We start from the raw sequence: 57,671 nt of genomic DNA on the forward strand, positions 1-57,671 counted from the left end.
TTGCGCTGACTGCCGGACTTCTCCTTGGCCGCGTTGTACTTCTCGGTCGCCGACTCCGCCTGGCGGTACAGGTCGTCGACCTTCTTCTCGACCTCCTCGATGCTCGGCTTGTCGCCGTCGGCGGAGGGGGTGGCATTGGCGGTCTGGGACAGCAGAGCCACGGAGGTGAGCGCGGCGGTGGCGATGGCGGGGGTGCGTATGCCTGTTACCAGGGCACTCGCGGGGCGCGACTTGCGGTGCGACGCCAAGGGAGGCGACTCCTTCCACGTTCCGCCTACCGAGTTAGCTGTCGGGTTCGGGCGGGTGGTTCGGAAGGGTTGCCCTACGGCCCTTGCTCCGGAGGGAGGTTGGGCCGATTCACCCCAAGGTCGGTTGGGTCCCCGGCTCCGGCTGCCGTGGCGGCGCACCGGACTCGGCGGAGGCCGCGCGGTCCGGCGACGTTCGCCGGTGGGGGTCGTACGGCCCGCCCGAGACGGTAGCCAACTGGTGTGGCCCGTGTGAAGGTTGATGGGCGATATGCCCGATACATTTTTGTGACCTGAAGGCAGAGTTCCGCCCGTGTGACAGCATGCTTCCGGAGCGTGAGACAGTTGTCCGGCTCATGCATCGGGAAGATCCCCCGCGCGCGGGGCCGGTCCTGTTTTCCGGGGCGGCGGTCGATTGTCGGTGGGGCACCCTAGACTCGGAGAGCGATGAGCAGCCTCTTTGACGACAGCTTCCTGGCGGACCTCCAGGCCCCTCACGGGCGCGAGGAGGAACCCCCGCCGCCGCCCGAGGACGATCACGCTCCGGAGCCGGTTCCGGACGATCTGTTCGGTGGGAAGTTCGACGTGCCTCCGGACCGGGACGCGTACTACCGCGACGGCGCCGCGCGCCCGGTGATCGACGCCGCAGCGCTGCTGGAGGGGCTGAACGAGAACCAGCGCGCGGCCGTCGTGCACGCCGGCTCCCCCCTGCTCATCGTGGCCGGCGCCGGATCCGGCAAGACCCGCGTGCTCACGCACCGCATCGCCCACCTGCTGGCCGAGCGGAACGTGCACCCGGGCCAGATCCTCGCGATCACCTTCACCAACAAGGCCGCGGGCGAGATGAAGGAGCGCGTCGAGCACCTCGTCGGCCCCCGCGCGAACGCGATGTGGGTGATGACCTTCCACAGCGCGTGTGTGCGCATCCTGCGCCGCGAGAGCAAGAAGCTCGGCTTCACGTCGTCGTTCTCGATCTACGACGCCGCCGACAGCAAGCGTCTGATGGCCCTGGTCTGCCGCGACCTGGAGCTCGATCCCAAGCGCTTCCCGCCGAAGTCCTTCAGCGCCAAGATCTCGAACCTGAAGAACGAGCTGATCGACGAGGAGGACTTCGCCGCCCAGGCCACCGACGGCTTCGAGAAGACCCTCGCCCAGGCCTACGCCCTCTACCAGTCGCGGCTGCGCGAGGCGAACGCCCTCGACTTCGACGACCTGATCATGACGACGGTCAACCTGCTGCGCGCCTTCCCGGACGTCGCCGAGCACTACCGCCGCCGCTTCCGCCATGTCCTCGTCGACGAGTACCAGGACACCAACCACGCCCAGTACGCCCTCGTGCGCGAGCTCGTCGGCACCGCCGAGCACCCGGTGGACGTACCGCCCGGCGAGTACGACCTCCAGCCCGCCGAGCTGTGCGTCGTGGGTGACGCCGACCAGTCGATCTACGCCTTCCGCGGCGCGACGATCCGCAACATCCTCCAGTTCGAGGAGGACTACCCGGACGCGACGACGATCCTCCTGGAGCAGAACTACCGCTCCACCCAGACGATCCTCTCCGCCGCCAACGCGGTCATCGAGCGCAACGAGTCCCGCCGCCCCAAGAACCTGTGGACCAACGCGGGCGCGGGCGCGCAGATCACCGGCTATGTCGCCGACACCGAGCACGACGAGGCACAGTTCGTCGCCGACGAGATAGACCGCCTCACGGACGCGGGCGAGGCGAAGTCCGGCGACGTCGCCGTCTTCTACCGCACCAACGCCCAGTCCCGTGTCTTCGAAGAGGTCTTCATCCGCGTCGGCCTGCCCTACAAGGTCGTCGGCGGCGTCCGCTTCTACGAGCGCAAGGAGGTCCGGGACGTCCTGGCCTACCTGCGTGTCCTGGCCAACCCGGAGGACTCCGTCCCGCTGCGCCGGATCCTCAACGTCCCCAAGCGCGGTATCGGCGAGCGCGCCGAGGCGATGATCGACGCCCTCGCCCAGCGCGAGAAGATCAGCTTCCCGCAGGCGCTGCGCCGGGTCGACGAGGCGTACGGCATGGCGGCGCGGTCGACGAACGCCGTCAAGCGGTTCAACGTGCTGATGGAGGACCTCCGCACGATCGTCGAGTCCGGCGCGGGACCGGCCATGGTCCTCGAGGCGATACTGGAGCGCACCGGCTATCTCGCCGAGCTGCAGGCCTCCACCGACCCGCAGGACGAGACCCGTATCGAGAACCTCCAGGAACTCGCCGCCGTGGCCCTGGAGTTCGAGCAGGAGCGCGGGGAGGGTGAGCGGAGTACGCTGGCCGACTTCCTGGAGCAGGTCGCCCTGGTCGCCGACTCGGACCAGATCCCCGACGAGGACGAGGAGGGGTCGGGCGTCATCACCTTGATGACCCTCCACACCGCCAAGGGCCTGGAGTTCCCGGTCGTCTTCCTCACCGGCATGGAGGACGGCGTCTTCCCGCACATGCGCGCCCTCGGCCAGACCAAGGAGCTGGAGGAGGAGCGGCGCCTGGCGTACGTCGGCATCACCCGCGCGCGGGAGCGGCTCTACCTCACCCGCTCGGCGATGCGCAGCGCGTGGGGGCAGCCCTCGTACAACCCGCCCTCCCGCTTCCTGGAGGAGATCCCGCCCGCCCATGTGCAGTGGAAGCGGACGGGAGGGGCGGCGCCGGTCTCCTCCGGGCCGGCCTCCGGTGTGGCAGCCTCGCTGTCCTCGTCCCGCTCCCGCTCGTCGGCGTCGGGCGCTTCCGGGTTCGCCACGCGCCGGACCGCGGAGAAGCCGGTGGTGTCCCTGGCCGTCGGGGACCGGGTCACGCACGACCAGTTCGGACTCGGCACGGTCGTCGCGGTGAAGGGCACAGGAGGGAACGCCGAGGCAACGATCGACTTCGGCGACACGAAGCCGAAGCGGCTGCTGCTGCGCTACGCCCCGGTGGAGAAGCTGTAGGCCCACCGGAGAAGCTGTAGGTCCACGCGATGAGCCCCCGCCGGTCCGGCGGAGGCTCATTCACTCGTGGAGGAGGCTGGGGACCTACGTCGGGTCCAGGCCATGGCTGCGCAGCCACGGCAGCGGGTCTATGGCCGAACCGCCCGCCGGCCGGACCTCGAAGTGCAGGTGCGGGCCGGTCGAGTTGCCCGAGTTGCCGGAGTACGCGATCGGGTCGCCGGCCTTGACGCTCGTACCGGAGGCCACCCGGTAGCTGGAGAGGTGGCAGTACCAGGTCTCCGTGCCGTCTTTGGCCGTCACGATCATCATGTTGCCGTAGGCGCTGTTCCACTGGGTGCGGACCGTGCCGTCGGTCGCGGCCATCACCGTCGTGCCGTACGAGACGGGGAAGTCGATGCCCGTGTGCACGGACATCCAGTTCACGCCCGCCTGGCCGAAATAGGCGCTGAGCCCTTTCTGCAGGACCGGAAGCACATACTTCGGGCGCAGCCGCTCCTTGCGGGCCGCCTCGGCCGCAGCCTTCTTCTGCTGCGCCACCTGCTGCGCCTTGAGGTCGATGCGCTCCTGGGTCCGGCTGGCCCGGTCGGCGAAGTCGTCGGCGCCGGCGGACAGGCTCTCCAGCTGGGTGTCCAGCTGGTTGTTGGCGGCGGACGGTTTCACCGACTTCGTCTCCGCTGCGGAGGCGCTGGTGTCCTTGCCGCCGCCGATCAGGTTCAGATTGCCGACGGAGGCGGCGGCGATCCCGGCCACCCCCATCACACAGACCGAAGGCACGGCCACGGTCAGCAGCGCGGAGCGCTTGGGGGGCGTACGGCGGCGGGAACGTGTCGCGCCGCGTGAGCCCGCACGCGTGGCCGGGACCGGGGTGATCTCTTCCTGATCGTCCAGCAGTGGCGTTACTGCGGGCATTTCGCCCGTGGCAGTCGACTCGTCCTCGTGCGGGACGGCTCCCTCGAAGGCGTCGTCCTCGTAATCCTCGTAGTGCTCGTAGCCGAGCTCCTCGCGGGCGGGATCCTCGTACGAGTGCTGGTCGAAGGTGGCGGTCGCCTGCTGGTCGAAGGGTTCGGCCTGCTGCTCGGGCTCGGTGGTGACGACGCTGCCGTCGGAGTTCCACTGCGTGGCGTCGTACGCACCGGTCTCGAAGGCCTGGGTGCCCCATTCCCACTGCTGGGTCGGGTCGGCGCCGCCGGTGTGCTGCTCGGGCTGGAGCCAGGCGTTCGCGTCCCACTGGCCGCTGATGTCGTTCCCCGTGGCCTGATGGGGGATCGTCCAGGCGGGGTTGTCGTAGGCGCCGCTGTCATAGGTGGCGTGGTGCTGGGCCGGGTACGGGTCGTAGTTCGGCGTGTGGTGGCCGCTGGTCTGCCACTGCGTGGCGTCGTACGCGCCCGTGGCGTGACCTCCGCCAGGGAGGTGGCCGAAGAGCGGGTCGGTCTCGAAGGTCGAGGCGGCGGTGTGGGCACCGGTGGCATAGCCGTCCGCGCCGTATCCCGCGTACGTGGTGAAGTCGCCGTACTGGGCCTCCTGCCCGCCGTACGACGCGTAGGGCGCCGAGGCGGCATCGGAAGCCGGAGCCGGGGTGGTCATGATCCCCGACGGGTGACGGTCGTTCACCAACTTCTCTTTCGCCTCGACAACAGGGGCTGCCAGAGCAGTGCGGCGACTGTACCCGGCGGTATGCGGGCACGACAATCTTCGGAAGGTTTCGCGCCCGAAGGAAACGGGCATTCGGCCGTGTTTCGGGGGACCAAGGACGCGGGTTTGGCTTTGTGTTCGAAGATTGTTCGACGCCCGGCTGTCTGCCGGTCCCGCTAAGTCGGCGAGTCCGGGCGGCTGTTGCGCCGTCCGGACTCGCCCCGTTATGCCCCTGTTACGGCCCTGTTCTCACGCCACGGTCAGCCCGCCGGCCGGCCTGGCGACCTCCACCTCCGGGTGCTCGGAGTCGAGTGCCTGCCGTATCCCGGCCGCTACGGCCGGGTGGACGGGAAGCGCGAGATGCCCGATTCCCATCACTTGTATGTTCTGCACCATAAGGTCGGGATGGTCGATACAGGCGGTCTCCGGCTCGTCCATCAGGGCGTCGAGGTCGCTCCAGAAGCAGAAGAAGCGCGTACGGCAACCGGGCGACGGCCCGGCCAGCTCCTCGAGCACGTCCGAACCGGGGCGTAGCTGGCGCACGATCGGATGCGCGTTCGCCAGCGGGACGACCCGGGTGCCGGAGTGCGGGGTGCCGAGCGTCACCAGCGTGCGGACCCGGAGGTCACCGCCGAGCCGCTGCACGTAGTAGCGGGCGATCAGTCCGCCGAGGCTGTGCCCCACGATGTCGACCTGCGGGCTGCCGGTGCGCTCGCAGATCTCCTCTATGTGCCGGGCGAGCAGCTCGGCCGCGGTGCGGATGTCCCGGGTCAGCGGTGAGTAGTTGAGCGACTCGATGCGCTGCCTGCCGTGCTGCGCGAGGTTGCGGCGCAGCAGGACGAAGACCGAACGGTTGTCGATGAAGCCGTGCAGCAGGACGACTGGAGGGTCCGGTGTGGTCGGCAGCTGCGCGGTGCCGTCCGGCAGGGGCGCTGCATGCGTGGGGGAGTGGCGCTCCTGTGTGATGCCGGTGGGATAGAGGGCGATGTGCCCGGCCAGGATCGCGATCTCCAGCGCGGTCGCCTTGAGGAGGGTCATGGAGAGCCCCTTGAGTCTGCCTGGCAGGAGCTGCTGCCAGATCGGAACCAGGGGCTCGAGCGCCTTGGTGACCTTCATGGCCGACCTCCTGTCGGCACGCAGGAGGACGGCCCGATCCCCCGTGTGCCCTCATGGGTCGCCGCGGTGGGGGCGGCCGCCGGTGCCCGAGCGGCACCCGCGGGATGGATGAGGCGTGCGGCGCATGCGGCGCCGATGACCTGACGAGGCGTCCTGCCGGCGTGGCGACGAGGCTCCCCGCTGTCGTGCCTTACCTGCCCTGTGTGCCTTTCGTGCCCGCGCGGACCACGCTGCGGCTCCCGAACGTGTCCCACCGTGTGATTTCCCCCTCGGTCACCACCGTGAAACTGCCGGTTGAGAGATGCTGGAGATAACGTTCGTTCACTTCGCGGCGGGTGGCGGAACGCGCGGAATGTGCGGTACTTGTCGGTACGGATGGATGTAGTCGCTTCATGGAGGCAGTGATGGGTGTGGCAGCCGGACCGATCCGCGTGGTGGTGGCCAAGCCGGGGCTCGACGGCCACGATCGCGGGGCCAAGGTCATCGCGCGTGCGCTGCGCGACGCCGGTATGGAAGTCATCTACACCGGACTTCACCAGACCCCGGAGCAGATCGTCGACACGGCGATCCAGGAGGACGCCGACGCGATCGGTCTGTCCATCCTCTCCGGTGCCCACAACACCCTCTTCGCGGCGGTCATCGACCTCCTCAAGGAGCGGGACGCCGAGGACATCCTGGTCTTCGGCGGCGGCATCATCCCCGAGGCGGACATCCCGCCGCTCAAGGAGAAGGGCGTCGCCGAGATCTTCACGCCCGGGGCCACCACGGCCTCGATCGTGGACTGGGTGCGGCAGAACGTCCGCCAGCCCGCCGGCGCGTAGTCCCTGCGGCGCCGGGTCGACGAGGATCACCGCGCGGGTGCGGTTGAGCGCACCCGCGGTGCCCCCGGCTCCGGCGTCACCCGCAACTCGTCCGCCATCGCGGCGCGCAGTCGCAAGGTGGTCATGAGCCGCTGGAACGCCTCCGCCCAGTAGCCCCCGGCCCCGGGCGACGCGTCCTCCTTCTCGTCCGGCACCGCCAGCAGCCCGTCCAGTCGCGAAGCCTCCGCGGGATCCAGGCACCGCTCGGCCAGCCCCATCACCCCGCTGAAGCTCCACGGGTAACTCCCCGCTTCCCGGGCGATGTCGAGCGCATCCACCACCGCCCGGCCGAGCGGCGGGGCCCAGGGCACGGCACACACCCCGAGCAGCTGGAACGCCTCGGACAAGCCGTGCGTCGCGATGAAGCCGGCCACCCATTCGGCGCGCTCCCGGGTGTCCAGCGTGCCCAGCAGCTTCGCCCGCTCCGCCAGGGAGACCGCTCCCGGGCCTCCGGCCTCGGGCGCCGAGGGCGCTCCGAGCAGAGCCCGGGCCCACTCGGGGTCCCGCTGCCGCACCGCGGCCCGGCACCACGCCGCATGCAGTTCGCCCTGCCAGCCGTCCGCAACCGGCAGTGCCACGATCTCCTGCGGCGTACGACCGCCGAGCCGCCCCGGCCATGATCCGAGCGGCGCCGACTCCACCAACTGGCCCAACCACCACGATCGCTCCCCTCTACCCGAAGGAGGTTTGGCCACGACACCGTCTCTCTCCATCCTCGTATCGCACTCAAGCGGCGCCTCGACCGCGATCGTCGGAATGTCGCGCGTGTGGTCCACGGCCACGCAGGCTCCGGCCCGCACCGCCATCCGCGCGGCCAGCGCCGAGCCAGGCAGCGCGGACAGCAACTCCGCCGCCGTCGCCCGCACATTGCGGCTGCGATCGCCCAACGCCTGTTCCAGGAAGGGCTCGTCGGCGGCCGACAGCCCCATGCGCAGCGAGTCGAGGAACATCAGGCGGTCCTCCGCCCGCTCCGTGGCCCAGGTCGCGGCCAGCAGTTCGCGCGCGGCCGCGGGTCTGCGTGCCCGTATCGCGGCGAGGAGGGCGACCCGCTCCGCGAACAGCCCTTCCTGCCACTGCCGTTGCACCGCGTCGGCGGCGGAGTCGTCATCGGGGTCCGGCAGTGACGTCCCGCCGCCCGGGGCCGCGCGCAGGGCGAAGCGCCAGTCCGGGTTCAGCCGGGCCAGCCACAGCGCCCGCGGTCCCGCGAACGCCAGCGCCGCCGGCCGCAGGTCCGTGCGCCCCCGGGCCGCGTCCAGCAGTGCGGGCAAGGTCTGCGGGGGTGCGGCGAACCCTCGCGCGTTCGCCGCCGCGAGCCACTGGGGCAGCAACTCCATCAGGTCCGGCGCGGTGCCCCGCCGGCCGCCGCCCGTGCCGGGACGGTCGGCCAGCAGCATCGCGAGCCTGCGGGCCGCCGCGGCGGGCAGCGGGGGGCGCGGGTCCTCGGCGGCCGGTTCGGGCCGCCGGGCGGCTTGTGCCGGACGCAGCCCTGCCCGCCGCCGCACGGTCTCCACGGCCGCCGCGTCCAGCAGCACGACCGGCGCCTCCCGCCCGGGCGCACGGCCGACGGGCGCGCGCCGGTCCGTGCCGAGCAGTGCTGTGGTGACGAGCTCCTCCCAGGTGCTTGGGGCCCTTGGGGCGTCCGTGACGCCCGTGACGCCCTCGATGCCCGTGACGCCCGCGGCACCCGCCGCACCCGCGGACCTCGCGGAAGCCGAGTTCCCGTTCATACAACGCCCCTCTCCATCGGTCGTCCTGTGGTGCCGGGCCCCCTCAGCACAGCGGCACCGCCTCTCCCGCTCCCTGCGGCCATGCCGTGAGCGGGGTGAAGCCGCGGTGGCCGCACTCGCCGAAGACCTTGACCGGTGTGCCGCCGGAGAGGGCGACGAGCCGCCACAGGCCGGGGCGGGAGCGGGCGGCCGGGCTGAGCGGCAGCGCCGAGTCGCCGTCGGCGTCGGCCAGTTGCCAGGAGTCCCCGTCCGGGGTCGGTATGACGCGGTCCAGCGTCACCGGGACCGCGTCCAGCCACGGGTCGTCCCGCAGCGCCTCCCCGTACCGCGCGGCCGCCCCGGCCGGCGTCACCCCCAAGGGCCGTACCGCGGCCGGCGCGGGCGGGGCGAACTGCTCGCCCAGGGCCGCTCGCAGCTGTCCCGCACCGGGATAGGCGGACAGCTCGGCCTCCAGGACCAGCCCGACCGGCAGCGCCGGCTCCGGAGCCCGGCCGGCCGCGCCGTAGGAGAGGAGCAGGCAGACGCGGTCCGACTCGGCGCCGTACAACCAGATCCGGCGCGTGGTCAGTTTCGCGTCCGCCGTGTCGTACTGGGCGAGGACCAGCCAGCGGTCGCGCACCGGCGGGCCGTCCGCCGAAGCGGGCAGGCCGACGCGGGAACGCACCGTCGTCGCGAGGCCGTCCGGAAGCCGCTCACGGCGCAGCCAGCCCTGGTCGAGCAGATGCAGCAGCGCGCACTCCTCCAGCAGCCGCACGGGCCAGCCCGGCCCGGACCCCGCGATGGCCCCCAACTCCCTTACCCGAGCAGCCAGTCCCGGCGCCTGTGCGTCGACCATGCGGGCCGCGGTCTCCTCCCACAGCCCGTACCCCGCCTGCTCCGCCGAGGCGAGGCCGCCGCGCAACAGGTCCGCCAGGCGCTGCTCCAGCTCGGTCGCCCCCGCCGTGACCCGCTCCGCCCGGCGCTCGGCCCGGCGCCGCGCCGCCTCGGGATCGGCGGACCCGGATCCGGAACCCCCACCGCTCGACTCCCTATTCTCCTGCGCGCGTTTCTTCCGGCCCGCGATCCACTGCTCGGCCCAGTCCGGCGCCTCGGCCGCCGGCACCGCACCGTCCCCGCCCGCCCACAGCAGCAACAGCCCGATCGCGTGCTTGCACGGGAACTTGCGGCTGGGACACGAGCACTTGTACGCCGGACCTGCCGCGTCCGCGATGTCGACGACCGTCTGATACGGCTTGCTGCCGCTGCCCTTGCACAGCCCCCACACCGTCCCCTCGTCGGAACTCCCCGCCTCGGACCACGGCCCGGCCGCGCCGAGTTTGCTTCCCGCTTTGCGTGACGCGACGTCAGGCGCCAGTGCCAGCACCTGGTCCGCGGTCCAGCGCACCCCCTGCTGAGTCATGCCATCGAAGGTAGATCCCGCCACTGACAATCGGCCCTGGTGCGGTGATTGCGCAGGTCAGAACCGATTGTCAGTGGCGTGGTGCACGGTTGGTGACAGACCGAACCGGCCGAGCTGGAGGGGGCCTCAGCCATGTCTGTGTCCGTGGAACCGACGTCCGTGCAGGCAGTCGAAGCAGCCGAAGCACTCGTGAAGGAACCGGCCGAGGCGCTGCGGCCGCACGCCGAGGACGCGTTCGCCGCCGAACTCGCCGCGCTGGCGGCCCAGGACGACCACCCGCGCCCGGCCCGCTGGAAGCTGTCGCCGTGGGCGGTGGCGACGTATCTGCTCGGCGGCACGCTGCCGGACGGCACGGTGATCACGCCGAAGTACGTGGGCCCGCGGCGCATCGTCGAGGTCGCGGTCACCACACTCGCCACCGACCGCGCACTGCTTCTGCTCGGTGTGCCCGGCACGGCCAAGACCTGGGTGTCGGAGCACCTGGCCGCCGCCGTCAGCGGCGACTCGACGCTCCTGGTGCAGGGCACGGCCGGCACCCCGGAGGAGGCGATCCGCTACGGCTGGAACTATGCGCAGCTGCTCGCCCACGGCCCCAGCCGCGACGCGCTCGTGCCCAGTCCGGTCATGCGGGCCATGGCCGAGGGCATGACGGCCCGTGTGGAGGAGCTGACCCGCATCCCGGCCGACGTCCAGGACACGCTGATCACGATCCTGTCCGAGAAGACGCTGCCGATCCCGGAGCTGGGCCAGGAGGTGCAGGCGGTCCGCGGCTTCAATCTGATCGCGACGGCCAACGACCGCGACCGCGGGGTCAACGACCTGTCCAGCGCCCTGCGCCGCCGCTTCAACACGGTGGTGCTGCCGCTGCCGGAGAGCGCCGACGCCGAGGTCGACATCGTCTCGCGCCGTGTCGACCAGATCGGCCGCTCCCTCGACCTGCCGGCCGTGCCCGACGGCATGGACGAGATCCGCCGCGTGGTGACCGTCTTCCGCGAGCTGCGCGACGGCGTCACCACCGACGGCCGTACAAAGCTGAAGTCGCCCAGCGGCACGCTGTCCACGGCCGAGGCGATCTCCGTGGTCACCAACGGCCTTGCGCTGGCCGCCCACTTCGGCGACGGCGTGCTTCGGCCGGCCGATGTCGCCGCGGGCATCCTCGGCGCCGTCGTCCGCGACCCGGCGGCCGACCGCGTCGTGTGGCAGGAGTACCTGGAGACGGTCGTGCGCGAGCGGGACGGCTGGAAGGACTTCTACAGGGCCTGCCGGGAGGTGAGCGCGTGAGCGACTCCGAGTGGGGGCGGGCGTTCGGCTCCGGGCCGCTGCTGCTCGGGGTGCGGCACCACGGGCCCGGGTCGGCGCGTGCCGTGCGGGCCGCGCTGGACGCGGCCCGGCCGGGGGTGGTGCTGCTCGAGGGGCCGCCCGAGGCCGACGCGCTGATCCCGCTGGCCGCCGACGAGGACCTGCGCCCTCCGGTCGCGCTTCTCGCACACGCCGTGGAGGAGCCCGGACGGTCGGCCTTCTGGCCGCTGGCCGAGTTCTCCCCCGAGTGGGTGGCGATCCGCTGGGCCCTGGAGCACGGGGTCCCGGCCCGCTTCATCGACCTGCCGGCCGCGCACACGCTGGCGTGGGGGAGTGAGGAGGGAGAGCCTCCCGGAGCCGGGGCCGACGACGAGCCCACGCCCGGTGCCGACATCGGGCCCGCGCCCGGGGCCGACGTCCGCGTCGACCCGATCGCCGTGCTCGCCGAGACCGGAGGCTACGACGATCCCGAACGCTGGTGGGAGGACGTCGTCGAACACCGGGGTGCGGGGACCACCGAGCGCCGCGGCGCGGAGGGCCCTGAACACCGTGGCACTGAACACCGTGGCGCGGAGAACTCCGAGCACCTGGACGCGGCGCTCGCGCCGTTCGCCGCGCTCGAGGAGGCCATGGGGGCGCTGCGGGAGGCGTACGGCGCCGGCGGGCACGCCCGGGACCTCGTGCGAGAGGCCCATATGCGGCTGCAACTGCGTGCCGCCCGGCGTGAGTTCGCCGACTCCGTGGCCGTGGTGTGCGGGGCCTGGCACGTGCCCGCCCTGCGGCAGAAGGCCTCCGTCGCCGCCGACCGGGCACTGCTGAAGGGGCTGCCCAAGGCGAAGGTGGCCATGACCTGGGTGCCGTGGACGCACCGCAGGCTGTCCCGGTCCAGCGGGTACGGGGCGGGCATCGACTCACCGGGCTGGTACGGGCATCTGTTCGGCGCGCCGGACCGTCCGGTCGAGCGGTGGCTGACCAAGGTGGCCCGGCTGCTGCGGGAGGAGGACCGCATCGTGTCCTCGGCGCATGTCATCGAGGCGGTGCGGCTGGCGCAGACGCTCGCCGCGATGCGCGGCCGCCCGCTGGCCGGGCTGAGCGAGACGACCGATGCCGTGCGGGCAGTGATGTGCGACGGCTCCGATGTGCCGCTGGCCCTGGTGCACGACCGGCTGGTGGTGGGAGACCTGCTGGGCGAGGTGCCCGACGCGGCACCCGCGGTGCCGTTGCAGCGGGACCTGGCCCGGCTGCAGCGTCGGCTGCGGCTCAAACCGGAGGCGCTGGAGCGGGAGTTGGAGCTCGACCTGCGCAAGGAGACCGACGCCGGGCGCAGCAGGCTGCTGCACCGGCTGCGGCTGCTGGGCGTCGGGTGGGGCGAGCCGAGGGAGTCGCGGGGCAGTACGGGCACGTTCCGGGAGACCTGGCGGCTGCGCTGGGAGCCGGAGCTGTCGGTGCGGGTCGCCGAAGCCGGGGTCTGGGGCACGACGGTGCTCGGTGCCGCGACCGCCAAGGCTGAGGCAGACGCCGTGGCCGCGCAGTCCCTCGCCGAGGTCACCGCACTGGCCGAACGCTGTCTGCTCGCCGAACTGCCGAACGCGCTCCCCGTGGTGATGCGGGTGCTCGCCGACCGCGCGGCCCTCGACGCCGACGTCGGCCACCTCGCCCAGGCGCTTCCCGCCCTGGTCCGCTCCCTGCGCTACGGCGATGTGCGCGGCACCGACACGGTGGCCCTCGCCGAGGTCGCCGCCGGCCTCGCCGAGCGGATCTTCGTCGGCCTGCCCCCGGCCTGCGCCGCCCTGGACCCGGACGCGGCCGAGGAGATGCGGCGCCATGTGGACGACGTGCACGGGGCGGTGGGCCTGCTGGGGGAGGCCTCCACGACGGGACACGGCCACCTCCGTACCCGCTGGCGCTCCGTGCTCGGTGCCCTGACCGGGCGGGACACCGTGCCCGGTGTCATCCGGGGGCGTGCCGTGCGGCTGCTGCTGGACGAAGGGGAGTTGGGGCAGGACGAGGCGGCCCGGCTGATGGGGCTCGTGCTGTCGCCGGGGACAGCGCCGCCGGTCGCCGCCGCGTGGATCGAGGGGTTCGTCGGAGGCGGCGGGGGCGGGATGCTGCTCGTCCACGACGAGCGGCTGCTCGGGCTGGTGGACACCTGGCTGACCGGGGTGCCGGCGGAGGCGTTCACCGACGTACTGCCGCTGCTGCGGCGGACCTTCTCGGCCTACGAGCCGGGAGTGCGCAGAACGCTCGGCGAGCTGGTGCGGCGCGGGCCGGCGGAACGGGGGAGCACGTTGGACCGGGCGGGTGGCCTGCCCGGCTTCGCCGCGGAACTGGACGCCGTGCGCGCGGACGCCGTTCTGCCACTGGTACGGCTGCTGCTCGGGCTGGACGACGACGCAGCTGACACGGGCGACAACTACTTTGCGGGAGTGGGGACATGACGGCCGAACTGGTGGAGCCGGCCCAGGAGCGGCTGCGGCGCTGGCGCCTGGTGCTCGGGGGCGACGCGGCCGACGGAACCGGCTGCGCGCTGTCCGGGCAGGACGCCGCGATGGACGGCGCGCTCGCCGCGCTCTACGGCAAGGGGGACAAACCGCAGACGGGGCGGGACCGTTCGGCCGGGCTCGGGGCGTCGGCGCCGTCGGTGGCGCGCTGGCTCGGGGACATCCGGACCTACTTCCCCTCCTCCGTCGTCCAGGTCATGCAGCGGGACGCCATCGACCGGCTCGGCCTTGCCTCCCTGCTCCTCGAGCCGGAGATGCTGGAGGCGGTGGAGGCCGATGTGCACCTGGTCGGCACGCTGCTCTCGCTCAACAAGGCGATGCCGGAGACCACCAAGGAGACGGCACGGGCGGTCGTGCGCAAGGTCGTCGAAGACCTGGAGAAGCGGCTCGTCACCCGCACCCGGGCCACCCTGACCGGCGCCCTCGACCGCAGCGCCCGGGTCAACCGGCCGCGCCACCACGACATCGACTGGAACCGCACGGTCGCGGCCAACCTCAAGCACTATCTGCCCGAGTACCGGACGGTCGTGCCGGAGCGGCTGATCGGGTACGGGCGCGCCGCCCAATCCGTGAAGAAGGAGGTCATCCTCTGCATCGACCAGTCGGGGTCGATGGCGGCGTCCGTCGTCTACGCGTCGGTGTTCGGGGCCGTGCTCGCCTCCATGCGGTCGATCAGCACCCGGCTCGTGGTGTTCGACACGGCCGTGGCCGACCTCACCGACCAGCTCGACGACCCCGTCGACGTCCTCTTCGGCACCCAGCTCGGCGGCGGCACGGACATCAACCGGGCGCTGGCGTACTGCCAGTCTCAGATCACCCGGCCCGCCGAGACGGTGGTGGTGCTCATCAGCGACCTCTACGAGGGAGGCATACGGAACGAGATGCTGAAGCGGGTCGCGGCGATGAAGGCGTCCGGGGTGCAGTTCGTCACGCTGCTCGCGCTGTCGGACGAAGGGGCGCCCGCCTACGACCGGGAGCACGCGGCCGCGCTCGCCGCCCTGGGGGCGCCGGCCTTCGCCTGTACGCCCGATCTGTTCCCGGACGTGATGGCGGCGGCGATCGAGAAGCGCCCCCTTCCGATACCGGACACCGTGTGACGCCAGGCGGTAAAAGGGACATGACTACCCATCGGTAACAGGGGGCTTGCGCAACCTCGGGCGTACCGTGCAAGGATCGGGCACGCCCGCGATGTGCCAACTCGTCACGTGTTCCGCCGCACGGGAGGACCCTTCCCCTCTTGACCTCATCTGCAGTCCAGCCCGTCACCGGCGTGCGCGTGTTGCGCACGGCGGCGGGACGGCGTGCGCTGCAACTGGGTCTGCTGGTGGCCGGTCTGTTCGCGCTCGGACTTTTCTGCGGGGAGCAGGCGCACGCCGCGGAGGGCACGCTGTCGGGCACGTCGGCCACTTCCGCCACGTCGGTCGCATCCGTGTCGTCGGCCGTGACGGACGCGGCGCGGGCCACTGCGCCGAAGGCCCCGACGAAGAGTGTCGTGGGGGCGGTTGCCGCCCCGGTCACCGCTCCGGTCGAGCACGTCGGTCGCCGTGCGGCACATGCCGTGCCCGCGGCGGACCACGAAGCCGTCGCGTCCCTGCCCCGTCGTGCCACGCGGCCGGCCGGGGACCTGGTGGGGGCAGTGACACGGCAACTGGACTCGGTGCGCGGCACACTGCCGGCGCTGCCCGCGACACCCCCGCTGCCCGGGCTTCCCGAACTCCCCGGAATGTCCGAGCCGCCCGGCCGGTTGCTGCCGGCGCCGGTCACCTCGGCACCCGGGACGACGCATTACGGCGCGGCCCGGCCGACGGCCGCGTCCGGTGAAGACGTCCGGGGCGCAACGGCCCGTACGCCGAAGTCCGCGAGGAGCGGCGCGTGCGGACCGGACCTCACCGCCGCCACCCCCGCACCGCGTTCCGCGGCGCACGCCGACGGCCGTCGTGCCGCGGCCCCCGTCACCGCCCCGAGCCGGCCCGCGCCCACCGGCGACCAGGGCGACGCACCGGGCAAATCAGCGGTCGACAACGGCTCTCCGAGGCACGGTGACGCGCACGCCGTCACCCTGAACGACCGGGCGCCCGTGCGGCTCGCGCCCGGTGCCGCCGCGCGCGTCGACGTGGCCGGGACCCGGGACAGGCACCGGGACATTCCCGTCTTCCCCGGCTAGGACACCACGGCCACCTCCCCGCCGTGGACCTGTCGCGCGGGGGCGGAACAGGTCTGCCCGACCGTCCGGACACCCCTCCGAAGTCCGGACGGCCCAAGTCCCAGTCGCGCTTCCGGCGTCCTCGCAGCCCTTGTGGCTCCGACGTCCGGGAATCCCTTAAGGATCTGACGCACGCATGAACAAGAACATCCGCCGTTCCATCGTCATAGCCGCCGGAGTGACCGGCGCGTGGGCGCTCGGCTCGACCGTGGCCAGCGCCGACGAACTGCCCGCCTCGTCCCTGTCCGTCTCCGACACGACCTCCGGGCTCACCGGCACGGTCGACGGGGTCGTGTCCGACGCGCAGGACACGGTCACCGGTGTCACCGGCGGCGTGACCTCGACGGCCCAGAACACCACCGCGAACACCACCGCCGGGGCGAAGTCCACCGTGTCCGACACCCGGAGCAGGGCGGCCGAGGCCGGGCAGACGGCCGCCACCGCCGCCCACACCGCCACCGGCACGTCCACCACCGCCGCCGACCAGGCCCGCCGCTACGTCGACGCCAAGGTCCCGGCCGCCGCCAAGGTCAGGGGAGCCCAGGCCGTCAACGGCGCCCGGGCGGCCCGTGCGGCGAAGGCCGCGACCGACCACATGGCCGTCGGGGCGAGGGCGGAGGCGACCGCCACCGTCTCCGACGCGGCCTCCCCGCAGGACGAGATCGACTACCTGTTCGGCCCGCTCTCCTCCTTCGCCCCCGAGGTGGAGGAGGCCCTGGCCGCCGCCCAGACCAAGCTCCAGGCCTTCCAGGCGGCCGCCCGCAGCCAGGCCCAGGGCGTCGACGGAGCCGTACGCACGAAGGCCGCGCAGACGGTCGCCACCGCGGGCCGCACGGGCCAGGGCGCGCTCAACGGCGTCCAGGGCCGGGCCGCCGGGGCCACGGCCGCCGCCCGGGCCTCCGTGTCCTCCGTGCCCGCGCACCTCACCGGCACCGTGACGGCCGTTCCCGGCACGGTCACCCCGGTCGCGTACGAGGCGGCCGCCGAGGCCGTCCCGCCGGTCGCCGCCGGCGCCGTGTACGGAGCCGTCCCGGTCGCCGGTCACGCCGTGGCGGGCGTCCAGCCGGTCGCCGGGGGCGCGGTCGCGGGCGTACGGGACGTGGCCACGGGCGCGGTGCACGGGGTGACGCCGGTGGTCACCGGTGCCGTGCACGGGGTGACGCCCGTCGCCGGTCACGCCGTGGACGCCGCCACCGCGCTTGCGTACGGCGTCGTGGCCGACGTCCAGCCCGTCGCGGGTGGTGCGGTCCACGGCGTCCAGCCGGCCGCCGGGGGTGCCGTCACGGGTGTGCAGGGCGTCGCCACGGGTGCCGTTGCGGACGTGCGGCCGACCGTTGGCGGGGTCGTCGCGGACGCGCAGCCGTACGCCACCGGGGTGGTCGGCCAGGCCGCCCAGGACGGCACGCAGGCCGTGCTGCCGCCCGTCGCCGGCACCGCCGTGCACGGGGTCGCGCCGGTCGCCGGGCAGGCGGTGGCGGACGCCCAGGCGCTCGCGTACGGCGTCGCGGGCGACGTCCACCCCTTCGCGGGCGGCGTCGTCGGTGCCGTACCGCCGCTCGCGTACGGCGTGACCGGGCAGGTGGGCCCCTTCGGGCAGGGCGTGGCGGAAGAGGTCCCGCCGTTCGCGCACGGGGTGACCGGTGCCGTGCAGCCCGTCGCCGACATCGTCACCCGGACGGTGCAGCCGGTCGCGGGCAGCACCACGACGCTGGCGTACGGCGTGACGGGCGACGTCGCCCCGTTCGCGCACGGTGTGACCGGTGAGGTCGACCCGTTCGCCCGCGGTGTCGCCGGGCAGGCCGCGCCCTTCGGGCAGGACCTGGCCGCCGGCACCGTCCACGCCGCCACCCCGCTCGCCGGGCACGCCGTGAACGGCGCGGCGGGTGTCGCCGATTCCGTGGCCCCGGGTCAGGTCCACCACACGGGGTACATCCACAACCTGCACAGCATGCACAACCTGCACGACGAGCGCGCCCAGAGCATCTGATGCAGGACATCTGAGGCGCCCCGTCCCGACCGACTCCGTGGGATGGAGGTATCGGACGGCCGAATACCGTCGGTGCGTCCGACCGACACCTCACGGTTGGGGTCGGTTGGTCCCCATTGGGGTGGGGATCAGCCAGCCCGGGTCCTTGTGGGCCGTTCCAGAGGCCTCACCGGGTCAACCCCAGCCCGGTGAGGCCTCGCCGCTTCGGCACGCCGTGCCAGCAAACCCGGCATCATGTGACAGGTATCACCGCTCAGGTGTGACCCTCGATTTAGGGACCCCCGGCAAGCGGCGATAACCTGCGAGACGGACATGCCGCGCGCTCGGACACCGTGTGCGCCCCCCTAGTGACACATGCGGACGTCACGTTGCCCTTCGCGGCACGCCCACGCATCCAACGAACCGCGAGATCACTGATAGGGACGGAAGCGCGTGGACCTGTTCGAGTACCAGGCGAGGGACCTCTTCGCCAAGCACGATGTACCGGTGCTGGCCGGTGAAGTCATCGACACGCCTGAGGCGGCGCGCGCGATCACCGAGCGGCTGGGCGGCAAGTCGGTCGTCAAGGCGCAGGTGAAGGTCGGTGGTCGCGGCAAGGCCGGTGGCGTCAAGCTGGCCGCCTCCGCGGACGAGGCCGTCGCCCGCGCGACGGACATTCTCGGCATGGACATCAAGGGCCACACGGTCCACAAGGTCATGATCGCCGAGACCGCGCCGGAGATCGTCGAGGAGTACTACGTCTCCTTCCTCCTCGACCGTGCCAACCGCACCTTCCTCTCCATCGCCTCCGTCGAGGGCGGCATGGAGATCGAGGAGGTGGCGGCCACCCGCCCCGAGGCCGTCGCGAAGATCGCGATCGACGCCATCGACGGTGTGGACGAGGCCAAGGCCCAGGAGATCGTGGCCGCGGCCAAGTTCCCGGCCGAGGTCGCCGACAAGGTCGCGAACGTCCTCGTCAGGCTGTGGGACACGTTCATCAAGTCGGACGCCCTCCTGGTCGAGGTCAACCCGCTGGCCAAGGTCGCCTCCGGGGAGGTCATCGCCCTCGACGGCAAGGTGTCGCTCGACGAGAACGCCGAGTTCCGCCACCCCGAGTACGAGGAGCTCCACGACAAGGACGCGGCCAACCCGCTGGAGGCCGCCGCCAAGGCGAAGAACCTCAACTACGTCAAGCTCGAGGGCGAGGTCGGCATCATCGGCAACGGCGCGGGTCTCGTCATGAGCACCCTGGACGTCGTCGCCTACGCCGGCGAGAACCACGGTGGCGTCAAGCCCGCCAACTTCCTGGACATCGGCGGTGGCGCCTCCGCCCAGGTCATGGCGAACGGCCTGGAGATCATCCTCGGCGACCCGGACGTCAAGTCCGTGTTCGTCAACGTCTTCGGCGGCATCACCGCCTGTGACGAGGTCGCCAACGGCATCGTGCAGGCCCTGAAGCTCCTCGAGGACCGGGGCGAGAACGTCACCAAGCCGCTCGTCGTCCGCCTCGACGGCAACAACGCCGAGCTGGGCCGGCAGATCCTCACGGACGCCAACCACCCGCTGGTGCAGCGCGTCGACACCATGGACGGCGCGGCGGACAAGGCCGCCGAGCTGGCCCACGCCGCCAAGTAAGCACTCAGGACGAGGACACCAACACACCATGGCTATCTGGCTCAACAAGGACAGCAAGGTCATCGTCCAGGGCATGACCGGCGCCACGGGCATGAAGCACACCAAGCTCATGCTGGGCGACGGCACCCACGTCGTGGGCGGCGTGAACCCGCGCAAGGCGGGTCAGACCGTTGACTTCGACGGCACCGAGGTACCCGTGTTCGGCACGGTCGCCGAGGCCATCGAGAAGACCGGCGCCAACGTCTCCGTCATCTTCGTGCCGGAGAAGTTCACCAAGGACGCGGTCGTCGAGGCCATCGACGCGGAGATCCCGCTGGCCGTCGTGATCACCGAGGGCATCGCCGTGCACGACACGGCCGCCTTCTGGGCGTACGCCGGCAAGAAGGGCAACAAGACCCGCATCATCGGCCCGAACTGCCCCGGCATCATCACCCCGGGCCAGTCGAACGTCGGCATCATCCCGGGCGACATCACCAAGCCGGGCCGTATCGGCCTGGTCTCGAAGTCCGGCACGCTGACGTACCAGATGATGTACGAGCTCCGTGACATCGGCTTCTCGACGGCCGTCGGCATCGGTGGCGACCCGATCATCGGCACCACGCACATCGACGCCCTGGCCGCTTTCCAGGACGACCCCGACACCGACCTGATCGTCATGATCGGCGAGATCGGCGGCGACGCCGAGGAGCGGGCCGCGGCCTTCATCAAGGAGAACGTGACCAAGCCGGTGGTCGGCTACGTCGCGGGCTTCACCGCCCCCGAGGGCAAGACCATGGGCCACGCCGGCGCCATCGTCTCCGGTTCGTCCGGCACCGCCCAGGCGAAGAAGGAGGCCCTCGAGGCCGCCGGCGTCAAGGTCGGCAAGACGCCGACCGAGACGGCGAAGCTCGCCCGCGCCATTCTCGGCGACTGAGCACGGCCCGGCCGGCCGGCACCCCGGATCACCGGGGAAGGGCCCGCACCCTCACGGGGGTGCGGGCCCTTCCGCATGCCGGGGGCGCACGGGCTCACCGGGGCAGCGGCAGTACCCTCTCCGGTCCGCGCGCCGAGGCCGCCCGCAGCTTCGCCCGCAGCTGCAGTTCGGCGCTGGACAGCGGACCCAGCGCGGCCTTCGGCGGAACCCCGCGAACCGCCTGCGCCGGGGCGAGCGGTGCCTCGTACCGGGTCGGCGCGGTGCGCAGCGTGAGTGAGGTCGCGCCGATGATGGCGACCGTGAAGGCGATGGCGGCCCGGGTCCAGAACCGGGTCCTGCGTTCGCCGAGGGTCCGGACCGTCGTCGGCTGCGGCGCCCGCAGCCGCTCCGTGGAGGCGAGTTCGGCCAGCCGCCGGTGGAGCGCGACGGGGTCCGACAGCTCGGGGAGATGCTCGGCCAGCGCGGCCCGCGCGTGTGTGAGCCGGTTCGCCGCCGCCGGTGTGCTCGCCTCCGTCTCCGCCGCGGTCTCCGGCAGGTTGAGGCCGACGCCGTCGTAGAGCAGCAGCGTGCGGCGGTACGAGGGCGGGAGCTTCAGGAGCGCGTGCAGCAGGGTGCGGTCGGCGGCGTCGGCGGGCGGTGGCTCGGGGTGCCGGTAGCGCGGGCGGAAGGAGTGCCAGGGGGACAGGGCGTACTCGTACGCCGTCGCCCGTACCCAGCCCGCCGGATCGCGGTCCTGGGCCACCTCCGGCCATTGCTGCCAGGCGAGTTGGAAGGCGCGCTCCACGGACTCCCGGGCCAGCTCGCGCCGCCCGGTGAGCAGGTACGTCTGGCGTACGAGGGCGGGGGCGCAGAACGCGTACAGGGCATCGAATGCCTGTGCGGGCGTCAGGGAGGGGGCGGCCGGAGCGGGGATCCTGGGCTGGGGCGCGGTGTCCTCCCCGGCAGGCATGGCCTCCTGACGGCCCGTCGCCTTCGCCTCGTCCATTGGGCCGGCCGGGTTCGCCGCGTCCGCCGCGAGCGACGCCAGGAGGTGGGCGTACGCCTCCCGTCTCTCGCCCCTCGGGGAGGTGCGGCCGGTCTCCCACGCGCGTACGGTCTCGCGGCTGACGCCGATCCGCTCGGCGACCTGAGCCTGCGTCAGCGACCGGGACTCGCGCAGGCGTCGGCGTTCCTTGGGCGGTGGCAGCGGGCTCTCAGGGCTCTGTGTCACCGTGCGCCCCTTCGTGCGAAAAAGTACATAAACATATATTGAGCGACACTTCGGGGGTTCGCCCGTTACGACGGGAAAGCGCGTGTCGTTGGGAGCATGGCGGTCGTGCCCCAGATGACCGTTCGCCGACTGTCGTTGTCCCCCCTGCTCACCCGGATGCGCGACCGGTCCCCCGGACTCGGCGCGAGCGTCCTCGAAGGGGCGCTCGCGGCCGGGCTCGGGCTCGGTTCGTTCGCCGTGCCCGTGATGGTGCTGTGGATCAGCTCGCCCTACCCCGACAGCGGGCCGGGCGGCGCCCTGCACATCGCCGGTGCGCTGTGGCTCCTCGCGCACGGTGTCGAGCTGGTGCGCACCGAGACGCTCTCCGGCGCCCCCGCGCCCATGGGCGTGACCCCGCTGCTGCTCCTGGTGCTGCCGGTGCTGCTGGTGTACCGGGCGGCGCGCGACGCGGTGGACGCGCCCGTCGAACCCGAAGGGCCACCGCCGGTCGACGCGCAGACGGCGTGGGCGGGCGTCGTCCTCGGCTATCTCGCCGTCGGCGGCTGCGCCGCGCTGTACGCCTCCGGCGGTGCGCTGCGGCCCGAGTGGGGGTGGGTGGCGGTGTGCCTGCCGCTCGTCGCGACGGGGGCGGCGGGCGTGGGGGTGTGGACGGCGTACGGCCGTCCGCGCGAGCCGGTGCTGAGCGTGCTGGTGCCGCTGCCGGGGGCGGTGCGCCGACGGCTCCTGGGGCCGGTCGGCCGGGCGGGCCTGATCGCGGCCGTGCGGGCCGCCGGTGCCGGGACCGTGGTGCTCTTCGGGGGCGGGGCGCTGCTGCTCCTGGTGTCGCTGGTGGGGCACGGCGGGCCCGCGCGCGCGTCCTTCGGCCAGCTGACGGAGGGCTGGTCGGGGCAGTTCGCGGTCCTGCTGTTGTGCGCGGCCCTGGCTCCCAACGCGGCGGTGTGGTCGGCGGCCTATGCCCTCGGCCCCGGCTTCGCGCTCGGGACCGGGCACCTGGTGAACCCGCTCGCCTCGAATCCCGCGCCGCTGCTGCCGCCGTTCCCGTTGCTGGCGGCGGTGCCGGAGGCGGGCGCCGGCGGGCCGCTGAACTGGGCGGCCGGGGCGGTGCCGGTGGTGGCGGGGGTGACGGTGGCGTGGTTCACGGTGCGGGTGGCCGTGCGGCGGGGGGAGCCGGGGGGCGGGGCCGGGAAGGCGTGGCGCCGGGTGCCTGGCTGGTCGGCGGCACGGACCGCCGGGGCGGCGGTGATGGCGGCCGGGGTGTGCGCGCTCGTGTTCGCGACGCTCGCCGAGCTCGCGGGCGGGCCGCTGGGGGTCGCCGCGCTCGCCCGGTTCGGTCCGGTGTGGTGGCAGGCGGGGCTCGCCACGGCGGCCTGGATCACGGTCGTCGCCGTTCCGGTGGTGCTGGGGCTGCGGGCCTGGCGGCTGCGGGGCCTTCGCTCCCGGGAGCCGGGAGCCGTACCGGCCGCGATCGTCTCGGCCCGAAAGCTGCCGGCGCAGCCCGCGTCGCCGCCCGCGCGCGAGCCGCACGCCGAAGAGGCGCACGACGCGAAGGACGCGCTCGGCACGAGGGGGGCGCAGTCGTACGGCACGCAAGCCGCGTACGACGCGTACGACTTCCTGCCCGTCGACAACACGGAAGCCGCGTACGGCTTCCTGCCGGCCGGCGACCCGCAGGACCTCACCTGGCACCACGACGACACATCGCGCGCGGCTCGCTGGGCGGCCCTCAAGGAGGCCTCGGCCCAACCGGACGCTCCGGACGCGGACACCGCGTGAGGGGCCCGGCGCCGGGAGGCCGGGTGTCAGCCCTTGCCGGTCCCCAGCAGTCCCCGCAGCTCGTGCGGCAGCAGCTGGTCGCAGGACTGCTTGGCCTGGTTGGTGAGGGCGTCGTTCACACAGGTGTAGTAGTCGCGGTAGACCAGCTGGGCCGTGAAGGTCGCTGCGACCAGGGCGAGCGCCAGGGACGCCGTGACCAGGCCGCTGACGGCCGCCGTGGTCTGGGGGCGGCCGGTCTGCTCAGACGCGGGGGTGTCCGGGTTCGGGGTGCGGGGCTTGGCACGCAGGGCGCTCACGCCCCAGTAGATGGCCAGGGAGCCGAGCAGCAGGGCCACGTAGGGCCAGCTGAAGAGGGCGAAGAAGAAAGCCCACATGCCGCACAGGAGTGCGTAACGGGCCCGGCGCTGGGCGGGGTCCGTGGGGTCCCAGCGCATGCCCGGGCCGGGACCCTGGCCGGGTCCGCCGCCCGGATCCTCGGGACCGCCTCCGGGGCGCTCGCCGAAACCGCCGGGGGAGCGGCCGGGCTGGCGGTCGCTCCACTGGTTGCCCCAGGGGGAGTCGTGCTCGTCGGAGGATCCCGGTGCGGGGCGCCGCGGCTGCCACGGGCGGTCCGGGGTGCCCTCCGGCGGCGGCGCGAACGGGTTGTCGTCCTGCGGTGTGCCGCCCTGCCCGTCGCCGTTGCCGTTCTCCCGGCCCGAGGGCGCCTCGGGCGGCGAGGCCGGCCGCTCGCGCAGCACGGCACCACGCTCCCCTCCCAGCGCCGGCTGCGGGGGGAACGTGAGAAGTCGCAGGCTGCGGTCCGGCATCAAGTGAGCGTCTTCCCCTAGATGTATACGGCTGGTACGACCCGTCTGACGTGAGCTGTCACTGCGTGAACGCGCCGCACGACGACCGCGTTCCCGAGCCCGCTCCCTCCCAGACGCTACCTTCCGGCCACGCACCCGTCCCGTGGGGGCCCGTTCCGTGTGCCGGTATCGTTGCTGGCGGTCGGCCGCTTCGTAGACTTCCCCGTATCCAGGGGCGCGAAGCATTCGTACGAATGCACAAATAATCGTACGGGCCCGGCCGCCGTTAGACGCTCCCCCGAGAAAGGGCCCCACCGTGGCCGCCAAGCCCGTGGCCAAGCGCCTCGTCGTGCTGGTCTCCGGATCCGGCACCAATCTGCAGGCGCTCCTCGACGAGATCGCGCGCACCGGAAGCGAGGCCTACGGCGCCGAGATCGTCGCCGTCGGCGCCGACCGCGACGGCATCGAGGGGCTGGCGCGGGCCGAGCGGGCCGGGCTGCCGACCTTCGTGCGGAAGGTGAAGAACTACGGGACCCGGGAGGAGTGGGACGCCGCGCTCACCGAGGCCGTCTCCTCCTACGAGCCCGACCTGGTCGTCTCCGCCGGGTTCATGAAGATCGTGGGGAAGGAGTTCCTCGCGCACTTCGGCGGGCGGTTCGTCAACACCCACCCGGCTCTCCTCCCCAGTTTTCCGGGGGCCCACGGCGTACGGGACGCGCTCGCGTACGGCGCCAGGGTCACCGGCTGCACCGTCCACTTCGTCGACGACGGCGTCGACACCGGACCGATCATCGCTCAGGGCGTGGTGGAGGTCCGGGACGAGGACGACGAGAGCGCTCTGCACGAGCGCATCAAGGAAGTCGAGCGAAGGCTGCTCGTCGAGGTCGTGGGGCGGATCGCCCGCAACGGCTATCGCATTGAGGGACGAAAGGTAGTTATCCAGTGACCGCCGAGAGCAACAAGCGGGCCATCCGTCGCGCGCTCGTCAGCGTCTATGACAAGACCGGGCTCGAGGAGCTCGCCCGCGGGCTGCACGAGGCCGGCGTGGAGCTCGTCTCCACCGGGTCCACCGCCTCCCGTATCGCCGCCGCCGGGGTCCCCGTCACCAAGGTCGAGGAGCTCACCGGCTTCCCCGAGTGCCTGGACGGCCGGGTCAAGACCCTGCACCCGAAGGTGCACGCGGGCATCCTCGCCGACCTGCGCCTGGAGGACCACCGGCGGCAGCTGGCCGAGCTCGGCGTCGAGCCGTTCGACCTCGTGGTGGTCAACCTCTACCCGTTCCGCGAGACCGTCGCCTCCGGCGCCTCGCCCGACGAGTGCGTCGAGCAGATCGACATCGGCGGGCCGTCGATGGTCCGCGCCGCCGCCAAGAACCACCCGTCCGTGGCCGTCGTCACCAGCCCCGCCCGGTACGCCGACGTCCTCGCCGCGGTCAAGGAGGGCGGCTTCGACCTCGCCACCCGCAAGCGGCTCGCCGCCGAGGCCTTCCAGCACACGGCCGCGTACGACGTGGCGGTCGCCTCCTGGTTCGCCTCCTCCTACGCCCCCGTCGACGAGTCGCAGTTCCCCGACTTCCTCGGCGCCACCTGGGAGCGCGAGAACACCCTGCGCTACGGCGAGAACCCGCACCAGCCCGCCGCGCTCTACGTCGACGGCAGTGGCAGCGGTCTGGCCCAGGCCGAGCAGCTGCACGGCAAGGAGATGTCGTACAACAACTACACGGACACGGACGCCGCGCGCCGTGCCGCGTACGACCACGCCGAGCCGTGCGTCGCGATCATCAAGCACGCCAACCCCTGCGGCATCGCGATCGGCGCGGACGTCGCCGAGGCGCACCGCAAGGCCCACGCGTGCGACCCGCTGTCGGCGTTCGGCGGCGTGATCGCGGTCAACCGCCCGGTGTCGAAGGAGATGGCCGAGCAGGTCGCCGAGATCTTCACCGAGGTCATCGTCGCGCCCGACTACGAGGAGGGGGCCCTGGAGGCCCTCGCCAAGAAGAAGAACATCCGGGTGCTCAAGGCCCCCGGCGCCCCCGCCAACCCGGTCGAGGTCAAGGCCATCGACGGCGGCGTGCTGCTCCAGGAGACCGACCGGCTGCAGGCCGACGGCGACGACCCGGCCAACTGGACGCTCGCGACCGGCGAGGCGCTCTCCGCCGGGGAGCTGGCCGAGCTCGCCTTCGCCTGGAAGGCCTGCCGGGCCGTCAAGTCCAACGCCATCCTGCTCGCCAAGGACGGCGCCTCGGTCGGCGTCGGCATGGGCCAGGTCAACCGGGTCGACTCCGCGAAGCTGGCCGTCGAGCGGGCCGGCGCCGAGCGCGCCCAGGGCTCGTACGCCGCCTCCGACGCGTTCTTCCCGTTCCCGGACGGACTGGAGATCCTGACCGCGGCCGGCGTCAAGGCCGTGGCCCAGCCGGGTGGTTCGGTCCGCGACGAGCTGGTCGTGGAGGCCGCGAAGAAGGCGGGCGTGACGATGTACTTCACGGGCACGCGCCACTTCTTCCACTGAGCACGGCCGGACGACGCAGGCGTCCGGAACGCACAAGGGCCGTGTCCCCCCGTCCGGGGCGGGACACGGCCCTTGGCTGTGTGTGGTTCCGTACCGGCTCAGTACTTCGGGCGGTTGAACCATGTCGAGGCCGCGCCGTTGACCATCGCCGCGAGGACGATGCCACCGATGGCGAGGGAGATGATGCCGCCGAAGGTGGCCGAACCGCCCCCGCCGTTCACGATGTTGGCCAGGCTGCCCAGGATCATCAGCGACGAGTACACGATCGTCGTGATGCGGATGCCGCTGCCGCCGTTCTTGAACTTCACGCCGAGGAAGATCGACAGGCTGCCCAGCGCCAGCATCAGCAGGGCGATCAGGACGACCAGGCCGGTCGCCGTGCTGGTGTCGTCGCCGGAGCCCAGGGCGTTGGAGCCGTCCTGCAGGGCGGCGCCGGCGATGCCGATGATGATGCCGGCCAGGAACTGGAATCCGGCCACGATGAACAGCAGCACGCGGGCGGTCTTGATCAGGCCCGGCATCTCCATCGGCATGCCGTAGCCGTACGGCTGCTGGACCGGCGGGGCGGCGGGGTAGCCGTAGCCGGGCTGGGCGGGGGGAGTGGACGGGTAGCCGTACCCGGGCTGGCCCTGCGGCGGCTGGGGCGGGTAACCGGGCTGCTGGCCCTGCGGCGGGCCGTAGGGGTTGTTCGGGTCGCCGAAGCTCATGGCGGTCTTTCCTCCGTTGTTCAAGTGCGGGGACGACGCGCGGCACGGTGCGGAGGAGAGTTCTACAGATGCGGTCCGTCCCCCCGGTACTGCCCGCGGCACTGTGTGCTCATCGTTCTTTAGCGGGCTCTTACTTGTCCAGCCGCATTCGCTATGTGTTGTGCAAGTGCAACATCATTGATCATGGGGTGTCCATGATCGGGACCCGGATTGGAACCCGGAGCCCGTCATCCGCGAGGATGGGAGCATGACCGCCCAGATTCTCGATGGCAAGGCCACCGCAGCCGCGATCAAGTCCGATCTGACCGCCCGCGTGGCGGCGCTGAAGGAGAAGGGCGTCACGCCCGGCCTCGGCACGATCCTGGTCGGGGACGACCCCGGCAGCCAGAAGTACGTCGCCGGCAAGCACCGCGACTGCGCGGAGGTCGGCATCGCCTCCATCCAGCGCGAGCTGCCGGGCACGGCCACGCAGGAGGAGATCGAGGCGGTCGTACGGGCGCTGAACGAGGACCCGGCCTGCACCGGCTACATCGTCCAGCTGCCGCTCCCCAAGGGCATCGACGAGAACCGGATCCTGGAGCTGATGGACCCGGACAAGGACGCGGACGGCCTGCACCCGATGAACCTCGGCCGTCTCGTGCTCAACGAGCCGGCCCCGCTGCCCTGCACCCCGAACGGCGTGCTGACCCTGCTGCGCCGCTACGGCGTGGAGATCAAGGGCGCCGAGGTCGTGGTCGTCGGCCGCGGTGTCACCATCGGCCGCCCGATGCCGCTGCTGCTCACCCGGCGCAGCGAGAACGCGACCGTGACCCAGTGCCACACCGGCACCCGTGACCTCTCCGCCCACCTCAAGCGCGCGGACATCATCGTCGCGGCCGCCGGCTCCGCCCATCTGATCCGGCCCGAGGACGTCAAGCCGGGCGCGGCCGTCCTCGACGTCGGCGTCTCGCGCAGCGCCGAGGGCAAGATCGTGGGCGACGTCCACCCGGACGTGGCCGAGGTGGCCGGGTGGATCTCCCCGAACCCGGGCGGCGTGGGTCCGATGACCCGTGCGCAGCTGCTCGTCAACGTGGTCGAGGCGGCGGAGCGCAGTGCCGGCTGAGGACGATCTCCATACCCCCAGGACGCCCCGAGACGCGGAGCCGACGGTCCGTGACGCGATCAGCGCGCCGGACGCCGAGGGCCGCCCGAGGCGGACCACGCGCCGCTTCCCGCTGTTCACCCGGGACACCGCACGCCCCGAGGGCGGCGGCCGGGCCGCTCCCGGCGACGCCCCGGCGCCCGCCCGGCAGTGGCCGATGCTCGTCGTGCTGTCGGCGGTCGGCATCGGCCTGCTGCTGACCGCGCTCGACGTGTTCCGCTACGGGACCCTGCTGATCGGCGCCGCCCTGCTGGCCGGTGCGGTGATGCGCTGGGTCCTGCCGAGTGTCGGCATGCTCGCCGTGCGCTCCCGCTTCACGGACATCGTCACCTACGGCGTCCTGGGCCTGGCGATCGTCCTGCTGGCGATGATGGCCCAGCCCAGGCCCTGGCTGGAGATCCCGTTCCTGAAGGACACCCTGCACTTCACGATGAAGAACTAGGTTCCCCGTTACGACGCGACCGTGGCCCGTACGACGCGACCGTGGCCCGCACCTCCCCCGAGGGGCGCGGGCCACGGTCGTTCTCAGGGCGGGCGGACGCCCGGAAGCGGAGCTCCGCAACGGTGGCCCGTCCCCTCCCCCGAGCAGGGACGGACCACCGCCACGACCCACACTCCTGCACCGGGATCGGCCTGTTCAACGCCTGTCAGTGCGCTGTGGCACGGAGGTGACCGTTCCGCTACGTGACCGGATCCAGGTCACTGCCACGGGAACCGACCGGCCGCCCGGCATCGTCACCCGATCAGAGCGGGCGAACCGAAGAGCCGAAGCATGCCGGGAGGTGCACGATGGGCGGCTGGCAGCCGCTGCCGGACGAGCTCCCGCCGGAAGTACGGCACTTCGTCGAACACCTGCGGCTCCTCAAGGACAGCACCGGCCTCAGCCTGGTCGCGCTGGGCGCGCGCACCGCGTACAGCAAGTCCTCCTGGCAGCGCTACCTCAACGCGGTCCAGCCGCCGCCCCGGCAGGCCGTCGAGGCGCTGTGCCGGGTCGCGGACGTGGCCGGCCCGGACGCCGAACGGCACGCCGTGCGCTGGGAACTCGCGGTCAAGGCCTGGCCCCGCCCGGCGACGGCACCCGAACGCTCCGGGGGACCCGGCGGTGCCGAGGACTACGAGGACGACCCCACGCTTCCCTGGTGGGACCGGCCGGAGGAGGAACGGCCGCCCCGACCGGCCGGAGGCGTGCTGCTGTCCGCGGTCTTACTCCTGCTCGCCCTGCTCCTCGTCGCGGTCGTCGGAGCCCTCGTCTTCGGCTGACCTGAGTGCCCCAAGCCCGCATAATCGGGCTAACGTGTCCAATCGGGACGGTCCGGTGGACCGCGAAGAGGCCGGCGTGCAACGGTGCATGCCCAACGGGCCCTTTGCTCCCGTGCGCCCCCTTCCCGGGAACTGCGATCCTTAGGGGACGCATCCCTGTGGGTAGCCAGAACGGGGACTGGCGGAGGGCGCCACGCGCACGCGGCACAGGGGAAGGCGCGGGGAACAGAACAGCACCAACAGGGGGGAAAGAGGGGGAATCGATGCCTCGTTGGAAAGCCTTGCCGGATGAACTCGATCCGCAGGTCAGGGAGTTCGCAAGCCAACTGCGGCGGCTCGTGGACCGCAGCGGGCTGAGCATCGCGGCGCTGGCCGACCGCACGGGCTACAGCAAGACGTCCTGGGAGCGTTATCTCAACGGCCGACTGCTCGCGCCCAAGGGTGCGATCGTGGCGCTGGCCGAGGTCACCGGCACCAATCCCATTCACCTGACGACCATGTGGGAACTCGCCGAACGTGCCTGGAGCCGTTCGGAGATGCGCCACGACATGACCATGGAGGCGATCAGGATCTCCCAGGCGCGCGCCGCGCTGGGGGAGTTCGGCGGGCCTCCCGCGGGCGCCGGTGGAAGCAAGACGGCCCGCAAGGGCGGCAGTGCGACCGTCAGCCCCGGGATCGCGGGACCGGCGGGTGTGTCCCCGACGATCCCGCCCCAGCCGACGGCACCCGACGCCGACGCCCGGGAGGAGGCCGGGAAGGCTTCCGAGCCGAGTGGCACCAACTCCTGGGGGCTCGCCGGGTACGAGGGCCCGTCGCCGACGAGCCGACGGCCCTCCGGCCAGGCGGCGAAGCCCGAGGCCACGGGGCCGGCTCCGGCGCAGTCCTCCCCGGAGGGCCCCGGCCGGACCACGGCGACTCCGGGCCCGTACGGCGAACCTCCCCGGGCTCCGCGTCCGGGCGGCCCCTCCGGCGCGACGGGCGCGGGCAGGCGGCGGCTGACGATGTTCCTCGCGGGCGTCGTCGGCGCGGCCGTCGTCGTGGCCGCCGTCTTCTTCTTCAACCAGGGCGGTGGCAAGAAGCACGGGAATTCCGCCAAGTCGCCCTCCCCGTCCGCCAGCACCAACGCCAGCCTGCCCGCCGGGGTCAAGTGCAGCGGTGCGGGCTGCACCGGCAAGGACGCCGAGAGCATGGGGTGCAGCGGCGACCTGGTGACCACCGCCAAGTCCGCCGCCGTCGGCGGGGCCGTCCTCGAGGTCCGCTACAGCAAGACCTGTGGCGCGGCCTGGGGGAGGATCACCGGGGCCGCGCAGGGCGACCAGGTCCGCGTCACCGTGGGCAAGGTCAAGGAGAGCGGCGACATCACGACCCCCGGTGACACCATCGCGTACACCCCGATGGTGGCCGTGAAGGACGCGGGTGAGGCGAAGGCGTGCGCCACGCTGGCTTCGGGGCAGACGGGGTGCACCAAGTAGAACGGGGTGCACCGAGTAGAAACGTTCACCTTCGATGGGCGACGGCCGGCACGGCTCCTCGTGCCGGCCGGCGAACCGGCCCGGTGGGACGGTGGGAGAACGATCTTCCGGGACGGCCGGAAAACGATCCCGTGAGACATGCATGGGCGGCCGGATCCTGGGCACGCGAACGGTACCCCCACGGGAGTCCGGAAACCGGTACCCCCAAACGGCGGCCGCCTTCGTCTCACCTCTCCCGGACGGGCGGCCGCCTCCTTTTGTCACTCTGTGGGACGGGCCACACCGACCCGGCCGTGCGGGATGCCGGAGGCGCGATAGCCTGACCGCTGGATCTCTCTTGACGCCAAGAGATCGATCATTCACCCGTGATCGATCATCGCGGCGGGCACCGGCCACAAGCCGGGGCGGGGATCCCGTACCCCAGGGGCAGGGACGCCCCACCGTCAGCTGTCATACGGAGAACGCCATGACCCGCACTCCCGTGAACGTCACCGTCACCGGCGCGGCCGGCCAGATCGGTTACGCCCTGCTCTTCCGCATCGCCTCCGGCCAGCTGCTCGGCGCGGACGTGCCGGTCAAGCTGCGCCTCCTGGAGATCACCCCGGCCCTGAAGGCCGCCGAGGGCACGGCCATGGAGCTGGACGACTGCGCGTTCCCGCTCCTGCAGGGCATCGACATCAGCGACGACCCGAACGTCGCCTTCGACGGCGCCAACGTCGCCCTCCTCGTGGGCGCCCGCCCGCGCACCAAGGGCATGGAGCGCGGTGACCTGCTCTCCGCCAACGGCGGCATCTTCAAGCCGCAGGGCAAGGCCATCAACGACCACGCCGCGGACGACATCAAGGTCCTGGTCGTCGGCAACCCGGCCAACACCAACGCCCTGATCGCCCAGGCCGCCGCCCCGGACGTACCGGCCGAGCGCTTCACCGCGATGACCCGCCTCGACCACAACCGCGCGCTGACCCAGCTCGCGAAGAAGACGGGCTCCACGGTCGCCGACATCAAGCGCCTGACCATCTGGGGCAACCACTCCGCCACCCAGTACCCCGACATCTTCCACGCCTCGGTCGCCGGCAAGAACGCCGCCGAGGTCGTGAACGACGAGAAGTGGCTGGCCGAGGAGTTCATCCCGACCGTCGCCAAGCGCGGTGCCGCGATCATCGAGGCCCGTGGCGCCTCGTCGGCCGCCTCCGCCGCCAACGCCGCCATCGACCACGTGCACACCTGGGTCAACGGCACCGCCGAGGGCGACTGGACCTCCATGGGCATCCCGTCGGACGGCTCCTACGGCGTCCCGGAGGGTCTGATCTCCTCCTTCCCGGTCACCACCAAGGACGGCAAGTACGAGATCGTCCAGGGCCTGGACATCAACGAGTTCTCCCGCGCCCGCATCGACGCCTCCGTCAAGGAGCTCGAGGAGGAGCGCGAGGCGGTCCGCTCCCTCGGCCTCATCTGAGCCGTCCGGCAGTCCGCTTCTGTCACGAGCCCGCACGGGCCCTGTTCCGGTTTTCTTCCGGAACGGGGCCCGCGCCCGTTTTCGCCGCTACCGTCAAGAGCGGTACACAGCAGGGTGATTCGGGGGGTTCGCGATGAGCGAATGGGACGGCAGCGGTCAGGACAGCCACAGCTCGGGTTCGGGGCCGGAGCACGAGCCGAGCGAGGAGAGAGGCCAGGCCGCCTGGTCCGCGCACGGGCCGGACTCTCCGCCCCCGTGGGCGTCGGCCCAGACCCGTACGGACCCGGCACCGCCGCCATGGGCGGGCCCGCGCCCGGACGACGAGGCGGCCCGTGCGGCGGCCGACCCGCCGCCTCCGGCCACCGCACACGGCGCGGGCGAGGGGCCGCCGCCGTGGCCGGCCGGAGGGGTCACCCAGGGGCCCCCGGGGCTCTCGGCCGACCGCCGCCCCGCCGCCACCCCACCCCCGCCGCCACCCCCATGGGCGTCCGCCGAGACCCAGGTCGGCGCGCCGGCACCCCCGTTCCATACGCCGCCCCACATGGCACCGCAGATGCCGCCGCAGGCACAGCCCCACGCACAGCCCTATGTACAGCCCCAGGCACAGCTCCAGCCGCAGCAGCCCCAGGCCTGGGTCCCGGCTGCGTCCTTCCCGGCCCATCCGTACACCCCGCCCGGCGCCCCGCGGCGCGGCCCCGGCCGGGTGCTCCTCGTGGTCACGGTCATCGTCGTCGCCGCAGGCTCCGGTCTCGGCGTCTGGTTCCTCAACCGCGACGACGGCACCGGAACCGGGGCGAGCCCCTCCACGAGCGTCTCCGCCGGAGCCTCGACGCCGGGAACCTCGCTCCCGTCACAGACCCCCGAGAGCCCGCAGGAGACCCCGCAGGAAACCCCGCCGGCCTCGACGCCCGCCTCTTTGCCGGCCGCCGGCTACCGCACCGCTCAGGACCCGGTCGGCTACACGCTCAACGTGCCCGACGGCTGGACCCGTCGGCAGAAGCGGGGCGAGAAGGCCGTGGTGGTCTTCTACGACTCCCCGTCCGACGGCCGCCAGCTGCAGATCTTCGAGCTGTCGGAGTCCACCCCGGCCGAGTCCCTGGACCTGGCCGAGAACGACTCCACCTACGGCTACTCCAACCAGCCCGGCTACCAGGCGGGCAACCGCACCTCGGGCGACACCTGGGTCGAGCTGTCGTACCGCTACGACGACAAGGACAAGGGCGCCCGCCAGGTCATCGACCACCGCTTCCAGGCGGCCGACGGCACGCTCTACGCGATCCGCTCCAGCGGCCCCGGGGAACTGTCCGCCGACCAGGTCCGCGAGCCGCTCGACGCAGCCGTGGCCTCCTTCTGCCCGGCGGACTCCCAGTGCGGACAGTGATCATTCCAGCCCGCGCTTGCCCGGCGCCCAGAACGGCTTGGTGAGCACCGCGCGCCGGTCCCAGCCCGCCTCCCGGACGAGCACCTGCCGTACCGCCTGCACGGTCCGCGCCTCCCCGGCGACGTACGCCACGCCGCCGGGCGCGGGGCCGAGCCGCCGTACCGCCTCCGGCAGTGAACTTCCCCCGCGGACCAGCCAGTCGAGCCGTCCGGCATGGGCGAGAGGCAGCCGGTCCGCCGCCGTCTCCGTCTCGACGCACCCCGAGATCCGCGCCCCGTCCGGCAGCGCAGCAAGCATGGCCCCGAAGGCGACCGAGGCCGTCTCGTCCCCGACGAACACATGGTGCGCGGCCTCGGGACGCAGTACGAACGACCCCTCCGGCCGGCCCAGCCGCACCTCGTCGCCGACCCCGGCGGCCCGTCCCCACCGCGCCCCCGGTCCGTCGCCCGGATGGTCGAGCACGCACAACTCGACGGCGCCGGCGGGATCGTGGCGCCACACAGAGTACGTACGCCGGGTCAGCGCGCCGCCGACCAGGACCCGTACCTGCTGTCCGGGCCGCACGGTCAGCCCGGCGAGCGCGCCGCCCTCGATGCGCAGGCGCCGCATACGGGCGGCGACGGGTTCGGCCTCGGTGACGGTGCCGCGGAGCATCAGCAGGTCGAGGACGGGGTTCAGCAGGGCCGGCACGGACAGTCTCCTTGCGGGGAAATGACGTCAACTCATGGGAATGCGGCGGCGGTTGTGCGTCAGGAGGGCGCCGAGCGCGACAGTACGCGTTCCCCGCCGGACGCGACAGTGCGCGCGTCCGGACGGCCGCCGTACCCCGCGACGACGACGGCCGTCGCGGCCGGCACCACCAGGGCGACCGTGCGCAGGGCCGGGCCCATGCCGTCGATGAGGCCGGTGTGGGAGGCCAGGACCGTTCCGGTGACCGCGACGCCCAGGGCCGCGCCCGTCTCGCGGGCCGTGGTGCCGAGACCGGAACCGAGGCCCGCCTGGTGGGGCGGGAGCGAGGTGATGACGCCGAGGGTCAGGGCGGGCATGGACAGTCCGGTGCCGGCCGAGATGACGAGGAGCCAGCCGGCATAGGCCCGTCGGCACGCGCACCGCCGCTGTTGTCCGTCAGTCTCAGATGGACGGAGTGGGCCGCGAGGAAGGTGCGCGTCGCCTCGTCGGCCGGCTCCCTGGCGCTCGGGCCGCCGTCGTCCGCCGTGGCCGCCGTGACCAGGGCGGGAGACAGGAGCAGGACGGCGCTCAGGGTCGCACAGGCCGGCGTTCTCAGGGCCATCGCGTCGCCTCCGTGATCACACGCCTCTCGGTCAGCCTACTTTTGGACCGTTTTGTCCGCACGTTCCGTGAGGTGGCGCACTTTCCGGCATCGATTGCGCATGCAATCCGGCGGTCGGGGCAGGCGGCCTCCGTCCCCGAGAGTGACACAGATGTGACACAGGGGAACGGAACAGGAACGGAAGGCATCACCGAACATGGCGGACAGAACGGCACGACGGGCGACGGCGACCATCCATGCGGGAGGGGAGTGGCTGGACGCGGTCTCCGGCGCGACGCGCGAGATCATCGACCCCGCGGACGCCCTGCCCTGCGCGGTGGTCGCCGAGGGCGACGAGAAGGACACGGAGTTCGCGGTGGCCGCCGCCCGCCGTGCCTTCGACACCGGGCACTGGCCCCGCACGCCCGTCGCCGAGCGGACCGCGCTGCTGCGCCGGGTGGCCGACCTCCTCGTGCGCGACCGCGAAGAGCTCGGTCTGCTGGAGAGCCGGGACGCGGGCAAGACCCTTGAAGAGGGCCGCGTCGACATCGACTGCGTCGCCGACGCCTTCCGCTACTACGCCGACCTCGTCGCCGCCGAGGCCCCCGGCCGTGTGGTCGACGCGGGCTCGGCCGACGTGCACAGCGTCGTCGTCCACGAACCCGTCGGCGTCTGCGCGCTGATAACGCCCTGGAACTACCCGCTTCTGCAGGCCAGCTGGAAGATCGCCCCGGCGCTCGCCGCCGGGAACACCTTCGTGATCAAGCCGAGCGAGATCACCCCGCTGACGACGATCGCCCTGATCGAACTGCTCGTCGAGGCCGGGCTGCCCGCCGGAGCCGCCAACCTCGTCACCGGGCCCGGCCATTCGGTCGGCGCCCGGCTCGCCGAGCACCCCGACGTCGATCTGGTCTCCTTCACGGGCGGCCTGGTCAGCGGCACCAAGGTCGCCCAGGCCGCCGCCCCGACCGTCAAGAAGGTCGCCCTCGAACTCGGCGGCAAGAACCCCAACGTCGTCTTCGCCGACGCCTGCGCCACCGACGAGGGCTTCGACACCGCCGTCGACCAGGCCCTCAACGCCGCCTTCATCCACAGCGGCCAGGTCTGCTCGGCCGGCGCCCGGCTGATCGTCGAGGAGCCGCTGCGCGAACGCTTCGTCGCCGAACTCGCCCGCAGGGCGGGCCGGATCCGCCTCGGCCGGGGCACCGAGCCGGGCGTGGAGTGCGGCCCGCTGGTCTCCGAGCAGCAGCGCGCCAAGGTGGAGACGTATGTCGCCGCGGCGCTCGCCGAGGGCGCGGTCCTGCGCTCCGGCGGCAAGCGGCCCGAACCCGCCGCGACCAGGCCCGAGGCGGGCTACTTCTACGAGCCGACCGTCCTCGACCGGTGCCACCGCGAGATGAAGGTCGTCCGCGAGGAGGTCTTCGGACCGGTCCTCACCGTCGAGACCTTCCGCACCGAGGACGAGGCCGTGGCCCTCGCCAACGACACCGAGTACGGCCTCGCCGGAGCCGTCTGGACCACCGACGCGGGCCGCGCCCGGCGCGTCGCCGGGCGGCTGCGCCACGGCACCGTCTGGATCAACGACTTCCACCCCTACCTCCCGCAGGCGGAGTGGGGCGGCTTCGGCAAGAGCGGTGTGGGTCGCGAGCTGGGACCCGCCGGTCTCGCCGAGTACCGCGAGACCAAGCACGTCTACCACAACCTCGCGCCGAAGCCCGTGCGCTGGTTCGCCGGCTGAGCCCCCGCCCCCGGCCCCTCTCCCCGATCCCTCCGGAGCAAGAACCCCCATGCCTGAAACGCCCGAAACCCCCCACGTCTACGACTATGTCGTCATCGGCGGCGGCACCGCGGGCTCCGTCATCGCCTCCCGTCTCACCGAGAACCCCGACGTCACCGTCGCCGTCATCGAGGGCGGCCCCAGCGACGTCGGCCGTGACGACGTCCTCACCCTGCGCCGCTGGACGGGTCTGCTCGGCGGCGAGCTCGACTACGACTACCCGACCACCGAGCAGCCGCGCGGCAACTCCCACATCCGGCACAGCCGCGCCCGTGTCCTCGGCGGCTGTTCCTCCCACAACACACTCATCGCCTTCAAGCCGTTGCCGTCCGACTGGGACGAGTGGGAGACGGCCGGCGCCAAGGGCTGGGGCGCGGTGCCGATGGAGGCGTACTACGCCCGTCTGCTCAACAACATCGTCCCGGTCGGCGAGAAGGACCGGAACGCCATCGCCCGCGACTTCGTCGACTCCGCGCAGAAGGCGCTGGGCGTCCCCCGCATCGAGGGCTTCAACCGCAAGCCGTTCACCGAGGGCACCGGCTTCTTCGACCTCGCCTACCACCCCGAGAACAACAAGCGCTCCTCCGCCTCGGTCGCGTATCTGCACCCGGTGATGGACAAGCGCCCCAACCTGACGATCCTGCTGGAGACCTGGGCGTACAAGCTGGAGCTGGACGGCACCCGCGCACGGGGCGTGCATGTGCGCACCGAGGACGGCGCGGAACTCCTGGTCCGGGCCCGCAGCGAGGTCCTGCTGTGCGCCGGCGCGGTCGACTCGCCGCGTCTGCTGCTGCACTCCGGCATCGGCCCGAAGGCGGATCTGGAGAAGCTCGGCATGCCCGTCGCGCTCGATCTGCCCGGCGTCGGCGAGAATCTGCTCGACCACCCCGAGTCGGTGATCGTCTGGGAGACCCACGGCCCCCTTCCGGAGAACTCCGCGATGGACTCCGACGCGGGCCTGTTCGTGCGCCGTGACCCCGAACACGCGGGCCCGGACCTGATGTTCCACTTCTACCAGGTCCCGTTCACCGACAACCCGGAGCGCCTCGGCTACCGGCGGCCGGAGTTCGGCGTCTCGATGACCCCCAACATCCCCAAGCCGAAGAGCCGCGGCCGGCTCTACCTGACCAGCGCGGACCCGGCCGACAAGCCCGCACTGGACTTCCGCTACTTCACCGACGAGGACGACTACGACGGCCGCACCCTCGTCGACGGCATCCGTATCGCCCGCGAGATCGCGAAGACCGAGCCGCTGGCCGGCTGGCTGAAGCGCGAGGTGTGCCCCGGCCCGGAGATCACCGGCGACGAGGAGCTGAGCGAGTACGCCCGCAGGGCCGCGCACACCGTCTACCACCCGGCGGGCACCTGCCGCATGGGCGCGGCCGACGACGAACTGGCCGTGGTGGACCCCGAGTTGCGTATCCGGGGCCTCGACGGCATCCGCATAGCCGACGCGTCCGTCTTCCCGACCATGACCGCCGTGAACCCGATGATCGCGGTGCTCATGGTCGGGGAGAAGGCAGCCGACCTGATCGGAGGTGAGGCCTGATGGCTCTCACGATCCCCACCCGCAAGCCGCCCACCGGCGACTCCACCGAGACCCCCGTCTTCTGCGTCGAGGGCCTGTGGAAGGTCTTCGGCCCCAAGCCGGAGCGCGTCCCCGCCGACGCCGAGCTGGCCGCCCTGCCGCCCGCCGAACTGCGCTCCCGCACCGGCTGCACGGCCGCCGTCCGGGACGTCTCCTTCGACGTGCGCAAGGGCGAGGTCTTCGTCGTCATGGGCCTGTCCGGCTCCGGCAAGTCCACGCTGGTGCGCTGTCTGACCCGGCTCATCGAGCCGACCGCGGGCTCGATCGCCATCGACGGCGAGAGCGTCCGCGCCATGGACCGCGCCCGGCTGCGCGAACTGCGCCGTCACCGCACCGCGATGGTCTTCCAGCACTTCGGTCTGCTCCCGCACCGCACGGTCCTCGACAACGTGGCGTACGGTCTGGAGATCCAGGGCGTCGGCAGGTCCGAGCGCCGGGCGCGGGCCCAGAAGGTCGTCGCCAAGGTCGGCCTGGAAGGCCTGGAGAAGCGCCGGCCCGGCCAGCTGTCGGGCGGTCAGCGCCAGCGCGTCGGGCTGGCCCGCGCACTGGCCGTCGACCCCGAAGTGCTGCTCTTCGACGAGCCGTTCAGCGCCCTCGACCCGCTGATCCGGCGCGACATGCAGGACGAGGTGGTCCGGCTGCACCGGGAGGAGGGCCGCACGATGGTCTTCATCACCCACGACCTGGCCGAGGCCCTCAAACTCGGCGACCGCATCGCCCTCATGCGCGACGGCCGCGTCGTCCAGCTCGGCACCCCGGAGGAGATCGTCGGCTCCCCGGCCGACGACTACGTCCGCGAGTTCGTCCGCGACGTCCCGCGCGAGCAGGTCATGACGGTCCGCACGGCGATGCGGCCCGGCGACTGCGGCGGCCCGGAGCACCCCGGCGCGCTCGCCCCCGACGCCGTCGTCGCCGACGCGATCAAGGCCGTGGCCCGCAGTGGGAAGGCCGCCTGCGTCATGGACGACGGACGGTGCCTGGGGGTGGTGGACCACGAGCGGCTGCTCGATGTGGTCGCCGGAACGGAGCTGCCCAGGGAGGTGGCCTGATGGCCACGGTTACCGCCGCCGCTCCCCGGATCGCGCTGCCCGGATTCCTCCGGCGCCCCGCGGCCCGCAAGCTTGTGCTGCTCGCCCTCGCCGCGGCCGTGCTCGTTCCCCTCGCGGCCGCCCGCTGGGCGAGCGGAACCTGGCCGCACGCCCTCACCGTCGACCTCTCCCGGCCCCTCACCGATGTCGGCGACTGGGTCATCGACCACCGGGACAGCCACCCCCTCTTCCTCTACTTCTTCGGCTACATCAGCAACGCGGTCGTGCTGTCCGTGCGCGCGGTGTACCTAACGCTGCTGGCCGCGGGCTGGGTCGGCGTCACGGCCTTCGGCGCGCTGGTCGCCTGGCGGGTCGCCGGCGTCCGCCTCGCGCTGGGCACGGCCGCCGCGTTCCTGGTCTGCGGTCTGCTCGGCATGTGGGTGCCGACCATGCAGACGCTGGCGCTGATGGTGGTCGCCGTGCTGGCGTCCGTGGCCGTGGGCGTCCTGCTCGGCCTCGCCGCCGGGCTCTCCGACCGCCTCGACCGCGCACTGCGCCCGGTCCTGGACACCATGCAGGTGCTCCCGGCGTTCGCCTACCTGCTCCCCGTCGTCCTGGTCTTCGGCATCGGCGTCCCCGCGGCCGTCCTCGCCACCGTCGTCTACGCCGCCCCGCCGATGGCCCGCCTCACCGCGCTCGGCCTGCGCGGCGCCGACCCCGAGGTCCTGGAGGCCGTGGAGTCGCTGGGCGCCACGGGCCGCCAGCGCCTGCTGACCGCCCGCATCCCGCTGGCCCGCAAGGAACTCCTCCTCGGCCTCAACCAGACGATCATGATGGCGCTGTCGATGGCCGTGATCGCCTCGGTGATCGGCGCCGGCGGCCTCGGCGACCGCGTCTACCAGGCGCTCGCCTCCGTCGACGTGGGCGCGGCACTCGCCGCCGGAATCCCGATCGTGCTGCTCGCCGTCGTCCTGGACCGGGTGACCGGCGCGGCAGGCGAGAAGCTCGGCGAGGGCGTGGGCGAGCGCGACCTGCGCCCCTGGGCCTACGGCGCGCTCGGCATCGTCGCCGCCGCGCCGGCCGCACGTTTCGCGGGCCGCCTCGACTGGCCGTCCGGCTGGGTCTTCAACCTCGCCGAACCGGTCAACCACGTCGTGGACTGGATGACCGCGCACCTCTACTCCGGCGTGCCCTACATCGGTGGCACCGCCGACTGGGCCGGCCACTTCACCACCTGGGTCCTTGACCCGATCCGCGACGGCCTGCAGTGGCTGCCCTGGTGGTCGGTACTGCTGATCGTCGCCGCCCTCGCCTGGGTGATCGGCACCTGGCGCACCGCCCTGACCGCGGTCCTCGCCATGGCCGCGATCGGCGTGCTCGGCGTGTGGAAGCCGTCCCTGGACACCCTGTCCCAGGTGCTCGCGGCCGTCGCCGTCACCCTCGTCCTGGGCTTCGCGGCCGGCATCGCCGGCGCCCGCAGCGACCGCTTCGAGCGGGCCCTGCGCCCCGTCCTGGACGTCTTCCAGACGATGCCGCAGTTCGTGTACCTGATCCCGGTCGTCGCACTGTTCGGCGTCGGCCGCGCCCCGGCCGTCGCCGCGGCCGTGGTCTACGCGCTCCCCGCCGTCGTACGGATCACCGCGCAGGGCCTGCGCCAGGTCGACCCGGCCGCGTTGGAGTCGGCCCGCTCGCTCGGCGCGACCGGCCGCCAGCAGCTCTGGCAGGTCCAGCTCCCGCTGGCCCGCCCGGCGCTGCTCCTCGCCGTCAACCAGGGCGTGGTCCTGGTCCTCGCCGTCGTGGTCATCGGCGGCCTGGTCGGCGGTGGCGCCCTCGGCTACGACGTCACCTTCGGCCTCGCCCAGGGCGACCTGGCCACCGGACTCGTCGCCGGCGCGGCGATCGTCTGCCTCGGCCTGGTGCTCGACCGGGTGACGCAGCCGACGGAACGCCGCGCGAGGAAGGGAGCCTGACATGCGCCGTACGAAGATGACGACGATCGCCGCCGTAGGCGCCCTGACCCTGGCCACCGGCTGCGGCGCGGCCGACATGACCAAGCAGGCGTCGCCCTTCGCCAACGCCCAGGGTGCGAAGACGGTCACCCTGTCCGTGCAGTCCTGGGTGGGCGCGCAGTCCAACGTGGCCGTGGCCCAGTACCTCCTGGAGCACAAGCTCGGCTACCGCGTCGACACCGTGCAGGTGGACGAGATCCCCGCGTGGGACGCGCTCAGCCAGGGCCGGGTGGACGCGATCCTGGAGGACTGGGGCCACCCCGACCAGGAGAAGCGGTACGTCACCGACAAGAAGACGATCGCCAAGGGCGGCGACCTCGGAGTGACCGGCCACATCGGCTGGTTCGTCCCGGCGTACCTGGTGAAACAGCACCCGGACATCACGAACTGGAAGAACCTCAACAGGTATTCGTCCCTCTTCCGCACCCCGGAGAGCGGCGGAAAGGGCCAGCTGCTGGACGGCTCCCCGTCCTACGTCACCAACGACAAGGCGCTGGTGGAGAACCTGAAGCTGGACTACCAGGTGGTCTTCGCCGGCTCCGAGGCGGCCCAGATCACCCAGATCCGCCAGTTCGCCAAGGAGAAGAAGCCCTTCCTGACCTACTGGTACTCACCCCAGTGGCTGTTCAAGAAGGTCCCGATGACCGAGGTGAAGCTGCCCCCGTACAAGGACGGCTGCGACGCGGACCCGAAGAAGATCACCTGCGCCTACCCGCACACCCCGCTTCAGAAGTACCTGAACACGGACTTCGCGAAGTCGGGCGGCAAGGCGGCGTCCTTCCTGAAGAAGTTCAAGTGGACGACGGAGGACCAGAACCAGGTCTCCTTGATGATCGCCGACCAGAAGCTGACTCCGGAGAAGGCGGCGGAGAAGTGGGTGGAGGGCCACGAGTCGGAGTGGAAGGCGTGGATTTCCTGACCTGAGCGGTGAGCCGAAGACGCTCCGCACAAAAGGGGCCCGAAGCCGCCCTGTGCCCCCACGTGGCCAGGCGCGAAGAAACCCCGCCAGGGACTGCCTGGCGGGGTTCGACCTCATCGATCTGTCGAGATCACTCTTCGTTCAAGGCAGCTCGCAGGTAGGCGATCAGATCACCGGTCGGTACCTCGACCCAGTCGGCCCCGGGCACCCCTACGCGCATGACCTCATAGAGTTCCTCGTTCACCTCGTCCACCAGAACCTGACGGCTCCTTGCGTCCATCGCATCCACACGCAGGCGCACGGCACCGTGCGTGATGGTCGGGAACATGTCCCGCAGCACGTCGTCCGCGCGGAGGCGGCGCAGGAGGTTCCATTGGTTCCGGTAGAAGTCGGACGACAGGAGTTCGGTCCACTGCGAGGAGGTGGGCTCTCCGCGTTCGAGCGCCCCGACGAATTCGTCGAGCTCCAAGAACCCGAATCTCTCCGCCAGCTCGTCGAACGGTATGCCCTCCCGCCATGCGGCGAGCGCTTCCACAAGCAGTCCGAGGTCCCCCGTCGAGCCGATCTCCCAGTCGAACCCGGGAATACGGACACTCAACCGGAAAAGACGTTCCTCGGTCGCAGGATCGACCGACAGGAAACCCCTCGCCGTTTGGATGCTGACGACGTCGACGGCCCACGGCGCCAGCCCGGTGTCGCATCCGCGCAGCTGTGCCGCCTCTCGCATGGCCGGCCCAAGGCCACCCGACGCAGTCACGTCCGGGTACAGGGCTTGCCGATTGGTTTCCATGTTCGTCGGATTCCTCAGCAGTGGTGGCAGTAGTTGAATTTGCCCCCGTCTACGGGCTTAAGTTTCCCCAACTTTGACAGATCCGGCATATCTATCGGTTTGAGCTCCACGGCGCCATCGGTACCCTTCGGATAATAGAACTTCACCGAACTCCACGTGCGTTGACCATTGGCGACGGCTCTCGCGATCAAGGACATCTCGTAGTCCGTGGCAGCTGCTCCGGCTTCACCACCCAGCAGGCCGCGCTCGGCAGCGTCCATGAAGCTTCCGTGTAGTTCCAGTCCCGTCATGTTGACGTGCAACTCCACGTTCGGGTCGGCGATGGCCTTCCTCACCAGCGCACCGAAATCTTGCGCGCTCGCGATGGAGAAGGTGGTGAACTTGTTCCCGGGAAGCCGAGCCCACTCGTCGAGCGCCCCCTTTCTCTGCCACCCCAACGCGACCTTGCAGTTGTGGACAAGGATCGGGGTGGCGCCCGCGAGCACGAAGAACGTGTGCAGGTCGTCGACGGTGAGGTCGTAGACCGTTCGGGGAGTCAGGCCCGAGCGGTCGAGGAGGGCGGTCACCGGGTGGACGGAGCCGTCCGGTGTGCGCAGCCGGTCGCCGACGCGCAGGTCGGAAACCAGCGTCCACCCGCGGTCCACCACATAGAACCTGTGGCCGGCGGTGCTGGCCAGCTCCCCTGCGTCGGCAACAGTGATGTCCACCAGCCGCTGGGTGTCGTGCTTGAAGGTGTCGGTCACCTGCCGCGTCTGCAGCCGGCCGGTGGCCGGATCCATGGCCGCGAGACGGTCCCCCACACCCACCTGGCTGATGGGCCGGCGTGAGCCGTCCGCCATGAGCACCTCGGTGGCGGCGGGGAAGCTGTTGGTCTCGCAGGCGACGCGGTACTCCTCGGAGATGCGCGCCGACCGCTCGATACCCGCCAACGCGTCTGCGTCGATGCGCAGCGTGCGCAGCGCCTTCAGCGCGTCGGCGACTCCGATGCCGGTGCGCATGGCGGCATCCACGGCGCGCACCGCGTCCGCGATCGGCCGGACGGCCTTGCCCGCGAACAGGCTGGCGACGTCGAGAGCGGCCCAGCCGCATCCGCCCCAGTTGCCCCCGCCGCCCGAGATCTTGAGCATCGAGCCGATCTTCTTGCCGCAGTCGATCCAGCTGCCGAAGAGGATGTCGATCGGGTCGATGTTCGCGTTGAATTCCGCGATCGTGATGGTGTGTGTGACCTCTTTGGTCATCTCCTCGGACGGCTGCTGGCCGAGGTACACCGCATCAGCGGTGGCGCAGATGTTGTACGCCGGGTTGAGATCTTTCGTGGTGCACAGGTAGAGGTTGAGGATCGCCTTGTAGGTGATCTTCGCGGTGACGGTGCAGTCGCCCGTGTAGACGATCCTGCTCTTCCAGTCGTCGCAGGCCGACGTCTTGGACAGGGTCTTCGGCTCGCCGACGTTCTCGTAGTGGTCGACGACGTAGAACACGTTGCCGATGTGGCCGGCCGAGTCGAGGATGGTGCCCGTCTGGACCTGCTTCCCGTTCTCCTTGTTCTGGGTCTCGGTGGCGGCTTGCTGGGCTTCCTTGGCGTACTTGTCGGCGTCCTTGGCTGCTTGTTCGGCTTCGGTGGCTGCGGCGTCGGCGCGGGTTGCGGCGGCGCGGGCGTCCTTGGCGTCCTGTTCGGCCTGGGAGGCGGCGGCGCGGGCGGCCGATGCGTCGAGTTCGGCCTGGTCGGCGGAGGCGCGGGCGTCCTTGGCGTAGCCTTCGGCGTTTCCGGCTGCCTTGTCGGCTGCTGCGGCGTCTTCGGCGGCCTGTTTGTCGTAGTCGATGGTGCGGGCCAGCGAGGCGGCTGCCTTGGATGCCGCGGCGGCGGCGTCGGCGGCGTAGCCGAGGGCCTCCTTCGAGTAGGTGCGGGCGTCCGCGGCGTACTGGGCGGCGTTGGCCGCGTGCTGGTAGGCCTCCTTGGCGTCGCCCTGTGCCTGGTCGGCGAGGTTCTTGGCGGCCTGGGCCTCGGCGGCGGCGTTCTTGGCGTGGGCGTCGGCGACGGCCTGCTGCTGGTCGGCGATGGACTTGGACGCCTGTCCGGTCAGCACGACCAGGCCGGCGGCGGAGTCGGTGTCGACGTAGGGGGAGCCGAGCTGGATCGCGTCGTTGGCGGGGGCGGCGACCTGTTCGGCTGCCTTGCCGGCGTCGACGGCGGCCTGGGCGGTGACGTGGGCGTAGCCGGCGGCCTTGGCGGCGGCGGCAACGGCCTTGACGGCTTCGGCGTTGGCGGCGTCGGCCTGGGTCTTGGCGTCCTTGGCGTGCTGTTCGGCCTCGTCGGCGAGTTTGACCGCGGTCTTGGCCTCTGCGGCGGCGTCCTGGGACGCCTTGATGGCGTCGGCGACCGCGGCCGTCGCGGTCTTCACCGCGGCATCCGCCTTCAGCTTGTCGGCCTGCGCCGCATCCGATGCGGCGCGGGCACGCTTCGCGGCCGCTTCCGCACGCGTGGCTGCGGCGTCGGCTTCGGCTGCGGCCTGGGTGGCGGCGTCAGCCTCGGCGCGGGCATTGCCCGCCGCGGTCTCCGCGTCATCGGCGGCCTTGTCCGCGTCATTCGCGGCGGCGCGGGCGGCGTCGGCGCCCTCGTGCGAGTCCAGGGAGTCGGCGTAGGCGGTCTTGGCGTCAGCCTTGGCGCGTAGGGCGTCGGACTTCTGCTTGGCGTCCCAGGCGTCGTCGCGCATGTCCCGGGCGTGGTCGCTGGCCTTGACCGCGTCGTCGCGCCGGTCCTCGGCGGTCTTCTCGGCGGTCTCTGCCTTGCCCTTGGCCTCGCTGGCCTTGGTGGCCTCGGACTGCGCGTTGGTCTTGTGCTGAGCGGCCTCGGCCTGCTTGGCCGCCGCGTTCTCCTTCTCGGCCTTGGCCGTCTTCTCCTCGGCCTCCGCGGCGAGTCGCTTGGCGTGCGCGTCGGCGGCGGCCGCCTTCGCGTCACCCTCGGCCGTGAGCGCGACGGTGAGCTTGGCCTCCGCGGTCTCCTTGTCCTTCTTGGCGTTGTCGCGGTGCACCTTGGCCGCGTCCGCCGCCGACTTCGCCTGCCACTCGGCGGTCTTCGCGGCCTCCTTGCGGAACTCGGCCTTGGCCTGCGCGGCCTGTGCGAGAGCGCGCTGCGCGATGGTCGCGCTGTCCCCGGCGGAGGCACGGGTGGCGGCGTCAGCCGTCTCACCGGCCTTCACCAACGCGGTCAGCGCCGCGACCGCACCCTTGGTCACCTGTGCCTTCTGCTGACCCACCAGCAGACCCCGGCCCCTCGGCGCACCGTTGGCGTCCGCGGTGGTGTAGGCGGCCTGCAGCGCGGTGTCGGAGCTGGTCGCGGCCTTCTGCGCGGCGGCCAACTGCGCCTTGATCACGGCCAGCTGGCTCTTCGACCCGGCCTGCGCCGAGCTCACCGCGCTCTTCGCCTTGGTGAACTGCGCCGTGGTCGGGTAGCCGAGCTTGTCATCACCGGTGTGCCCCTTGGGCACGATGCGCAGCTTCTGCGAGGCCGAGCTGTTGCAGCCCAGCAGCGAGGAGTTCTTGCTGTTGTCGAACGAGGGCAGGTTCAGGCACTTGTCCGTCGCGGCGTTACGGAACACGCCTGCCGCCCGTACATCGAAGTCCCACTGCTGCGCCTTGCTGCCGTTGCAGCTCGAGACCTGGATCTTCGTACCGTCGGCGTTCTTGCCGCCGGCCACGTCCAGGCACTTCAGCGACTTGGTGTTCGCCAGGGCGTAGCCGCCGTCGTAGGACCCCCACAACTGCCACTCCTGCGCCGAGCCGCCGTTGCAGGTGTAGACCTGGACCGCGGTGCCGTTGGCCGTGCCGCCGCCCTCCACGTCCAGGCATTTGCCCTTGGCGCCGGGGATCTCGATGGTCAGCGGGGCGTCGCCGATGTAACCGATACCGCCCGCGGACCAGTAGTCCTGCCAGCGGGTGGCGTGGTCGGCGATCCAGGAGTGCCCCAGCATCTCGCCCAGGGCCTTGGTGCCCTTGGTCAGCGCGTCGACCGCGGCCTTGTTGGCGTCGAGGATCTGGTTGCGCTGAGTGGCCTGGGAGGCAATCTCCTGCTGCCACTCGCCGGCCGCGGTGGAGGTGATGTCGCCCAGCACACCGTTCGGATCCAGCGGATCACGCCAACCACAAGCGGCGAAACGGGACTTCACGTCCTCCACCGCGATCCGGTACTCGGGCGTGCCCGGCTGCGGTGCGGTGCGCGGGAAGCCGCCCGAGGCCAGGAAGATCCGCGCGTCGTCCGCACCCGGGTTCGCACTGGGACGGCCGTGCATCCACTCGAACGCGGCATGCTCGGCCAGCGCCCGGTTCCACTCCTGCTGCGTCGTACCCGCCGGGTTCGGGTCCTGCCCGTACAACGGGCCGCCCACCTGGTCGACGGCCTTGAGGGTCTTCTCGTCGGCCGCCGGGGTCTCGTCGTCGTAGAAGTCGGAGTCGGTCTTCCAGTACCGGTCGGAGATCCACGACGTCAGACCGGTCTGCCCGTAGAACGACTGCTGACCGTCGTTACTGGTACCCGGCGGCCAGTGGAACCCGGTCTCCGTGAACCCGCCCGGCGTCGCCAGACCGTCCAGCGGCTTCTTCCAGGAGTCCTGGAGCGCGGACAGCGCCGCGCCCTCCTTGCTCGCCGCGTCCTTGTCCGCCTTGTAGGCGACGGCCAGCGGTGTCTTCTCCCAGTTCTTCCGGTCGGCTGCGACATGCAGCTTCTCCGGAGTCTGGTTCAGGCCGTTCTGCGCGGTCGCGGCCATCGACGTGCCGCCCAGCCGCAGCACGTCGGTCATCAGGCACTGGTCCTGGCGCAACTGCTCGGCAGCCGTGTCCTCGTACCAGGGATAGGAATCACTCGCCGGCTCGGCCCGCAACGGCGACGCACCGGGCTGGACCGCCAGCCCGGCCAGCACCGCCAACGCCACGGCGGAGGTGGTCACAAACCCTGAACTGCGTGATCTGGCCAGGCCGGACCATGGTTTGGAACGCAAAGAAGCATCCTTGTCTTCGTCAAGGGGGATGCGTGCCGGGAGAGCAGCCGAAGAACAGCCGAAGTGCAGCCCAGAAGCCGTACGAACGGGTACGGCGGCATGACGAAGCGAACCATCCCCGTGAGCGACAGTGTTCCCCCGGTCGCTGATAGATGTGCACGGACGCGGGCTGGTCAGGCCCGGTCATACGCGGACACCTTATGCACACGCCATGCACACGTAAAGTCCCACCTGGATGTCAAGTTGGCTCGCCGGGGGCATCCGTGCTGGTCAAGGCTGGGGGCGATGAGCAGAGCCGGTGAGCAGCCGGGTTTTTGTGATTGTCCTGTGCTCTTGCCAAGAGGTACGGGGGAGGCGGATGCAGAGTGCGTTCGTACTGGTCCATGGAGCTTTCGCGAACTCCTTCTGCTTCGCGCCGCTCCAGGCCGAACTGGGCCTGCTGGGGCACCGGTCGGTCGCCGTCGACCTCCCCGGGCACGGCTTCGCGGCCGACTGACCGCGCGCCTACCAGGCGCCGCAGGATCCCGACGGGTTGGCTGCCGCACCCGGTTCGATCAAGGGCGTCACGCCGGCCGGCAACGCGGCGCACCTGATCGGGACCCTGGAACGGGCCAAGGAGAACGGCCCGGTCATCCTCGTCGCGCACAGCCGCGGCGGGATCCCGGCGACCGCCGCGGCCAGCGCGAGGCCGGACCCGATCGACCGCAGCGTGTACGTCTCAGCCCGGTGCCCGGTTGATCTGGACCTCAGCGACTACTGCGCGGAACCGTAGATGGCGACAGTCGACGCGGCCTCTCCGACGGCGGCGCTCACCGGAAATCCCGCCGAACTCGGCCCGCTGCGCGTCGACTTCCGCACCGCGGACCCGGCGGCTCTCGCCGCGTTCAGGCGGCTTTTCTGGCCGACGGCACCGAGGAGCAACTGCTGGTCCTCCTCAAGGGCACCGCCAGCAAGTCCCTCGCCCCCGGCCTGCGGCTGGCCTGGATGGTGCTGCCGCCGTCCCTCGTGGAGGAGTGCGCGGCGGCCAAGGGCCGGGTCGACAGCTGCGGGGTGCTGGACCAGCTGACCCTGGCGGAGTTCATCACCTCAGGGGCGTACGACCGCCATGTGCGCTCCGCCCGCCTGCTCTACCGGCGCCGCCGGGACGCCCTCGTGGCGGCCGTCGGCGCCCGCGCGCCCGACGTCCGGGTCACCGGCATCGCGGCCGGCCTGCACGCCGTCCTGCGGCTGCCGCCCGGCACCGAGCCGTCGGTCGTCCAGGCAGCCGCCTGGCAGCGCCTCGCCCTGCACGGCCTCGCCTTCTACCGCCACCCCCGGGCCACGACCGAGCCGCTGGACGCCCTGGTCGTCGGCTACGGGACACCGCCGGACCATGCGTGGGCTGGGACGCTGGAGGCGTTGTGCCAGGTGCTGCCGTGACGGGCCGGGCGCGGTACGGCAGCCATTGCCGCCGGTCCGCGCCCTGGGCCAGACCCAGGGGCGTCAGGAGCGCGGCCGGGTCGGTTCGGCGACCGGGGCGGGGTTCGCCGTCGGGGCCTCGCCGAAGCGCGCCAGCAGCAGCGCGCCCGCCACCGCCACCACGAAGCCCAGCACCGCCAGCCAGGTCAGCCCCTCCCGCGTGCGGTCCCCGAGCCACACCACGCCCACCGCCGCCGGGCCGATCGTCTCCCCGATCACTATCCCCGCGGTGGCTGTCGTCACCGAACCGCGCTGCAGGGCCGACGTCAGCAGCAGGAACGCGGCGCCGCCGCCGAGGAGCAGGGCGTAGGTGGCGGGGTTGGTGAGCAGATCGGACGGCTTCAGCGAGTCGATCAACCGCACCGCCACCTCCACCACCCCGAATCCGAACCCGGCCCCCAGCCCGAGCAGCAGCGCCCGCCCGCGGCCCGGCAGCCGCCCGCCGACCGTCCCGAGCAGCAGCACGCCCACCGCCGTCCCCAGCATCGCGTACTTCAGCGCCGCCGAACCGCCCCGGTCCCCCTCCGTCCCGGACGCCAGACCGAGCATCGCCAGCCCGGCGCACACCACCGCGACCGCACCCCACTCCACCCCGCTCAGGCGCACCCGCAGCAGCTTCGCCGCGACCACCGCCGTCACGGCGAGACTGGACGCGAGGGCCGCGCCGACCGCATAGATGGGGATCGACCGCAGCGCCGCGATCTGCAGCAGGAAGCCGAGCCCGTCCAGCGCCAGCCCGGCCAGATACCGCCACTGCCGCAGGGCGCGGAGCAGCAGCGCGGCGTCCCCGCCCCCACCCGTGTCAGCGGCCTCCCGCGTGGCCATCGCCTGCAACACCGTCGCCGTACCGAAGCAGACCGCCGCGCCGAGGGCGCACAGCATTCCAAAGAGCACAAAGCGACTGTAGGGGAGCGGGAAAACCCGGGGGGTCCCCGGGGTGCCGCCCGCACCGATCTCTAGGCTGACCGGACAGCAACAAGGAAGCAGCCAACGGGGGACACACGAACATGGCCAGCACGCGCCGGCAACTGCGCTCCGGAACCGTCGTCCTCGGCGGCATGGGCCTCCTCGCGGCGGCCCTCACCGCCTGCTCGTCCGAACCGGACAAGCGCTGTGTGGACCGCGACAGCTACAACCTCGCCAAGGGCTACAAGGTCGTCTCCGACAAGAACTGCAAGTCCACCGGGTCCACCAAGGTCGGCAGGTCCACCAGGGTCACCAAGGTCTCCGTCAACGGCGGCTGGTACTACGGCGGCAAGAAGAAGGACGGCTGGGTGGACGGCGGCTCCTTCACCAGGCCCGGCAAGGGCTCGGGCGGCGGCTCCTCGGACGACGACAGCCACCACAGCGGCGTCCATCGCGGCGGCTTCGGCGGCGGCAAGGGCAGCTCCGGCGGCTGAACGAGGCACGTGACATGGAACGCCGCACGATCGAACCCCGCCCCGGCTGGCAGCGGACCGTCGAGGAACAGGGACTGATCTACCCGCTCACCCGCCAGGCCGACGGCTCGCTGCGCCCGTACTGGGACGAGAGCGCGTACTACGCCTTCACGCTCGACGAGGTCGAGGCGCTGGAGGAGACCGTCGAGGAACTGCACCGCATGTGCCTGGCGGCCGCGGACCACATCGTCACCACCGGCCGCCTCGCCGACCTCGGGATCACCGACCCGCGGGTCGCGCAGGCGGTCGCCGAGGCCTGGCGGCGGCGCGCCGAACTGCCCTCCGTCTACGGCCGCTTCGACCTCCGCTACGACGGCGCGGGCCCGGCGAAGCTCCTGGAGTACAACGCCGACACCCCCACCTCCCTGGTCGAGGCCGCCTCACCCCAGTGGTTCTGGATGGAGGACCGCTTCCCCGGCGCCGACCAGTGGAACTCGCTCCACGAGCGCCTCGTCGCAGCCTGGAAGAAGCAGGCCGCCCTCCTCCCGCCCGGCAGTCCCCTGTACTTCGCGCACTCCTGCGAGGACGAGCTGGGCGAGGACCTGATGACCGTCGCCTATCTGAAGGAGACCGCGGAGCAGGCCGGAGTGGACACCGACTGGATCTCCATGGAGGAGATCGGCTGGGACCCGCTCTCGGGCCGCTTCGTCGACAACCGGCTGCACTTCATCCGCAGTTGCTTCAAGCTCTATCCCTGGGAGTGGCTCACCACCGACGCCTTCGCCGGCCATGTCCTCGACACCCTCGACAACGGCGGCGGCACCGGCAGCACCCTGTGGATCGAGCCCGCCTGGAAGATGCTGCTGAGCAACAAGGCGCTCCTGGCGATCCTCTGGGAGCTGTACCCCGGCCACCCCAACCTCCTGCCCTCCTACCTCGACGGCCCGCGCGAGCTCGCCGCCACCACCGGCTACGTCGCCAAGCCCCTCCTGGGACGGGAGGGCGCCGGCGTGACCGTCCACGAGCCCGGCACGGAGCCCGTCGTACGCGAGGAGGCCTGCTGCTACCAGCAGCTGGCCCCGCTCCCCGCCTTCGACGGCAACCACGTCGTCCTCGGCGCCTGGGTCGTCGAGGACGAGTCCGCCGGACTGGGCATCCGCGAGTCCTCGGGCCTGATCACGGACGAGTACGCCCGCTTCCTGCCCCATGTGATCCTTCAGACGCCCGGCACGTGATCCTCCACACGCCCGGCACGTGATCCCTCAAGCACCCAGCACGCCACGCAACTGGTCGAGGCCCCAGTCCAGGTCCTCCTTGCCGATCACCAGCGGCGGGGCGATCCGGATCGTGGCGCCGTGGGTGTCCTTCACCAGGACACCCCGGTCCATGAGCTGCTCCGACACCTGCCGCCCCGTCCCGGCCCGCCGGGCGATGTCGACCCCGGCCCACAGCCCGCGCCCCCGCACCTGAGTGACCTTTCCGGTGCCGAGCAGCGCGCCGAGCTCGCGGTGCAGATGCGCGCCGAGCTCCGCGGACCGCGCCTGGTACTCGCCCGTCCGCAGCATCGCGATCACCTCCAGCGCCACCGCACAGGCCAGCGGATTCCCGCCGAACGTCGACCCGTGCTCGCCCGGCTGGAACACCCCCAGCACCTCCGCGCTCGACACCACCGCCGACACCGGCAGGATCCCGCCGCCCAGCGCCTTCCCGAGCACATACATGTCCGGTACGACGCCCTCGTGCTCGCAGGCGAAGGTCCGCCCGGTCCGGCCCAGCCCCGACTGGATCTCGTCCGCGATGAACAGGACGTTCCGTTCCCGCGTCAGTTCCCGCACCGCCGGCAGATAGCCCTCCGGCGGCACGATCACCCCCGTCTCGCCCTGGATCGGTTCCAGCAGCACGGCGGCCGTGTTCTCGGTGAGCGCGTCCCGCATCGCGGTCAGGTCCCCGTAGGGCACGATCTCGAAGCCCGGGGTGTACGGCCCGAAGTCCGCCCGTGCCTCCGGGTCCGTGGAGAAGCTGATCACGGTCGTCGTACGGCCGTGGAAGTTGCCGCCGGCGACCACGATCTTCGCCATCTCCGCGGGCACCCCCTTGACCCGGTAGCCCCACTTCCGGGCCGTCTTCACCGCGGTCTCCACGGCCTCCACGCCCGTGTTCATCGGGAGCACCATGTCCATGCCGCACAGCTGCGCCAGCTCGGTGCAGAACGCGGCGAACCGGTCGTGATGGAAGGCCCGGGACGTCAGCGTCACCCGCTCCAGCTGCGCCTTGGCCGCCGCCACCAGCCGCGGGTGCCCGTGCCCGAAGTTCAGCGCCGAATACCCGGCCAGCAGATCGAGATACCGCCTCCCCTCGACATCCGTCATCCAGGCGCCGTCCGCGGTGGCCACGACCACCGGCAGCGGGTGGTAGTTGTGCGCACTGTGGGCGTCGGCGGCGGCGATGAGCGTCTCCGTAGCGTTCACGGGATCTCCAGAGGGCCAGAGAGTCGGTTTCGCCCCCTTCTTATCCTCGCTCGCATGGTGGACGTGGGACCTGCCGAATCCGACGCGCCCGGTAGGCTGACCAGCGGGCCGTAACTGGCGCGCTGGGATGGGACCGACCATCGGGGAGCGGCCCGAGCGGGAAACAGTGCCGTGCGCCTGGGCCGAGCCGAGTACGCCGAATGTCACGTCCGGAGGTCCCCGATGCCCGAGAATTCTGTCAATCCTGCGCCTCTCTCCACCGAGTCGACGGCCTTCCGAGCCGCCCTCGACGTGATCCGCGCCGTCGAGCCGCGCGTCGCCGACGCCATCGGGCAGGAGGTCGCCGACCAGCGCGAGATGCTCAAGCTGATCGCCTCCGAGAACTACGCCTCCCCGGCCACCCTGCTGGCCATGGGCAACTGGTTCAGCGACAAGTACGCCGAGGGCACCGTCGGCCGCCGCTTCTACGCCGGCTGCCGCAATGTCGACACCGTCGAGTCCCTCGCCGCCGAGCACGCCAAGGAGCTCTTCGGCGCCCGCCACGCCTACGTCCAGCCGCACTCCGGCATCGACGCCAACCTCGTCGCCTTCTGGGCCGTCCTCGCCCAGCGTGTCGAGGCCCCCGCCCTGGAGAAGGCCGGCGTCCGCCAGGTCAACGACCTCTCCGAGGCCGACTGGGCCGAGCTCCGCCAGGCCTTCGGCAACCAGCGCATGCTCGGCATGTCCCTGGACGCCGGCGGCCACCTCACCCACGGCTTCCGCCCGAACATCTCCGGCAAGATGTTCGACCAGCGTTCCTACGGCACCGACCCGGCCACGGGCCTGATCGACTACGAGGCGCTGCGCGCGTCGGCCCGCGAGTTCAAGCCCCTGATCATCGTGGCGGGCTATTCGGCCTACCCCCGCCTGGTGAACTTCCGGATCATGCGTGAGATCGCCGACGAGGTCGGCGCGACGCTCATGGTCGACATGGCCCACTTCGCGGGCCTGGTCGCGGGCAAGGTCCTGACCGGCGACTTCGACCCGGTCCCGCACGCCCAGATCGTGACCACGACCACCCACAAGTCGCTGCGCGGCCCGCGCGGCGGCATGGTCCTGTGCGACGACTCCCTCAAGGACCAGGTCGACCGCGGCTGCCCGATGGTCCTCGGCGGCCCGCTCCCGCACGTCATGGCCGCCAAGGCCGTCGCCTTCGCCGAGGCCCGTCAGCCCTCCTTCCAGGACTACGCCCAGCGGATCGTGGACAACTCCCGGGCGCTGGCCGAGGGCCTGATGCGCCGCGGCGCCACCCTGGTCACCGGCGGCACGGACAACCACCTCAACCTGATCGACGTGGCCACGTCCTACGGCCTCACCGGCCGCCAGGCCGAGGCCGCCCTCCTCGAGTCCGGCATCGTCACCAACCGCAACGCGATCCCGGCCGACCCCAACGGTGCCTGGTACACCTCGGGCATCCGCATCGGCACCCCGGCGCTGACCACGCGCGGCCTCGGCACGGCCGAGATGGACGAGGTCGCGGGCCTGATCGACCGCGTCCTGACCACGGCGGAGGCGGGCACCACCAAGTCGGGCGCTCCGTCCAAGGCGGCCCACGTCCTGGACCCGAAGATCGCGGAGGAGATCGCCCAGCGGGCGACGGACCTGGTGGCGGGCTTCCCGCTGTACCCGGAGATCGACCTCGGCTGACACCGGTACCCCGGGCAGCCCCCGCGGCTGCCCGGGACCCGTTCCGGGTGGCGGCCGCGCTCTGAGAGAATGATGAGCATGGCCTCTGATCGTCCCCGCGTGCTCTCCGGAATCCAGCCCACCGCAGGCTCGTTCCACCTCGGCAACTACCTCGGCGCCGTCCGTCAGTGGGTGGCCCTGCAGGAGTCCCACGACGCGTTCTACATGGTCGTCGACCTGCACGCGATCACGATCCCGCAGGACCCCGCGGAGCTGCGCGCGAACACCCGGCTGGCCGCCGCCCAGCTCCTGGCCGCCGGCCTCGACCCGGATCGCTGCACGCTCTTCGTCCAGAGCCACGTGCCCGAGCACGCCCAGCTCGCCTGGATCATGAACTGCCTCACCGGCTTCGGCGAGGCCTCCCGCATGACCCAGTTCAAGGACAAGGCCGCCAGGCAGGGTGCCGACCGCGCCTCCGTCGGCCTGTTCACGTACCCGATCCTGCAGGTCGCGGACATCCTGCTGTACCAGGCCAACGAGGTTCCGGTCGGCGAGGACCAGCGCCAGCACGTCGAGCTCACCCGTGACCTCGCCGAGCGCTTCAACGGCCGCTTCGGCCAGACCTTCACCGTCCCGAAGCCGTACATCCTCAAGGAGACGGCGAAGATCTTCGACCTCCAGGACCCGTCGATCAAGATGAGCAAGTCGGCGTCCACGCCGAAGGGCCTCATCAATCTCCTCGACGAGCCGAAGACCACCGCGAAGAAGGTCAAGAGCGCCGTCACCGACACGGACACCGTGGTCCGCTTCGACGCCGAGAACAAGCCGGGCGTGAGCAATCTGCTCACGATCTATTCGACGCTCACCGGTGCGGGTATCACCGATCTGGAAGAGAAGTACGAGGGCAAGGGCTACGGTGCGCTCAAGACCGACCTCGCCGAGGTGATGGTCGAGTTCGTGACCCCGTTCCGGGAGCGCACCCAGCAGTATCTGGACGACCCCGAGACGCTCGACTCGATCCTGGCCAAGGGCGCGGAGAAGGCGCGGGCCGTCGCCGCGGAGACCCTCTCCCAGGCGTACGACCGCGTGGGCTTCCTGCCGGCCAAGCACTGAGGCGTACGACCGCACATACGTACCACTGGGCAGAGCGCTGCACATCACTCCGGCTGCGCCTGCCCACAGCACAGCCGTGGCCTTACAGTCGATAGCCGGACGGCTGAGTACGAACCAGACACCTCACTCGACAGCGCATCCGGCAGCGCACCGGACACGACGACAGGAGACGACGTGGGGACCGTAACGATCGGCGTGTCGATCGCGGTCCCGGAGCCTCACGGCAGCCTGCTCCAGGAGCGGCGCGCGGGCTTCGGCGACCCCGCGGCTCACGGCATCCCCACTCACGTCACGCTGCTGCCGCCGACGGAGGTCGACGCCACCGAGCTGCCGGTCATCGAGGCGTATCTGACCGAGGTCGCCGCGGCAGGCCGCCCCTTCCCGATGCGGCTGTCCGGCACCGGCACCTTCCGGCCCCTGTCGCCGGTGGTGTACATGAAGGTCGTCCAGGGCGCCGAGGCCTGCGCGCTGCTGCAGAAGCGGGTCCGGGACGCCTCCGGTCCCGTGGCGCGCGAGCTGCAGTTCCCGTACCACCCGCACGTCACGGTGGCGCACGGCATCGACGACGCCGCGATGGACCGCGCCTTCGAGGAACTCGCCGACTACGACGCCGAGTGGCCCTGCACGGGCTTCGCGCTCTACGAACAGGGCCCCGACGGTGTGTGGCGCAAGCTCCGCGAGTTCACCTTCGGCGGCTCCGTGGTGCCGCCGCAGGCCGGACACGCGGACGTGGAACGCGGGACGATCGCCAGCCGCTGAGCGCTCCGCTCGGCGCTCCGCTGTAAGTGCCGACATGTGCCGTCGGTTGTCTGCGGCGCTGTCCTGGCTGGTCGCGCAGTTCCCCGCGCCCCTTTGGGGCGCGTGTCGCAGGGCCGGGATGACAGGGCATGGCGTTGGCGGTGCCCGTATTTGGCCGCTGAGTGGTTTGTTGGGGGTGCCGCGATGGTCGTCGGTTGTCTGCGGCGCTGTGCCGGCTGGTCGCGCAGTTCCCCGCGCTCCTTTGGGGCGCTGCCGGGCTAGATCGGCAGCCGGCGGAACACCGCCCGGGGCGCGTGCCGCAGGGCCGACATGACCAGGCGCAGCATCCCCGGCACCC

Annotated in this window: 42 protein-coding genes, 3 pseudogenes and 2 riboswitches (2 of these 47 running past the window's edge); of the genes and pseudogenes, 30 read left to right on the plus strand and 15 right to left on the minus strand. The window is 71.8% G+C overall.

The genetic code is table 11. The features are described from left to right. Positions 1 to 248 carry the start of a C40 family peptidase gene (locus tag Q8A52_RS07870; RefSeq protein ID WP_316747505.1) on the minus strand. 976 nt of this gene lie to the left of the window's left edge, so 248 of the gene's 1,224 nt are visible here — the first part of the coding sequence; its start codon is at positions 246 to 248; the stop codon falls past the left edge of the window. Between the two features lie 8 nt (positions 249 to 256). Continuing rightward, a riboswitch (cyclic di-AMP (ydaO/yuaA leader) is annotated at positions 257 to 428 on the minus strand. A gap of 264 nt (positions 429 to 692) precedes the next feature. Here Q8A52_RS07870 and pcrA point away from each other — a divergent pair. Further along, positions 693 to 3,176 (plus strand): DNA helicase PcrA, encoded by a 2,484-nt coding sequence (gene pcrA, locus Q8A52_RS07875; protein WP_316747506.1) that lies wholly within the window; start codon positions 693 to 695, stop codon positions 3,174 to 3,176. An 84-nt stretch (positions 3,177 to 3,260) separates the two neighbouring features. Here pcrA and Q8A52_RS07880 read toward each other — a convergent pair whose 3' ends face one another. Together Q8A52_RS07880 and Q8A52_RS07885 are read right to left on the minus strand one after the other, a co-directional pair. Then, positions 3,261 to 4,787: a M23 family metallopeptidase gene (locus tag Q8A52_RS07880; RefSeq protein WP_316747508.1), complete on the minus strand. Its 1,527-nt coding sequence runs from the start codon at positions 4,785 to 4,787 to the stop codon at positions 3,261 to 3,263. Positions 4,788 to 5,057: 270 nt separating this feature from the next. Further along, the gene (locus Q8A52_RS07885; RefSeq protein ID WP_316747510.1) at positions 5,058 to 5,924 is read right to left on the minus strand and encodes an esterase/lipase family protein; all 867 of its coding nucleotides are present in this window, start codon (positions 5,922 to 5,924) and stop codon (positions 5,058 to 5,060) included. A 404-nt stretch (positions 5,925 to 6,328) separates the two neighbouring features. On the opposite strand from Q8A52_RS07885, the gene Q8A52_RS07890 reads away from it, so the two are divergent. After that, entirely contained in the window at positions 6,329 to 6,745 is a 417-nt protein-coding gene (locus Q8A52_RS07890) for a cobalamin B12-binding domain-containing protein (RefSeq protein ID WP_316747512.1), read from the plus strand. 26 nt (positions 6,746 to 6,771) lie between these two features. Here Q8A52_RS07890 and Q8A52_RS07895 read toward each other — a convergent pair whose 3' ends face one another. Further along, a complete protein-coding gene (locus tag Q8A52_RS07895; RefSeq protein WP_316747514.1) occupies positions 6,772 to 8,511 on the minus strand; it encodes a DUF5691 domain-containing protein in 1,740 nt (579 codons plus the stop codon). A gap of 43 nt (positions 8,512 to 8,554) precedes the next feature. Beyond that, positions 8,555 to 9,910, minus strand: coding sequence for an SWIM zinc finger family protein (locus Q8A52_RS07900; RefSeq protein ID WP_316747516.1), 1,356 nt, complete (start codon positions 9,908 to 9,910; stop codon positions 8,555 to 8,557). Between the two features lie 132 nt (positions 9,911 to 10,042). On the opposite strand from Q8A52_RS07900, the gene Q8A52_RS07905 reads away from it, so the two are divergent. From Q8A52_RS07905 to sucD, 7 genes are all read left to right on the plus strand, one after another. After that, positions 10,043 to 11,191 (plus strand): ATP-binding protein, encoded by a 1,149-nt coding sequence (locus Q8A52_RS07905; protein WP_316747518.1) that lies wholly within the window; start codon positions 10,043 to 10,045, stop codon positions 11,189 to 11,191. Further along, complete coding sequence (locus tag Q8A52_RS07910) at positions 11,188 to 13,647, plus strand: DUF5682 family protein (RefSeq protein WP_316747519.1); 2,460 nt, start codon at positions 11,188 to 11,190, stop codon at positions 13,645 to 13,647. Before Q8A52_RS07905 ends, Q8A52_RS07910 begins: the two co-directional genes overlap by 4 nt. After that, complete coding sequence (locus Q8A52_RS07915; RefSeq protein ID WP_316747521.1) at positions 13,644 to 14,807, plus strand: VWA domain-containing protein; 1,164 nt, start codon at positions 13,644 to 13,646, stop codon at positions 14,805 to 14,807. The genes Q8A52_RS07910 and Q8A52_RS07915 overlap by 4 nt, the downstream gene beginning before the upstream one ends. 140 nt (positions 14,808 to 14,947) lie before the next feature. Then, positions 14,948 to 15,874: a hypothetical protein gene (locus Q8A52_RS07920; RefSeq protein ID WP_316747523.1), complete on the plus strand. Its 927-nt coding sequence runs from the start codon at positions 14,948 to 14,950 to the stop codon at positions 15,872 to 15,874. 175 nt (positions 15,875 to 16,049) lie between these two features. Further along, the gene (locus Q8A52_RS07925; RefSeq protein WP_316747525.1) at positions 16,050 to 17,900 is read left to right on the plus strand and encodes a hypothetical protein; all 1,851 of its coding nucleotides are present in this window, start codon (positions 16,050 to 16,052) and stop codon (positions 17,898 to 17,900) included. 432 nt (positions 17,901 to 18,332) lie between these two features. Continuing rightward, positions 18,333 to 19,514, plus strand: coding sequence for an ADP-forming succinate--CoA ligase subunit beta (gene sucC, locus Q8A52_RS07930; protein WP_316747527.1), 1,182 nt, complete (start codon positions 18,333 to 18,335; stop codon positions 19,512 to 19,514). Positions 19,515 to 19,542: 28 nt separating this feature from the next. Continuing rightward, positions 19,543 to 20,427, plus strand: coding sequence for a succinate--CoA ligase subunit alpha (sucD, locus tag Q8A52_RS07935; RefSeq protein ID WP_316747529.1), 885 nt, complete (start codon positions 19,543 to 19,545; stop codon positions 20,425 to 20,427). Between the two features lie 94 nt (positions 20,428 to 20,521). Here sucD and Q8A52_RS07940 read toward each other — a convergent pair whose 3' ends face one another. After that, positions 20,522 to 21,637: a helix-turn-helix domain-containing protein gene (locus Q8A52_RS07940; RefSeq protein WP_316747531.1), complete on the minus strand. Its 1,116-nt coding sequence runs from the start codon at positions 21,635 to 21,637 to the stop codon at positions 20,522 to 20,524. A 96-nt stretch (positions 21,638 to 21,733) separates the two neighbouring features. On the opposite strand from Q8A52_RS07940, the gene Q8A52_RS07945 reads away from it, so the two are divergent. Continuing rightward, the gene (locus Q8A52_RS07945; RefSeq protein ID WP_316747532.1) at positions 21,734 to 23,410 is read left to right on the plus strand and encodes a cell division protein PerM; all 1,677 of its coding nucleotides are present in this window, start codon (positions 21,734 to 21,736) and stop codon (positions 23,408 to 23,410) included. A gap of 26 nt (positions 23,411 to 23,436) precedes the next feature. Here Q8A52_RS07945 and Q8A52_RS07950 read toward each other — a convergent pair whose 3' ends face one another. After that, on the minus strand, positions 23,437 to 24,216 hold the full coding sequence (locus tag Q8A52_RS07950) for a hypothetical protein (protein WP_316747534.1): 780 nt from the start codon (positions 24,214 to 24,216) through the stop codon (positions 23,437 to 23,439). Positions 24,217 to 24,511: 295 nt separating this feature from the next. Between Q8A52_RS07950 and purN the strand changes: the two genes are divergently transcribed. Together purN and purH are read left to right on the plus strand one after the other, a co-directional pair. Then, complete coding sequence (gene purN, locus Q8A52_RS07955) at positions 24,512 to 25,141, plus strand: phosphoribosylglycinamide formyltransferase (RefSeq protein ID WP_316747536.1); 630 nt, start codon at positions 24,512 to 24,514, stop codon at positions 25,139 to 25,141. Further along, the gene (purH, locus tag Q8A52_RS07960) at positions 25,138 to 26,703 is read left to right on the plus strand and encodes a bifunctional phosphoribosylaminoimidazolecarboxamide formyltransferase/IMP cyclohydrolase (RefSeq protein ID WP_316747537.1); all 1,566 of its coding nucleotides are present in this window, start codon (positions 25,138 to 25,140) and stop codon (positions 26,701 to 26,703) included. The genes purN and purH overlap by 4 nt, the downstream gene beginning before the upstream one ends. A 98-nt stretch (positions 26,704 to 26,801) precedes the next feature. Here the strand turns inward: purH and Q8A52_RS07965 are convergent, their stop codons facing one another. Then, entirely contained in the window at positions 26,802 to 27,410 is a 609-nt protein-coding gene (locus tag Q8A52_RS07965; RefSeq protein ID WP_316747538.1) for a hypothetical protein, read from the minus strand. A 247-nt stretch (positions 27,411 to 27,657) separates the two neighbouring features. On the opposite strand from Q8A52_RS07965, the gene Q8A52_RS07970 reads away from it, so the two are divergent. From Q8A52_RS07970 to Q8A52_RS07995, 6 genes are all read left to right on the plus strand, one after another. Then, positions 27,658 to 28,512 carry a bifunctional methylenetetrahydrofolate dehydrogenase/methenyltetrahydrofolate cyclohydrolase gene (locus Q8A52_RS07970; RefSeq protein WP_316747539.1) on the plus strand — a complete coding sequence of 285 codons (855 nt, stop codon included), beginning with the start codon at positions 27,658 to 27,660 and terminating at the stop codon, positions 28,510 to 28,512. Continuing rightward, on the plus strand, positions 28,502 to 28,993 hold the full coding sequence (locus tag Q8A52_RS07975) for a DUF3017 domain-containing protein (RefSeq protein WP_316747540.1): 492 nt from the start codon (positions 28,502 to 28,504) through the stop codon (positions 28,991 to 28,993). The genes Q8A52_RS07970 and Q8A52_RS07975 overlap by 11 nt, the downstream gene beginning before the upstream one ends. A 347-nt stretch (positions 28,994 to 29,340) precedes the next feature. Continuing rightward, entirely contained in the window at positions 29,341 to 29,811 is a 471-nt protein-coding gene (locus tag Q8A52_RS07980; protein ID WP_316747541.1) for a helix-turn-helix domain-containing protein, read from the plus strand. A gap of 263 nt (positions 29,812 to 30,074) precedes the next feature. Beyond that, positions 30,075 to 31,283 (plus strand): helix-turn-helix domain-containing protein, encoded by a 1,209-nt coding sequence (locus tag Q8A52_RS07985; RefSeq protein WP_316747542.1) that lies wholly within the window; start codon positions 30,075 to 30,077, stop codon positions 31,281 to 31,283. 466 nt (positions 31,284 to 31,749) lie between these two features. Beyond that, positions 31,750 to 32,739 (plus strand): malate dehydrogenase, encoded by a 990-nt coding sequence (locus Q8A52_RS07990; RefSeq protein WP_316747543.1) that lies wholly within the window; start codon positions 31,750 to 31,752, stop codon positions 32,737 to 32,739. A 133-nt stretch (positions 32,740 to 32,872) separates the two neighbouring features. After that, positions 32,873 to 34,120, plus strand: a complete 1,248-nt coding sequence (locus Q8A52_RS07995; protein WP_316747544.1) for a hypothetical protein — start codon at positions 32,873 to 32,875, stop codon at positions 34,118 to 34,120. Here Q8A52_RS07995 and Q8A52_RS08000 read toward each other — a convergent pair whose 3' ends face one another. Continuing rightward, positions 34,121 to 34,810: a siderophore-interacting protein gene (locus Q8A52_RS08000; protein ID WP_316747546.1), complete on the minus strand. Its 690-nt coding sequence runs from the start codon at positions 34,808 to 34,810 to the stop codon at positions 34,121 to 34,123. It lies immediately after the preceding gene. 59 nt (positions 34,811 to 34,869) lie between these two features. Then, a pseudogene (locus Q8A52_RS08005) lies at positions 34,870 to 35,211 on the minus strand (MFS transporter); the annotation flags it as partial. Positions 35,212 to 35,607: 396 nt separating this feature from the next. Here Q8A52_RS08005 and Q8A52_RS08010 point away from each other — a divergent pair. The 5 genes from Q8A52_RS08010 to Q8A52_RS08030 are packed head-to-tail and all read left to right on the plus strand — an operon-like array spanning position 35,608 to position 42,711. Beyond that, positions 35,608 to 37,128: an aldehyde dehydrogenase family protein gene (locus tag Q8A52_RS08010; protein WP_316747548.1), complete on the plus strand. Its 1,521-nt coding sequence runs from the start codon at positions 35,608 to 35,610 to the stop codon at positions 37,126 to 37,128. Positions 37,129 to 37,177: 49 nt separating this feature from the next. After that, positions 37,178 to 38,716, plus strand: a complete 1,539-nt coding sequence (locus Q8A52_RS08015; RefSeq protein WP_316747550.1) for a GMC family oxidoreductase — start codon at positions 37,178 to 37,180, stop codon at positions 38,714 to 38,716. Then, a complete protein-coding gene (locus tag Q8A52_RS08020; RefSeq protein WP_316747552.1) occupies positions 38,716 to 39,804 on the plus strand; it encodes a quaternary amine ABC transporter ATP-binding protein in 1,089 nt (362 codons plus the stop codon). Before Q8A52_RS08015 ends, Q8A52_RS08020 begins: the two co-directional genes overlap by 1 nt. Further along, entirely contained in the window at positions 39,804 to 41,753 is a 1,950-nt protein-coding gene (locus Q8A52_RS08025; protein WP_316747554.1) for an ABC transporter permease, read from the plus strand. Before Q8A52_RS08020 ends, Q8A52_RS08025 begins: the two co-directional genes overlap by 1 nt. A 1-nt stretch (position 41,754) precedes the next feature. Continuing rightward, positions 41,755 to 42,711, plus strand: a complete 957-nt coding sequence (locus Q8A52_RS08030; protein ID WP_316747555.1) for an ABC transporter substrate-binding protein — start codon at positions 41,755 to 41,757, stop codon at positions 42,709 to 42,711. Between the two features lie 130 nt (positions 42,712 to 42,841). On the opposite strand, the gene Q8A52_RS08035 is transcribed toward Q8A52_RS08030, so the two are convergent. Continuing rightward, positions 42,842 to 43,501, minus strand: a complete 660-nt coding sequence (locus Q8A52_RS08035) for a hypothetical protein (RefSeq protein ID WP_316747557.1) — start codon at positions 43,499 to 43,501, stop codon at positions 42,842 to 42,844. 14 nt (positions 43,502 to 43,515) lie between these two features. Further along, entirely contained in the window at positions 43,516 to 48,294 is a 4,779-nt protein-coding gene (locus tag Q8A52_RS08040) for an RICIN domain-containing protein (RefSeq protein ID WP_316748711.1), read from the minus strand. Positions 48,295 to 48,850: 556 nt separating this feature from the next. Here Q8A52_RS08040 and Q8A52_RS08045 point away from each other — a divergent pair. Beyond that, positions 48,851 to 49,428 (plus strand): annotated as a pseudogene (locus tag Q8A52_RS08045) (alpha/beta fold hydrolase); the annotation flags it as partial. Continuing rightward, positions 49,420 to 49,911: pseudogene (locus tag Q8A52_RS08050) on the plus strand (PLP-dependent aminotransferase family protein); the annotation flags it as partial. The pseudogenes Q8A52_RS08045 and Q8A52_RS08050, both read left to right, overlap by 9 nt. 63 nt (positions 49,912 to 49,974) lie before the next feature. Here Q8A52_RS08050 and Q8A52_RS08055 read toward each other — a convergent pair. After that, positions 49,975 to 50,832 carry a DMT family protein gene (locus tag Q8A52_RS08055; RefSeq protein WP_316748713.1) on the minus strand — a complete coding sequence of 286 codons (858 nt, stop codon included), beginning with the start codon at positions 50,830 to 50,832 and terminating at the stop codon, positions 49,975 to 49,977. 125 nt (positions 50,833 to 50,957) lie between these two features. On the opposite strand from Q8A52_RS08055, the gene Q8A52_RS08060 reads away from it, so the two are divergent. Then, positions 50,958 to 51,350 (plus strand): hypothetical protein, encoded by a 393-nt coding sequence (locus Q8A52_RS08060; RefSeq protein WP_316747559.1) that lies wholly within the window; start codon positions 50,958 to 50,960, stop codon positions 51,348 to 51,350. Positions 51,351 to 51,364: 14 nt separating this feature from the next. After that, positions 51,365 to 52,564 carry a glutathionylspermidine synthase family protein gene (locus tag Q8A52_RS08065; RefSeq protein WP_316747561.1) on the plus strand — a complete coding sequence of 400 codons (1,200 nt, stop codon included), beginning with the start codon at positions 51,365 to 51,367 and terminating at the stop codon, positions 52,562 to 52,564. A 27-nt stretch (positions 52,565 to 52,591) separates the two neighbouring features. On the opposite strand, the gene rocD is transcribed toward Q8A52_RS08065, so the two are convergent. Next, positions 52,592 to 53,797 (minus strand): ornithine--oxo-acid transaminase, encoded by a 1,206-nt coding sequence (gene rocD, locus Q8A52_RS08070; RefSeq protein WP_316747563.1) that lies wholly within the window; start codon positions 53,795 to 53,797, stop codon positions 52,592 to 52,594. A 100-nt stretch (positions 53,798 to 53,897) separates the two neighbouring features. Then, positions 53,898 to 53,987, plus strand: a riboswitch (ZMP/ZTP riboswitch). A 32-nt stretch (positions 53,988 to 54,019) separates the two neighbouring features. On the opposite strand from rocD, the gene Q8A52_RS08075 reads away from it, so the two are divergent. The 3 genes from Q8A52_RS08075 to Q8A52_RS08085 all read left to right on the plus strand — a co-directional run bounded on the left by Q8A52_RS08075 (position 54,020) and on the right by Q8A52_RS08085 (position 57,334). Continuing rightward, positions 54,020 to 55,483, plus strand: coding sequence for a glycine hydroxymethyltransferase (locus Q8A52_RS08075; RefSeq protein ID WP_316747565.1), 1,464 nt, complete (start codon positions 54,020 to 54,022; stop codon positions 55,481 to 55,483). Between the two features lie 78 nt (positions 55,484 to 55,561). Continuing rightward, positions 55,562 to 56,575, plus strand: a complete 1,014-nt coding sequence (trpS, locus tag Q8A52_RS08080) for a tryptophan--tRNA ligase (protein ID WP_316747566.1) — start codon at positions 55,562 to 55,564, stop codon at positions 56,573 to 56,575. A gap of 174 nt (positions 56,576 to 56,749) precedes the next feature. Then, positions 56,750 to 57,334 carry a 2'-5' RNA ligase family protein gene (locus Q8A52_RS08085; RefSeq protein ID WP_316747568.1) on the plus strand — a complete coding sequence of 195 codons (585 nt, stop codon included), beginning with the start codon at positions 56,750 to 56,752 and terminating at the stop codon, positions 57,332 to 57,334. Positions 57,335 to 57,591: 257 nt separating this feature from the next. On the opposite strand, the gene Q8A52_RS08090 is transcribed toward Q8A52_RS08085, so the two are convergent. After that, a protein-coding gene (locus Q8A52_RS08090; protein WP_316747571.1) for a decaprenylphospho-beta-D-erythro-pentofuranosid-2-ulose 2-reductase crosses the window boundary here: on the minus strand, positions 57,592 to 57,671 show its 3' end. Its footprint extends 676 nt past the window's final position; the window shows 80 of its 756 coding nt (coding positions 677-756); the start codon falls outside the window, past its right edge; it ends in the stop codon at positions 57,592 to 57,594.

This window comes from Streptomyces herbicida (assembly GCF_032656585.1).
Classification (GTDB): domain Bacteria; phylum Actinomycetota; class Actinomycetes; order Streptomycetales; family Streptomycetaceae; genus Streptomyces; species Streptomyces herbicida.

Excerpts from the sequence above, each read along its gene's own strand:
- pcrA (WP_316747506.1), top strand. The coding sequence starts at position 693 with ATGAGCAGCCTCTTTGACGACAGCTTCCTGGCGGACCTCCAGGCCCCT.
- Q8A52_RS07885 (WP_316747510.1), bottom strand. The coding sequence starts at position 5,924 with ATGAAGGTCACCAAGGCGCTCGAGCCCCTGGTTCCGATCTGGCAGCAG.
- Q8A52_RS07890 (WP_316747512.1), top strand. The coding sequence starts at position 6,329 with ATGGGTGTGGCAGCCGGACCGATCCGCGTGGTGGTGGCCAAGCCGGGG.
- Q8A52_RS07895 (WP_316747514.1), bottom strand. The coding sequence starts at position 8,511 with ATGAACGGGAACTCGGCTTCCGCGAGGTCCGCGGGTGCGGCGGGTGCC.
- Q8A52_RS07900 (WP_316747516.1), bottom strand. The coding sequence starts at position 9,910 with ATGACTCAGCAGGGGGTGCGCTGGACCGCGGACCAGGTGCTGGCACTG.
- Q8A52_RS07905 (WP_316747518.1), top strand. The coding sequence starts at position 10,043 with ATGTCTGTGTCCGTGGAACCGACGTCCGTGCAGGCAGTCGAAGCAGCC.
- Q8A52_RS07915 (WP_316747521.1), top strand. The coding sequence starts at position 13,644 with ATGACGGCCGAACTGGTGGAGCCGGCCCAGGAGCGGCTGCGGCGCTGG.
- Q8A52_RS07925 (WP_316747525.1), top strand. The coding sequence starts at position 16,050 with ATGAACAAGAACATCCGCCGTTCCATCGTCATAGCCGCCGGAGTGACC.
- sucD (WP_316747529.1), top strand. The coding sequence starts at position 19,543 with ATGGCTATCTGGCTCAACAAGGACAGCAAGGTCATCGTCCAGGGCATG.
- Q8A52_RS07945 (WP_316747532.1), top strand. The coding sequence starts at position 21,734 with ATGGCGGTCGTGCCCCAGATGACCGTTCGCCGACTGTCGTTGTCCCCC.
- Q8A52_RS07950 (WP_316747534.1), bottom strand. The coding sequence starts at position 24,216 with ATGCCGGACCGCAGCCTGCGACTTCTCACGTTCCCCCCGCAGCCGGCG.
- Q8A52_RS07965 (WP_316747538.1), bottom strand. The coding sequence starts at position 27,410 with ATGAGCTTCGGCGACCCGAACAACCCCTACGGCCCGCCGCAGGGCCAG.
- Q8A52_RS07970 (WP_316747539.1), top strand. The coding sequence starts at position 27,658 with ATGACCGCCCAGATTCTCGATGGCAAGGCCACCGCAGCCGCGATCAAG.
- Q8A52_RS07980 (WP_316747541.1), top strand. The coding sequence starts at position 29,341 with ATGGGCGGCTGGCAGCCGCTGCCGGACGAGCTCCCGCCGGAAGTACGG.
- Q8A52_RS07985 (WP_316747542.1), top strand. The coding sequence starts at position 30,075 with ATGCCTCGTTGGAAAGCCTTGCCGGATGAACTCGATCCGCAGGTCAGG.
- Q8A52_RS07990 (WP_316747543.1), top strand. The coding sequence starts at position 31,750 with ATGACCCGCACTCCCGTGAACGTCACCGTCACCGGCGCGGCCGGCCAG.
- Q8A52_RS07995 (WP_316747544.1), top strand. The coding sequence starts at position 32,873 with ATGAGCGAATGGGACGGCAGCGGTCAGGACAGCCACAGCTCGGGTTCG.
- Q8A52_RS08010 (WP_316747548.1), top strand. The coding sequence starts at position 35,608 with ATGGCGGACAGAACGGCACGACGGGCGACGGCGACCATCCATGCGGGA.
- Q8A52_RS08015 (WP_316747550.1), top strand. The coding sequence starts at position 37,178 with ATGCCTGAAACGCCCGAAACCCCCCACGTCTACGACTATGTCGTCATC.
- Q8A52_RS08020 (WP_316747552.1), top strand. The coding sequence starts at position 38,716 with ATGGCTCTCACGATCCCCACCCGCAAGCCGCCCACCGGCGACTCCACC.
- Q8A52_RS08025 (WP_316747554.1), top strand. The coding sequence starts at position 39,804 with ATGGCCACGGTTACCGCCGCCGCTCCCCGGATCGCGCTGCCCGGATTC.
- Q8A52_RS08030 (WP_316747555.1), top strand. The coding sequence starts at position 41,755 with ATGCGCCGTACGAAGATGACGACGATCGCCGCCGTAGGCGCCCTGACC.
- Q8A52_RS08035 (WP_316747557.1), bottom strand. The coding sequence starts at position 43,501 with ATGGAAACCAATCGGCAAGCCCTGTACCCGGACGTGACTGCGTCGGGT.
- Q8A52_RS08040 (WP_316748711.1), bottom strand. The coding sequence starts at position 48,294 with ATGACCGACGTGCTGCGGCTGGGCGGCACGTCGATGGCCGCGACCGCG.
- Q8A52_RS08055 (WP_316748713.1), bottom strand. The coding sequence starts at position 50,832 with ATGCTGTGCGCCCTCGGCGCGGCGGTCTGCTTCGGTACGGCGACGGTG.
- Q8A52_RS08060 (WP_316747559.1), top strand. The coding sequence starts at position 50,958 with ATGGCCAGCACGCGCCGGCAACTGCGCTCCGGAACCGTCGTCCTCGGC.
- Q8A52_RS08065 (WP_316747561.1), top strand. The coding sequence starts at position 51,365 with ATGGAACGCCGCACGATCGAACCCCGCCCCGGCTGGCAGCGGACCGTC.
- Q8A52_RS08075 (WP_316747565.1), top strand. The coding sequence starts at position 54,020 with ATGCCCGAGAATTCTGTCAATCCTGCGCCTCTCTCCACCGAGTCGACG.
- trpS (WP_316747566.1), top strand. The coding sequence starts at position 55,562 with ATGGCCTCTGATCGTCCCCGCGTGCTCTCCGGAATCCAGCCCACCGCA.